This is a genomic window from Acinetobacter sp. ABJ-A23_2, from assembly GCF_044538765.1.
Taxonomy (GTDB): Bacteria; Pseudomonadota; Gammaproteobacteria; order Pseudomonadales; family Moraxellaceae; genus Acinetobacter; species Acinetobacter nosocomialis_A.
Map to the genome: position 1 here is coordinate 1 of NZ_JBIUCP010000035.1, position 44,991 is coordinate 44,991.

Sequence of the window (44,991 nt, forward strand, 5' to 3'; positions counted from 1 at the left end):
ATATAAAAATTTGATTTTATTAATTTTTATTGTTTTAACGAAAGAGCAGCTAAAGAAAAGGAAATTTTTAACTGCTCTAAGAGAGCTAATTTATCATGATGAGAAATATTTAGCTGGATGGCATCAGGTCAAATAATTTTTTTAACTGGTTATTTAAATTATGTAGCTCGTCTTCTGAAAAAGCATTCAGGATGCCTGCCAAGGTGACCACACTAATTTGATTAATCTGTTCAACCAGCTCAATACCTTTGGCCGTTAATTTCACCATCGAGATCCGTTCATCAGAAGTAGAAGAGTAGACCTCGACAATTCCATCTTCTACCAAGCGATATACAGCTTTTGTTGCCGTCGTTAACTTTAAAGTAGAAAGATTGGCAATGTCGGTAATACTGGCTTCCCCAAGGGCATTAGTACTTAAAATAATTTTACGGCGTGTATTATCAATACCTAGCTTTTTTATTGATTTTTCAATGAGTTGTGAATACTTTCCATTCACTTGGGAAACCCAAAAAAAAGGGAAATTTTGAATACTCGACGGTTCTTTATTAGGAAGAAATTGTTCTAAATGATCAAGCATAGCTAAGCAATAACTTAGTGAAAAAAGGGTAATCCTATTATAAATAAAATTTTGCATATTTCCTTAAGAACAAATTATAAAAAATACTTGACAATTCCATTAAATTTTCCGATATTTTAATTAATGAATAAAAATACATGGAAAAGTGAATGAATATTGTTAGCCAAAGCGTGCACAAAGGAAGTGGCAAGCTCAAGGTCATGGTGAAAGACACAATTGATATTCAAGGTCTAAAAACCATTGCTGGCAGTCGAGCTTTATTAAATGTTGAACCTGCTCAAGATGATGCTGAAGTAATTAAAAACATTCTAAAAGCAGATTGTGAAATTATTGCGAAAACAAATTTGCACGAATTGGCTTTTGGTATTACAGGCATTAATCACGCTTTTGGTACACCCATCAATCCTAAATATCCTGAATTTATTCCAGGTGGATCTTCGAGCGGCTCAGCCGCAGCCGTCGCTGCAAAACAAGCTGATTTTACTTTAGGCACAGACACTGGCGGCTCTATTCGTATGCCCGCTGCGTGCTGCGGAGTTTTTGGTTTAAAACCGACTTTTGGCCGTGTTAGCAGAAAAGGCGTATATCCGCCGTCAAGTTCTCTGGATTGCGTTGGTCCTTTTGCAAATTCAGTCGAGATGATTGAAAAGGCCATGCAAATTATTGATCCAAATTTCAAGCCTTCTGCATGTACTAGCGCACCAAAACTTGCTGTTTTGGATGTAAGCGCAGATGAGGTTGTTTGGAATTGTATTTATCAAGCATTTCAAAAAGCGAATTTAGAGACCGTTTTAGAAAAAGTTGAATACTTTGAAGCGGCTTATGACGCAGGCATGCAGATTATTAATTATGAAAATTGGCAAGCTTTTGGTGAATTAACTCAAACGGGCTTAATTGGTTCTGATGTAAATGGTCGTTTATTAAAAGCTGCCGCAACAACTTTAGAGCAAGTGAAACAAGCAGAAGTTGTGAGAGCACAGTTGACCCAAGAACTTGACGCTCTACTAGAAAAATATGATGCATTGGTTTTACCGACACTTCCACAAATTCCACCGAAAGTTTCCGAAGCTGAAAACACGGTCGCTTTTTTAAATCTTACGGGTTTAGTTCGACCATTTAATTTATCAGGTCATCCAGCCATTTCAGTGCCACTTGAAACCAGTGAAGGTTTACCAGTGGGCTTACAGATCGTATCGAAGCATCAAAAAGATGAGCAATTATGCGCTATAGCTAAATTTTGTGTTGATGCAATACAATAAATTACAAGGAGTTAGATGATGAATAAGTTGTCTAAAATGGAGTTTGCTTCTCAAGACAAAGCAGTTGACTTAGACGCTTTGTGTCAAGAAATTCGTGAGCGTGCCTGTACAGGTGAATTTGATAATCAGGCGTATGTGAGCCAAGACATTATCGAAAAACTTAAGCAGATTGGTGTTTACCGTGCATTGGTTCCGAAACGTTTTGGTGGCGAAGAATGGTCACCACGGCAGTTTTGCGAATTGATCGAAACTTTATCTAAAGCTGACGGTTCTGTGGGCTGGGTGGCAAGTTTCGGCATGAGCCCTGCTTATTTAGGAAGTTTGCCTGAAGAAACACTGAAAGAGTTGTACCAAAACGGCCCAGATGTGGTGTTTGCCGGAGGTATTTTTCCGCCACAGCCTGCCGAAATTACCGATGAAGGTGTCGTAGTTCGTGGACGTTGGAAATTCTCAAGCGGCTGCATGGGAGCTGACATTGTTGGCGTGGGAATTTCACCCCTTAAAAATAATGAAATGCAAGGCTTACCACGTATGGCCGTGATGCCTGCCAACAAAGCCAAAATTGAAATGACATGGGACACTGTTGGCCTAAAAGGTACCGGAAGTCATGATTTGGTGGTTGAAGATGTATTGGTCGAAAAGAAATGGACCTTTGTACGTGGTGAACCTTCAAAACTAAGTGAGCCATTTTTTAAATATCCGTCACTGTCTTTAGCGACTCAAGTATTAACTGTGGTGGGTATTGGTGTTGCAGCTGCCGCATTAGAAGAATTTGAAAAATTAGCACCGGGTAAAGCATCTATTACGGGGGGGGCAGAAATTGCCAACCGCCCAGTGACTCAATATGAGTTTGCTCAAGCTGATGCAGAGTTTCAGGCTGCAAAATCTTGGTTTTATCAAACCATGGATATTGTCTGGAATGAAATTATTGCTGGGCGTGAAGCAAATGCTGAACAAATTAGCGATATGCGTTTGGCATGTACCCATGCAGCGCGAGTTTGCGCCAAAGTGACCCGAAAAATGCAAATGCTCGCGGGCATGACAGCAATTTATACCAACAATCCATTTAGCCGTTTTGTGAATGACACCAACGTGGTGACTCAGCATGCCTTTATGGGCGATGCGACCTTACAAAATGCAGGCTCAATCAGTTTCGGGTTAAAGCCAACCCCAGGTTATTTATAAGTTTAATTTTTAAAAGGATATTGAGATGGAAGCTAAAAAATCATTACGCGTTTTGTTCTGCATGGGTATTAACCAAAACTTTTTTGACGCAGAACCTGCTGAAGCAAAAGCGGTTTGGGCAGCGTTTGGTGAAATGTGGAATGGCATTCATGACTTACCGGGCGTACATGTTTTTGGAAATCTTGATGATGACCAAAGTATGGTTGGCCCAAGTGCAGGTTGGCCTTGGACTACGTACTTGCTTGCTGATGTTCCGGATATTGAAACCGTACATGCCGCTTGTAACTTGTTTAGAACGACCGTGGTGGGTGAAGGGCCATACAAACTTTGGAAATATTGCAAAGTTGAAGCTCGTGTTGGACGCGAATTAATTATCCAACGTTAAGGCGATGGCAATGAATGACAAAGTGAATATGGCAGAAATCATAGAGCGGCTAGAACAGTTAGAAGCGCACAACGCGATTCGTAACTGCCTGAACCGTTATATGGAAATCTGTGACGAGCTTAATGCAAATACAGACCTTGATGAGCTAATGAATCTTTTTGATCAGGACTGTATTTGGGAAGGTATTGGCGAGAAATATGCCAAATCTTTTGGCCGTTATGATTCTTGGCAGTCGATTTACGACATGTTTAAAAGTTATACCCAAAAAGAATCTCACTTTGTTATGAATGCACACTTTGTAAATTCAGAACAAATTTATGTAAATCAAAATGATGCAAATGCTTCATGGCTCATGTTGCAAACTTCAACCTTTAAAGATGGCCGTAGTCATCTGAATACAGCAAAGCTCAATGTGAAGTTTCAAAAGCAAGCAGATGGAACATGGAAAATTAAGCATTTCCAAACACAGAATATTTTCAGTCGTCCGGTATCGCATTGGCACAGTGAAGCTGAATTGCCGGTACCTTCCCAGGAATGACCCAGGACATATTTAAAAGGACTATTGATATGAACAGTATTATCCCAACGCATAACATTGGCATTGATTACGATGCTTTGGTTCAAAGTGACCGTGCCCATACTTCTCTTTATAAAGATGAACGCATTTTTGATGAAGAGATGGAAAAAATCTTTTATAGCACTTGGGTGTGGGTTGCGCATGCCAGCGAAATTCCGGAAGGCGGAAGCTATAAAACCATTAACATTGGTAAACAACCTGTTGTTGTGGTGCGTGATCGTAAAAAGAAAGTCCATGTACTTTTAAACCGTTGCCGTCACCGTGCAGCAACCGTATGCGAACATAAAAAAGGAAAAACCAATAGTTTTGTATGCCCGTACCACGGTTGGAGTTATGCACTTGATGGTAGTTTACGCGGTGTGCCATCTCCGGAAAGTTACGGCGATTGTTTAGATAAGTCAGAATTACCGCTGGTGAGTCTACGGGTAGAAGAATATAACGGCATGATCTTCGCTTCATTTAAAGAAGACATTCAACCGCTTGAAGAGTTCCTTGGGCCAGCAAAAAAATGGATTGACCTGTTTATGAAACAAGGCGCGGGTTATCCAATTAAAGTGTTGGGCGAACACCGTTTCCGTTTCCCGGGTAACTGGAAAATCCAGCTTGAAAATACCACCGATGCATATCACTTCCCGTTGGTACACAAGTCATTCTTAAGTTCTGTCGATGAAAAAACCGAAGAACTCTTTAACTTCGAAAATCAGCCGGGCTTTGTTGAAGATTTAGGAAATGGTCACAGTGTCATGGTGATGATTCCTGATCTTGTCGATTTAGACGAAGAGCTCATGGAGCGACCAATTCAAGAACGTTTTGAAGACTTGGCTCAAGCTTTGCGTGATGAAGGTCATGAAGAATTAGAAGTCCGCCGTATTGTTCGTGCAGTCGGTGGTTCTGGCTTTAACTTAAATTTATTCCCGAATATCGCATGTTCGATGGCGTTCTTCCGTGTGTTACAGCCAATTTCAGTTGCTGAAACAGAAATTCATCACTCGGTGATTACGATGGATGGTGGTCCGCAAATTGCCAACCAATATCGCTTACGTTTGCATGAACATTTCCAAGGTCCATTTGGTTTTGGTACGCCAGATGACTCTGAAGCTTGGGAACGCGTACAACACGGCGCCAATGCGGGTAATGATTTATGGATCATGCTCAACCGCGGTTTACCGGGCGAAGTCAAAACCGAAGATGGCTTAAAAAGTGATGTCAGTGCTGAAACAGGTATGCGTGCAGCATATCAGCAGTGGAAAAAGATGATGAAGGCTTAAGGAGAGAGCAATGAATATGAATCTGCAATTATTAAATGAAGTCACTGCTTTCATCTGGGCTGAAGCAGATATGTTAGACCACAGTGAATACCGTGAATGGCTTAATTTATGGAATGAAAAGGGTGTTTATATCATTCCGATTGATCCAAACCTCACTGACTACGAAAACAACTTAAATTATGCCTATGACGATAATCATATGCGTACTTTACGTGTAGAGCGTCTTGAAAATGGAGAGGCGATTTCTACAGCGCCTAAAGCCAATACTGTACGTAGTGTTTCTCGTGTACGTGTTATTCAAGACCAAGATAATGAGATCGTTTTGCGTTGTGCTCAAAACTTACGTGAATTTCGTAAAGAAAACCTCAAGCATTACACCGCAGATATTACTTACCATTTGACGCGTGATGCGGCTACAGGCTTTAAGATTAACCGTAAAATCATTAACTTGGTTAACTCAACCGATACCTTAGCTGGTATTAGCTACATTCTTTAGGAGCGATAACATGAAACAAGTTGTTTTAGTGACAGGTGCTGCTTCTGGACTTGGTAATGTGATTGCTGAATATTTTGCGAGCCAAGGCCATAAAGTGATTTTGTCGGCAAGTACGCTTGAAAAAGCCGAAAATGCCAAGGCACAAAGTCAATATGCGCAGAATATGTTTCCCTTGAAATTAGATATTTCGGTTGAAGCAGATTTTCATGCTGCGGTGCAATGGATTGAAGAGAAATTTTCTAAACTTGATGTGTTAATTAACAATGCCACCGTCACTAAAGCAACGCCAGTACTTGAAATTACCGCAGCCGATTTTGATTGGGTGACCCAAGTCAACCAACGCGGCACCTTTCAAGCTTGCCAAATTATTGGTCAATACATGGCTAAAAAAGGCTATGGACGCATCATTAATATGGCGTCTTTAGCGGGACAAAATGGTGGTACTGCAACAGGTGCACACTATGCGGCAACCAAAGGTGCGATTGTGACGTTAACCAAAATTTTTGCCAAAGAGTTTGCGGCAAAGGGGGTGACGGTCAATGCGGTTGCACCGGGTCCGATGGAATCTCCAATCGTTCATAGTGTGGTGTCTGACGAAAAAATGGAACAGTTCATCCAAAATATTCCGGTTAAAGCCTTAGGAAGTATGCATTTTATTGCTGAAACTTGTGGGTTGCTTGCGAGTCCAAATGCGGGGTTTGTGACTGGTGCAACATGGGATATTAACGGTGGTTTATTCATGCGTTAAGCCAATAGGCTACGCGTGAAAAGGGAGTTAAATCATGACTACACTTTATGATGTTGTCGTTAAAAATCGCCATGTGGAAGGTGGCAATATTGCAGTCATGGAATTTGAATCTGCAACTTCTGCAACATTGCCAAAAGTTGAAGCGGGTGCGCATATTGATGTGCACTTACCGAATGGCATGGTACGCCAATATTCACTTTGCCAAAATCCAAATGATGAAGGTAAGTTCCGCCTTGGAATTTTACGTGATCCTGAATCACGTGGTGGCTCAGTCTCGGCTTTTGATGAAATTAAAGATGGTATGCAAATTCAGGTGAGCGAGCCAAAAAATTTATTTCCACTTTTAAAAGCCAAACACAGTGTATTGATTGGCGGTGGAATTGGGATTACGCCGTTAATCACGATGGCCTATCAACTTGCATACGAAGGCGAATCATTTGAGCTTCACTACTGTGGTGCTAGCCCTGAAAACTGCGCTTTTGTTGATGAAATTAAAAATGGTGAGTTAGCAAAATATACAACCTTCCATTTTAAATCCGAAGGTGCAAGCCACAGAGCATTTTTTGAATCTGCCATTAAAGATATTGACCTTGAGAGCCATATTTATACCTGTGGTCCAGTCGGTTTCATGGACTGGGTGATTAACCTTGCCACGACTCACGATTTTCCTGAGCAGCAAATCCACAAAGAATATTTCCAAGTCGAAACTGACACCTCTGGAGATTCATTTGAGGTGGTGGCTGAGCGTAGCGGAAAAATCATTATGGTTGAAGCTGGCGAAACCATTTTGCAGGCTTTGGCTAAAGAAGGCATCGACATTGAAATGTCTTGTGAGCAAGGCGTATGCGGAACCTGCATGTGTGATGTGATTGAAGGTGAACCTGATCATCGAGATGTTTATTTTACTGACGAAGAAAAAGCCAGCAATGAACAAATATTGGTGTGCTGTTCGCGCTCTAAAACACCGAGACTAGTTTTAGATATCTAATGCTCTCGCGATTTATATGGATGTATGAGAAGGTTTAGGAGAAAGATGATGAATGTATTACAACAAATAGATGAGTTTACGGTCGATCCACTACAGTTCCGACGAGCATTAGGAAATTTTGCAACAGGCGTTACCATTGTTACTGCACAAAATGCACAAGGTGAGAAAGTCGGTGTAACCGCAAATAGTTTTAACTCGGTATCGCTCGACCCACCACTTATTTTGTGGAGTATTGATAAAAAGTCTTCAAGTTTTCCAGTATTTGAAGAAGCGACACATTTTGCAGTCAATATTTTATCAGGAACGCAAATTGAGCTGTCTAATAAGTTTTCGAGACGCAATATTGATAAATTTGCAGACACCAATTTTCAACTCGGTGCAGGACGTGCACCCATTTTAGAAAATTGTTCTGCGGTGTTTGAGTGCGAACGCTATCAAGTGATTGAAGGTGGTGACCACTGGATTATTGTTGGCAAAGTGGTTCGTTTCCATGACCAAGGGCGAAGCCCGTTGGTTTACCATCAAGGTGCATATTCTTGTGTCATGCCGCATCCAAGCCTTCAAGTTAAGCAAACTGAAGAGAACGGTGTAGACCAAACACATTATGGGCACTTATATAATAATGTTTGCTATTTGATGAGTCGTGCTTTTAAAGCTTATCAAACCGATTATATTCCTAAGCAAATGGCTTCTGGTTTCCGTACCAGTGAATCACGTCTTTTACTGGTTTTAGCCAGTGGTACTGCTTCAAGTAAGGAAGATTTACCGCGTGATATTGCTATGCCAATGCAGGAAGTTGAAAGATCAGCTGAAATTCTAAAATTTGAAGGATTATTGGTTGATCACGATAATTTGTATGCACTGACTGAAAAAGGTAAACAAACAGCGCAGTATTTGTTTGATATTGCCGACAGCCACCAAAATGAGGTGTTTAAAAAGTATTCTGAGGAGCAAAAGGATATTTTTATTACCATGCTGCGAGATTTTGCAGGAGTAGCATAAGTCCCATTAAGCTGATAAATTAAATTGATTTATCAGCTTCTTTACATCTAGCTGATTATCATCAAAAGAATTCCAAGGATAAGGAATTTTGGCACACAATTTGTTTATCAATAAAACAAGATTGCAAATAAGCCAAGACAGTGCACCACCATAAACGCAAAATTTTGAGCGGTTGCACATGTATAGAGAGGTAAGGGATGAACCAATATGTAAGCGATGCATTACTCACATGGACGCACCATATTAAAAGCGTGTGTGGCAATTTTGAAACCGATTTTGACGGAACCCGTAATTTATTCATTGGTGAAGTTCAGTGCTTTTTATTGGGTGATACCGAAATTGCTTTTATCAAAAACAATGCCAATAAAATTGTCCGAAAAGCTGATGAAATAGATCGAGTGAATAATCGTTTTTGTTTTTTGATTTTGCAGTATTCGGGAAAAATGCTGCTCGAGTATAAAAATGAAACCTTAAGCCTAAATGAAGGCGATATTGTCTTGGTCGACCCAGTCGAAACCATTTCGATGTACCCGCAAGGTTTGGTAAGCCAGATTTCAGTGCACCTGTCGCGTGAAAAATTACTGAAAGAAAATATTAGTACCGAATATTTTGGGAAACTGATTACACAAAATATGAGCGGTTTTTTACTTAAAAATATTTTGAAAAATATGTCTGCTGAAAACATCAAACTTTGGTACGCAACCGAAGACGGTAATGCTTTTGAAGATGCACTGATCGCCTTAATCAAACCGACAATTAATTATAAAAATATTAATAGCTCAAATAATCTAATGGAAAAAGCTGAGCGTTATATTATAGAAAACTTAGCAAAACCTGATTTAACACCTAAATTAATTGCAGAGCATATTGGGGTATCTCTACGTCATCTCTACCGTCTATTTCTTCAAGAAAATCTATCTATTAACAAATATATACAGCTCAAACGCCTAGAAAAAGTCAAAGCGGATTTGCTTGATAAAAAGAACAAACAGAGTTCGATTACCCAAATTGCCTTGAAGTGGGGTTTCTGGGACGGTGCTCATTTTTCAAAGATCTTTAAAAAGACCTATGGTATCTCTCCTAAAGAATTTAGAGAGGGTATGTCAGTTTAATTTTTCATCTTTGAATGTCATTTTTAGACAAATTCGACGTCATTCTTGAACAAGCTAGCCCTATGTAACTGTGTTGAAATTAAATTCATTAGAACAGGTTAGATAAGCTTAATAACCATAGAACTATTAAGTTGGTCTAATGAATTTCACTCACAGGAAAGTGCATTTTAACTGTCTGATTCAGATAGTTCAGGGATAGATGAAAAGGATGAAACCAATGCGTAAACAACGATTATTGAATGACATACAAAAAATACTGGCACTTAACTTATCAATCGCTGCAAGCTTTTGGGGACTCAATACTCAAGCGTTTGCTCATGGTGGAAAGGCCGAAATGGTCTCACTTTATCAAAACATGAGTGAGCAAGGTGCTAAAGTTGTTAAAGATGACTTTACCAATACCTATACAATTACCAAAGGCTCTATGATGGTTAGAGCCAAGCCAAACTCAAATCAAGTTTTAGTGAATGGCAAACCTTTAAAACTCAGCGTGCCTTTATTAATTAAAGAGGGTAAGCCTGTTATTGGAAAAGATTTTTTTAACGAAGTATTCCAGTCGGGGTTAGATCAAACTTTTAAAGTTGAAAATACCTTTCACCCGCTCAATAGCTTAAATTCTGATGAAATCAAAAAGACATTTGATGTGATTAACCGCTCGAAATACGCTTATAAAAATATGCGTTTTGCCGAGTTAAAGCTTAAAGAACCTGAAAAAGCCAAAGTATGGGATTACTTTATTAATCATAAAGAATTTAAAGAAGATCGTATTGCCTCATTTATTTTGTTAAAGGGGAGTCAAGCGATTGAAGGTGAAGTTAATCTTAATACTCAACAAGTCACAAAATGGAATGTACTTAAAGATACTCACGGTATGGTGTTGCTTGATAATTTTGAAGCCGTACAGCGCGTAATTGAGACGAGTAAAGAATATCAAGACGCGTTACGCAAACGCGGCATTACTGATGTGAAGAAAGTGATTGCTACACCGCTAACTGTTGGATATTTTGGCGGTAAAGATGGTCTGGATAAACAACTCAATATATTAAAAGTCGTCGCTTACCTCGATGTCGGCGATGGCAACTATTGGGCGCATCCTATTGAGAACCTAGTTGCTGTAGTCGATTTAGATAAAGAAAAAATTATCAAGATTGAAGAAGGTGCGATCATTCCTGTGCCAATGGCAAATCGACCTTATATGTCGAATAAGCCCGTAGCAAGTAAGCTAAAACCACTCAATATTACTGAACCTGAGGGCAAAAACTTTAGCATTACTGGTCAAACCATACATTGGGGGAACTGGTGTTTGCATGTGGCGTTAGATTCTCGTGTTGGCTTACAGCTTTCAACAGTGACTTACAAAGATAAAGGCGTAAAGCGGAAAGTCATGTATGAAGGTAACTTGGGTGGAATGGTGGTTCCATATGGTGATCCTGATATTGGATGGTACTTCAAATCTTATTTGGACTCTGGCGAATATGGTATGGGAACTCTTACCTCATCTATTCTTCCTGGAACAGATGCACCAGACAACGCTGTTTTACTTGATGCTGTGATTGCAGACTACAAAGGCCAACCACAAGTAATTCCAAATGCCATTGCTGTATTTGAACGTTATGCAGGACCTGAATATAAACATCACGAAATTTTTGGTAACCAAGATGCCAGTGAAGCCCGCCGTGAACTTGTGGTGCGCTGGATTAGTACGGTTGGAAACTACGATTACATGTTTGACTGGGTATTTGCCCAAAATGGTGTAATTGGGATTAATGCGGGTGCAACGGGTATTGAAGCTGTTAAAGGCGTTAAATCACGCACCATGCATGACAGTACCGCAAAAGAAGACACCAAATATGGAACTTTAATTGACCATAATATTGTGGGTACAACGCATCAGCACATCTATAACTTCCGCTTAGACATGGATGTAGATGGGGAAAACAACAGCTTTATGCATATGGACCCTGTAGTGAAAGCCAATGACAAAGGTGGTGTTCGTACAAGTTCAATGCAAATCGATAGTAAAGTCATTACGAATGAGCAAAATGCAGCTGAAAAGTTTGATCCATCTACCATTCGCTTACTCACGAATTTCAACAAGGAAAATAAATTAGGTAATCCGGTTTCTTACCAGCTCATTCCTTTTGCAGGTGGAACACACCCTGTGGCGAAAGGAGCCAATTTTTCTAAAGATGAATGGTTATTTAAACGTTTGAACTTTATGGATAAGCAAATTTGGGTGACTCAATACAATCCAGACGAACGCTATCCTGAAGGGAAATATTCAAACCGTTCGACTCATGATACAGGGTTAGGACAGTTCATTGGTAACAACGAAAATATTGAAAATAAAGACCTTGTGGTGTGGATGACAACAGGCACAACCCATGTGGCACGTGCTGAAGAATGGCCAATTATGCCGACAGAATGGGTTTATACCCTAATCAAACCTTGGAACTTCTTTGACAACACCCCGACTTTAAACTTGGGTGAAGAAGAGCAAAACACACAGCACGACCATCACTAAAAATGTGAATAAGCCAGAATGGGTAACAAATCAGTTACCCATACGTGAGCACGGTTAGGCCGTTCGCAAAAGGAATTTCTAAATGAAAAATTTATTTTCTCAGGTTATGAGAGGGACTCTCTTTGTCTCATTTTTTTCAACTGTGCATGCTGGTGAGCTTGAAATTAAGCCAACTTTTGAAGCAACTTTTGGGGCTTTTAGTAGTGGTAAAAGCTATAACGGTGAAAACCTAGAGGATGAAAGAATCAATTGGCAAGAAGGCCATCTTAAATATGGTGCTAAAGGGCAATATACCTTTAAAAACAATCAACTCTATGCAAGCTTGAGCGGTATTAGCTCGGCCACATTCGGTGATGGCGACGCAGGCCAAAATAGTAATGGCAAAGAACGTAAAACAGATATAAATGAATGGGTCATTGGCTTTAAAGATGGCACCAATAAAGATGAGTTGACGACTTATGATTTAAGTATCGGTCGACAAAATATCATGATTGGTGACGGGTTCTTTATCGCGGGTGATGCATTAAACCTCGGTAAAGTGCCGGCGGATGGTGCACTCGATCGGGGCGGCGCGTATTATCTGGCAGCTCGTCGAAGTTTTGATTTTACAAGTTTGCTTCAATACAAACCGCAAGAGAATACAACATTAAAGCTGGCTTATTTAAAGTCAGACAATAAAGCACAATTTTCACCTGAACTGTTTGTGACTGATCTGATGTATCAGCTTAAAGATAAGGGCGTTGGGTTTACCTATTTAAATGTATTGGATCTTGAAGATGCTGAACAGGTTTCAGGGCGCGAAGATCTTAAAAATTATGCTTTACGTTTGAATTATCAACCTTTACCAGAGCTGCAAGTTAAAACTGAGTTTGTGGTTCAAGATAAAAAAGATAGCCACGAAAATGCTGGCTACTTAGCGCTGAACTATAACTTTTTATCTTCAAAATATACGCCCTCATTAGGCTATCGTTTTAGTCATTTTTCAGACCAATACGACCCTATGTTTTATGGAAATACAGTCGGCTTTGGCACATGGTTTCAGGGCGAAGTTGCCGGAAACTATGCTGGTCCATTTAATAAAAATGCAGATATTCATCAAGTCTCTTACATGATGAACTTGAAAGAAAATTTTATGTTGGGTGCTTTGGCCTATAAGTTCAAAACAGTCAATAAGGCCTTAACTAATGTAGACGGACATGAGCTGGATATCTTTTCAGTCTGGTCGGTTAATAAAAAATTCAATGTTATCCCTTTAGTGGGACTCTATAAACCAAAACACGATATCCATAGTGGTGGTACTCAAAACTACGATGACAAGACCAATGTATATGCGCAGTTAATTCTGCAATACATCTATTAATAGATCCTTTTAAATGAATTGAGAGAAATAAAAAATGAGTGAAGTTCAGATTTTAGCAAGCGTACAGCAATTTATGGCACGTCAACACGGACATTTTATTGATGGAAAATTAGTTGCTGCCGAGCTTTTAGATAAAGTGGATATTGTGAATCCATCGACTGAACAAGTGGTTGCTCAAATTAGTATTGGTAGTCAACAAGATGTCGAAAGCGCCGTGAAAAGTGCTGAACATGCTTTTCAAAATGCTTGGGCTGAAACAACGCCGTATGAACGTGGCATTAAACTAAATAAGTTGGCAGATTTAATTGAGCAATATGGTGAAGAACTTGCTCAGCTCGAGTCATTGTCTACTGGAAAACTTATCAATATTTCAAGACACCTTGAAGTCGCACAATCTGTTATTTTCTTAAGATATTTTGCGGGTTGGGCAACCAAAATTAATGGTCAAACCATGCAACCCTCTATTCCGTCTATGCAAGGTGAAAAATATACAGCTTTTACTTTAAGACAACCGATTGGTGTGGTTGCAGGGATTGTGCCTTGGAATTTTTCACTGATGATTGGTGTTTGGAAAATCGGTTCAGCTTTAACAACTGGTTGTACCATTGTGCTTAAACCAAGTGAGTTTGCCAGCTTATCTTTATTACGTTTAGCCGAACTTGCCATTGAGGCAGGTATCCCAGCTGGTGTAATTAATGTGGTTACAGGTAAGGGCGATACAGGACAATATTTAATTGAGTCGCCGCTCGTTAAGAAAGTCTCATTTACGGGTTCGGTACCAACAGGCATTGCGATTGGTAAGCTCGCGATGAGCAGCGATTTAACCCGTGTAAGTCTAGAGTTAGGCGGTAAAAATGCTATAGCTGTTTTGGCCGATGCAAATATTGATGAGATATTACCAACTTTGTTGCAAGCAACTTTTGTGCATCAAGGACAAGTTTGTGCATCCCCAGAGCGCTTTTTTGTACACCATACAAAATATAATGAATTGGTGGAAAAACTTTCTAAAGCACTCTCTAGTTTCAAAATTGGATCGGCTATGGATGAGGGAAGTATGTTTGGTCCACTCTCTAATCAGCCACATTTTAATAAAGTGAAACATTATTTAGATATGGCTAAAGCCAACAATCAGATTATTGCTGGTGGTGCGGCTCTAGATCAGACAGGGTATTTTGTACAGCCGACTTTGATTTCCTTCAAAAATACGGATGATCCTTTATTTTCAGAGGAAACTTTTGGTCCAGTAGTTGGGGTAATGTCATTCGAAACTGATGAAGAACTCGTTCAACTGATGAATCAGTCGCGCTTTGGTTTAACCGCAAGTATTTGGACAAATGACTTATCTAAAGCTTTAAGTTTAATTCCTAAAATTGAAGCAGGAACCTTGTGGGTCAATATGCATACGTTCTTAGACCCCTCTGTTCCATTTGGTGGCATGAAAGCTTCGGGAATTGGTAGAGAGTTTTCAGATGCATTTATTGAAGATTACACCGAATTAAAATCGGTCATGATTCGGTACTAATTTTTAAGATTCTACGAGACATAAAAAATGGCCTTTATAGGCCATTTTTTTAGTCATTAAAACTAACCTAATAAAAAATCCTTTAGGATTTTATTAAAAGCTTCTGGTTGCTCGACATTGGAAATATGAGAAGCATCTATTTCTGCAAGTTGTGATTGTGGAATGCGTTGCTGCATAAATTCACCATCTGCGACAGTCGTTACAGGGTCTTGAGTTCCAGCAACCACTAATACAGGAATGTTGATGTCTTTTAACTGTTCACGGACATCCGCTTTAGCCAAAGCCTCACAACAATTGGCATAACCCATTGCGCTGCCAGCACTTAAGTCGTTACACAGGTTGTTGACGATTGAAGCATGACTTTGGATAAAGGGATCTGTAAACCATCGCGAAGCTGCTGTAGCTGCGATCGGTTGTAAACCTTGCTCACGTACTAATTTTGCACGGTCAAGCCATGCTTGTTCTTGTCCAATTTTAGCGGCAGTATTTGCCACAATTACATGACTAAAACGGTCAGGATAGTGGATTGCCAGCCATTGACCGGTTAAACCACCCATAGAAATTCCACAAAAAGCAGCTTTGCTAATATTCAGATGATCCAGTAAACGGACAACATCTTCACCTAATTGTTCTACAGTATATGGACCGTCAGGCGTAGATGATGAACCGTGACCACGAGTGTCATAGCAGATCACAAAAAATTGATCTTTTAACTCATTAAACTGTTTTTGCCACATACCATAATTGGTGCCCAAAGAATTGGAAAACACCAGAGCAGGGGAAGATGGCTCGCCAAAAGTTTGATAGTTAATTTGTGCATCGGCAGATTGAAAAGATGGCATTTGTTTCTCCTTAAAGTGCTTCAACACGTTCAATAATCAATGCGATGCCTTGGCCTACACCAATACACATTGAACACAAGGCATAACGACCACCTGTTTGTTCAAGCTGGTTTAAGGCTGTAGTGACTAAGCGCGCACCTGACGCACCAAGTGGATGACCCAAAGCAATCGCACCACCGTTTGGATTTACCTTGTCAGAATCATCTGACAAACCTAAATCACGGGTCACTGCTAAAGCTTGTGCAGCAAAGGCTTCGTTAAGCTCAATCACATCCATCTGATCTAAAGTAAGATTGGCTTGTTTAAGTAGTTTTTTAATGGCTGGTGCAGGAGCAAAACCCATAATGCGTGGTTCTACACCCACCGCTGTTGAAGCAATGATCTTGGCACGCGGTTTTAAGTTGTAAGCTTGAACTGCTTCATCAGAAGCAATAAGTAATGCGGCTGCACCATCATTAATGCCTGAAGCATTCCCCGCAGTGACCGTACCCTCTGCTTTAACCACAGGTTTAAGTTTGCTTAAACCTTCAAACGTAGTCGATGCACGAGGATGTTCATCGGTATCAATCACAACAGCATCGCCCTTACGCTGAGGGATTTCAACTGCTACGATTTCTTTAGAAAAAAAGCCTTTGGCTTGCGCGCTTGCGGTGCGTTGTTGGCTCACCAAGGCAAACTGGTCCTGATCTGCACGATTCACGTTAAACTGTTCAGCCACGTTTTCGGCAGTCTGGGGCATGGTGTCTACACCATACAATTCTTTAAGTTTAGGGTTAATGAAACGCCAGCCCATGGTGGTGTCTTCAATCTTCTGGCTACGGCCAAAAGCACTGTCTGACTTACCCATCACATAAGGTGCACGGCTCATGCTTTCCACACCACCTGCAATCACTAAGTTTGCTTCACCGGCTTTAATGGCACGGGCAGCAATGGCAATTGCATCGAGTGAAGAACCACAGAGACGGTTAATGGTGGTTGCTGGTACTTGATACGGTAAACCAGCAAGTAGTGCTGACATACGACCGACATTACGGTTATCTTCACCAGCTTGATTGGCACAGCCATAGATCACATCATCGACCTGTTCCCAATCTACATTCGGGTTACGCTGCATGAGAGCTTTGATCGGTACAGCACCAAGGTCATCGGCACGGACAGGAGCAAGGCCACCGGCATAACGGCCGAATGGGGTACGGATAGCATCAATGATATAAGCGTTTTTCATTCTAACTTTTGTCCTTTACTTCAGGCCTTTTTAGCCATTCTCCGTAAGTATTTCGCGATGGCGACATGGATGTCGCCTCGTTGCTCAGCACAACAGGGAAGTTGTGTCTGAGTAACAAAGGTTTTTGGTTACTTTTTTAAAAAAGTGACACGAATTAGCTGGTGGCATCTGGCTTAAACAGGTAAGACCCCATTGTGATGATTTATAAATTTTCATATCAACGGATAACATCACGGCTGTAATCTACTGTGATATCCGTAGGTCTGTTGCATAAGCGATACCTTACTTTTGAAAGGTCAAAAGTAACAAAAACCTTTGTTGAACAGAGGAGGCTTCCTTGCCTCCCTGTCCAACGGGCGACATCCATGTCGCCTGTCACGATAGCGAATACATTTTCGTAACCGCTTCATTCAAAACTTTCGCTTTAACTCGTAATCTGAAGTTGCGTAAACCTTAACCTTGAGTCGCATCAATCAAAGTTGCACCCGTTAAAGCCTGTAACTCATCAAAACTAAGACCTTCAACTTTCTCAATCACCTTCAAACCATCTTTGGTCACATCAATCACACATAGGTCGGTGTAAATACGATCCACACAGTGCTTACCCGTTACCGGATAAGTCAGCTCAGCCACAATCTTTGGTTCACCTTGTTTGGTCACATGGTCTGTGGTGATAAATACTTTCTTGGCACCAACCGCCAAATCCATCGCACCACCCACCGCAGGAATCGCATCCGGCGCACCTGTATGCCAGTTCGCCAAGTCACCATTCGCTGCAACCTGAAATGCACCAAGTACCGCAATATCAAGGTGACCACCACGCATCATGGCAAAAGAATCACCATGGTGGAAAAAGCTGCCGCCTTCTAGCATGGTCACAAACTCTTTACCCGCATTGATCAGTTCAGGGTCTTCTTCACCTGCAGCTGGTGGTGGGCCAAATGCCAATAGTCCATTTTCAGAATGAAGGAAAATATCTTTATCGTTAGGTAAGTAGCTTGCAATTTTAGTCGGTAAGCCAATGCCCAAGTTCACATAGGCGCCATCTGGAATATCTTGTGCCACACGTTGTGCAATCTGGTCACGGCTGAGTTTCTGATAGCTCATGTTATTTCTCCTTATTGCTTACTGTGCAGGCGCTACTTGTACAACATGCTGTACAAAGATACCTGGGGTGATGATGTGTTCAGGGTCTAATCCACCCAGCTCCACCACTTCAGAAACCTGAGCAATGGTGACATCCGCAGCCATGGCCATAATCGGGCCAAAGTTACGTGCAGATTTACGGTAAACCAGATTGCCCCAGCGGTCGCCCTTATAAGCTTTAATCAGGGCAAAGTCAGCCTTGATCGGATACTCAAGCACGTAATCTTTATCATCAATCTCACGGGTTTCTTTACCTTCGGCCAAAAGAGTTCCAAAGCCTGTTGGAGTAAATACAGCACCTAAACCCATACCGGCAGCTTGAATACGACAAGCCAGATTACCTTGCGGTACAACCTCAAGTTCCACCTTTCCGGCACGGTACAGTTCATCAAACACATAAGAATCTGACTGACGTGGGAAAGAGCAAATGACTTTTTTTACTGAACCAGCCTTAAGCAGTTTAGCCAGACCATAGTCACCATTACCGGCATTGTTGCTCACAATGGTTAAGTCTTTAATACCCAGTTCAATTAGTCCGTCAATGAGTTCAGCGGGTTGTCCTGCGGTACCAAAACCACCAATCAGAATGGTTGCACCATCTTTAATCTGCGATAAAACCTCGCTTAGTGAGGACTTACTTTTGTCAATCATGTGAGAAACCTTAGAGCATGAAGTAACGTGATGTATTACTACCGCTAAAAATTTAATTAAATTCTTAATGGTAGTAATAAATGGAATAAATTTTGTGAGTCAAAAGCGAACTTTTAACTCACATACACTTTCAATTAAGCGCTAGCGCGACGACGTTCAACTTCAGTTGAAGGAGCTGCTGCAGCATCTTTAACAAGTTCGATGTTAAATGTGATGTGTTTGAAAGCGTGATCTAAACCACGGCGTTGGATTTCAGCTGGGTCAGTTACATCAACTGCTGTTGCCACTAAGCCATCACGGGTTGCGAAAGCAAAGTCGTCCCATAAGTACTCATCACCCTCAATGTTGAATTGAGTAGTCAGCTTGCGGTAACCCGGTGCAGAAACGAAGTAATGAACGTGAGATGGGCGGTTACCATGACGACCTAATTTGTTAAGAAGGGCCTGAGTTGTACCTTCTGGCGGGCAACCATAACCTACCGGCATCGTGGTTAAAGCAACATATTTACCATTAGCATCAGTCAAGATAGTACGACGTAAGTTGAAGTCAGATTGTGACTTATCAAAGAATGAATAGTTACCCAAACTGTTGGCATGCCATACTTCAACTTTGGCATTTTCAATGATATTGCCATCAGTATCGGTCACAGTACCTTCAATAATTAAGGTATCGATTTTGCCAGATTCTGTACCATCATCCATACGCGCAAAACCAACAGATTCAGGCGCGCCAGCGACATAAAGTGGGCCTTCAATGGTACGAGGTGTACCGCCAGTAACGCCAGCTTTTGCATCAGCTTCATCAGCACGTAAGTCAAGGTAATGTTCTAAACCTAAGCCAGCTGCTAAAAGACCAAGTTCGTTTGCTTGACCAGCATCTGTGAAATATTCCAAACCTTTCCATACTTCTGAAGGTTGGATGTCTAAATCTTCAATGGCTTGAAATAAATCCCCAAGAAGGCGCACAACAATTTGTTGAACACGAGCATCAACTTCGCCTTTTGCAGTGTCGACATTCATTTGTTTTACAAGCGCATCAATTTGTTGACGGTTCATACTAAAACTCCTTAAGTATGCAATACGGTTTTGGGTGGCAGCGCTGCGGGCATTTGGTTTTGCTAGCGAATAAGTGCCGCCACGTTCCTTGTTACCTTCTGAATAATCTGCTTGGTTTTTAAATGGACTTCAGAGATCACATTTAAAAAATTCTTTGGGTTTACGAATCATCATCACGAACAGAAGAAGGGTGGCGATTAAGTGCCATCACTTCAATGTCCATGTATGGATAGAGAGGTAAACCTTGTAAAATGTTGTGCAACTCTTCATTGCTCTCGACATCAAAAATACTGATGTTTGAATACTGGCCTGTAATTCGCCAGATGTGACGCCATTTACCTTGCCGTTGTAAATCTTGCGAATAGGCTTTTTCAACGGCCTTAATTTCATTTGCTTTGTCGGCTGGCATATCAAGTGGAATATGCACATCCATACGTACATGAAATAACATGGGAAACTCCTTATCCTGTTGCCTTAACGACGTAATTTCTCAATCTTATCTTCATCAATTTCAATGCCTAAGCCCGGAGCTGTTGGCAAATGCAATTCAAAGTTTTCGTAACGTAGCGGCTCTTTTAAAATTTCTTCGGTCAGTAATAACGGACCAAATAATTCAGTACCGAACGCTAACGTTTCAAAAGTTGCAAATGCATGAGCAGAAGCAATACTTCCTACAGGGCCTTCAAGCATGGTACCGCCATATAGGTCGATTCCAGCTAAACCAGCAATTTTGCCAACTTCACATGCTTCAATCAGGCCACCTGATTGTTCAATCTTCACGGCAAATACATCTGCACCATGATTTTTTGCAATACGGTATGCACTGTCAGGTCCAGTTAAAGCTTCATCCGCCATAATGGCTACATCAAAACGATGGGTGAGGCGAGCAAGTGCTTCGGTATTTTGAATTGCACATGGCTGTTCAATTAAATCGATTCCACCATCTTGGAGCTGTTGAATACCATGAATACATTCAAGTTCTGACCATGCACGGTTTACATCTACACGTACACTAACATCAGCACCTAATGCTTTTTTAATCGCAATCACATGGTCAACATCTTGCTGTAAAGGACGTGCACCAATTTTAAGCTTGAACGTGTTATGGCGCTTTAGCTCAATCATTTTGCGAGCTTCAGCAATATCTTTTTCCGTGTCACCAGACGCAAGCGTCCAAAGCACAGGTAAACTATTACGCAGACGTCCACCTAAAACTTCGCTTAATGGCACGCCTAAACGTTTGGCCTGAATATCAAGTAGGGCAGTCTGAATGGCACACTTAGCAAAGCGGTTACCATTAATATTTTTACGAATCAGTTTTAGTGTTTGTGCAACATTTAAATCTTTAACTGATGTCAGTAATGGTGCAAAGTAGGTATCAATATTGGCTTTGACACTCTCAGGACTTTCTTCACCATAGTTCAGCCCACCAATGGTGGTGGCTTCACCCCAACCGACAATACCATCCGTGGTCGTAATTTTAACGAGTACCAAAGTCTGGGTACGCATAGTAGTTACAGACAACTGGTGAGGACGGATAGTTGGAATATCCACAAGTATGGTTTCTATGGTTCTATACATGAAGTTTCAACTATTACGAACTTGTTTACATACCATAGAAGAATGTAATAGCCTAAAATAGATATAGAACGGTATTTTAAGATACTAAAAAGGTATATTAATGGAATTAAGACATCTACGTTATTTTGTTACCGTGGTTGAAGAACAGAGCCTGACCAAAGCTGCGGAAAAGCTTTTTATTGCTCAGCCGCCTTTAACACGCCAAATCAAAAAACTAGAAGAAGAATTAGGCATTGATTTATTCGAAAAAGGCTCTCGTCCATTAAAAGTGACCGAAGCAGGGCTGTTTTTTTACCAGCATGCGGTGCAAATTTTGACGCATACCGCTCAAGCTGCTTCGATGGCTAAAAAAATGAAGCTGGTCGAGAATGTTGTTAAAGTTGGTTATGTGAGTTCGCTTCTTTATGGGCGATTACCACAGGTCATTTATCTATTTAGACAAAAAAATCCTGATATTCATGTCGAGCTTATTGAATGCGGTACACGAGATCAGGTCGAGGCTTTAAAGTTAGGCAAAATCGATTTAGGTTTTGGTCGATTACCAATTAGTGACCCTGCTATTAAAAGGCTTCTACTTCGCAAAGAAAAATTAAAACTCGCGATTCATAAAAAACACCCATTAAGTGAATTCCAAGAGTCAGGAATTTATTTATCTCAAATTATTAATGAGACTATTTTCTCTTATCCAACGACACCAAAGCCGAATTTTTCGACCACTATTCAAGCTTTATTTACCAAATTAGGACTTGTTCCGGCCAAGCTGACTGAAGTACGAGAAATTCATATGGCACTTGGCTTAGTGGCATCCGGTGAGGGTATTTGTATTATTCCGGAAAGTGCCTGTGATATTGGTATGAAAAATCTAACTTATTTAAATATTTTAGATTTAGAAGCCTATAGTCCGATCTCTCTATCCATGCGCAATATGGATCAAAGTTCCTATATTCCTAAAATCTTAGATTGTATCGAAGAGATCTATAGCGAAGAAGAAGTATCCAGAAATTTAAATTTATAACTTTTTAATACGTTTTAAATTGAATTATCATGTTATTTTAAAACTTTAAACCTATAGGTAATATGTAAAAGGAATTATTGAATGAGAAAAATTTTAGGCGCAGCTTCTCTCATTATGTCTACCTGTGTTGTACATGCTGAACAATTAAATGAACAAGAAAAAACTTCTCCATATAGCGCGAATGTTACTTTTGCTAGCCAATATATTTCACGTGGGTTTCAACAAACTTGGGGTAAACCTGCTTTGCAAGGTGGACTGGATTATGCCAACCCGAATGGTTTTTTTGTCGGGACTTGGGCATCAAGTGTAAGCTCTAATTATTTGCGAGATGCCTCGGTTGAATGGGATTTTTATACAGGTTATTTAAAAACAATCGATAAATTTTCAATTGGGATGTCGGTTTTTTACTATTACTATCCAGGTGCGAAAAGTACACAAGAAACGGGAAGTAGCAGTTATAACTATGGTGAAATCGTACCTCAAATTGGCTATGGTCCTTTAAGCCTTAAATACTTTGTGACTTATACACCAGATTATGCTGGGTATAACTCTAAAACTATGGGTGGACCTGCTGGTAAAAGGTCGAGAGGTTCAAGTTATTTAGATCTGAACTTTACCCAGCCGATTAATGACACATGGACTTTTGGTGCCCATTATGGCTATGAAAGAATCAAAAACTTTTCAGAATCGAACTTTCAGGATGTTAAAGCCGAACTTATTAAAGATTTAGGTGATGGTTGGAGTACAGGACTCGCTTATACCAAGGCATGGGATAAAAACGCTTATTATAAAAAGTATAGCAATGGTGAAGCAGGCGCACCTGTTTCAAATCCAATTGATTCGACTTTTACAGTATCTGTAAAAAAGGTGTTCTAAGTTAAATTTATGAGTAATGTCTAATTAACTACGCTTGAAAGGATACCTCTAAATTCGAACTTTCAAACGTAGTTAAAAACGGCCTTTTTATTTATGCTTTTAAATTAATTACGGTAGGCAAATTAAGCACCACCTGAGCATCCTCAATAACATCTACGCGTAAAATTTTTGAAGCACCTAATTCATTCAGTAAATTAGTTAAAGGGCCTTCGTTTTTCATAAGTTGAACTTTTTTCGGTAAGAGTTTTTGTGCAAAAGAAAGAATATTAGATTGAACGTCTGTTCGGTGCCATTTTCCATCGACTACATGTAGCATGGTTGCTTTATTAATATATGTTTCAGAATCGACATGTTTTAAAGTAGGAACAGCAGTTTTTAAACTTAAATCTAATTTGCCATTAAGATCAAAAATATTGGCTTGAACTTCTTTTGAATTAATGTCGACGTCAATTTTAGTTAACCATTTTGGTAGTTGGTAACCATATACACCACGCACTCTGGCAATTTCAGTATCAACAGGCAAAGCTAAAACATGCGCATAAAAATGACGTTGACGCATCGATTTCACTAACTCGGCGATATGTGGCCCACGAGCATTAGGCTTACGGACAACAATCGCAATCGACACTTCGTTATAAGGATCATTGTCACAAACTGAATAGGTAAAGAATGTGACAGCGACCAATCCATAACCCGGAAATGGTTGTAACGGCGTTAAAGCGGCGGGAAGTTTTGCTTTAATTTGCTTAATTGGAGCAAGCATTAATAGCTGAACATTTGCACTACGATAATAAAAGTTAGGTGCCCAGACAGGACCTACTCTCGATTCCACAATTTTTTTAGGAATATGACGGAAAAAGTCGATATTGCCGGCGGCTGGATCTTGAGCCACTTTGTCTAGGTCAGGATTCATTCTAAAGCGGTCATAATAACCACCTTTGGGTACTTTGACTTTTTGTTGCCCAAATTCAACCTCAGTAAACTGTTGTTTTGTATTCATGAGAGTTCACCTTTACATTAATTGACCGAGTAGCTATCGTTGTCTTTATCACGACGTGTTAATTTATAGCCAATGTGGTCACTATAAGTTTAAAGCTAACTTTAAAGTCAAGGCTTTAATTTTGATATGTCAAATCTTTGACATTTAAAAGAAATAAAATAAAAACAATTAAAGTTTAAAAAGATACAAACTTGATGAGAGTCTTCATATAAATTTTATTTTTAAAAGATGATTAAGATAGTTGACCTTAAAGTTAACTTTAAGCTTAGTATAAATATTCAAATCTTTATAACGAATCAATAAGCGGTTTTTCACCAGGAGAACAAAGATGGGATATGTAACCACAAAAGATGGCGTAGAAATTTTCTATAAAGACTGGGGGCCACGCGATGCTCAAGTATTATTTTTTCATCACGGTTGGCCTTTAAGTTCAGATGATTGGGACACACAGTTGCTTTTTTTCCTTAAAGAAGGTTTTCGTGTAGTTGCTCATGACCGCCGTGGCCATGGGCGTTCGAGTCAGGTGTGGGATGGTCACGATATGGACCACTACGCAGATGATGTCGCAGAAGTGGTTAAACATCTAAACATTAAAAATGCAATTCATATTGGCCATTCAACGGGCGGTGGTGAAGTTGCTCATTATATTGCTCGTCATGGTCAGGAAAACGTTGCAAAAGCTGTACTTGTTAGTGCAGTTCCACCACTGATGGTTAAAACTGAAAATAATCCTGAAGGTTTACCAAAAGAAGTTTTTGATGACCTGCAAAATCAAGTTCTCACCAACCGTGCGCAATTCTTCCGTGACTTGCCATCTGGCCCGTTCTATGGTTTTAACCGACCAGATGCGAAACCATCAGAAGGTGTCATTGCTAATTGGTGGCGTCAGGGTATGACGGGCAGTGCAAAAGCACATTACGATGGTATTGTGGCATTCTCACAAACTGATTTCACCGAAGATTTAAAGAAAATCACCATTCCTGTTTTAGTGTTGCATGGTGATGACGACCAGATCGTACCTTATAAAACTTCTGGTGTGAAATCTGCTGAGTTACTCCCAAATAGCCAACTCAAAATCTACCCAGGTTTTTCTCACGGCATGTTAACTGTAAATCATGAAGTGATTAACGCTGACTTATTGGCATTTATTCGCGAATAATTAAAAGTTTCAAAACTTTAAAAAAAGGGGCACATTGAGTGCCTCTTTTTTTATATAAAAAGAATAAATTCAATTAATTAAATATAGAAGTGCGAAAAGGTGTTGACATTAAAGTTAGCTTTAATCTTAAAGTAAAGCCATACTGAATGAGGTCATTCCAATGAAAGTGTTCGAAAAATTAGTATTCCCAAATGGCTCATATGTTCCTAACCGTATTGCTAAAGCTGCAATGGAAGAAAACATGGCTGATTTAAACCACGCACCGTCGGAAGAGTTAATGCGTTTATATCAGGCTTGGGCAAATGGTGGTGTAGGTTTAATCATTACCGGAAATGTGATGGTAGACCGTCGAGCGATGACTGGACCGGGCGGTGTAGTGCTTGAAGATGAAAAACATCTAGAGACTTTTAAAAAATGGGCACAAATTGGTCGTTCAAAAGGCGCTCAGATTTGGCTTCAAATTAACCATCCAGGGCGTCAAATGCAAGCGAACCTTGGTCAGCAGACTTGGGCGCCATCGGCTATTTCACTTGATCTTGGCAAAATGTCAAATCGCTTTAATACGCCAATCGAAATGACTGAATCTATGATTGCAGAGGTGATTCAGCGTTTTGCAAACACAGCGCGTCTAGGTGAAAAAGCTGGGTTTACTGGTGTAGAAATTCATGCAGCACATGGTTACTTATTAAGCCAGTTTCTTTCTCCACTGAGCAATAAACGCCAAGATCAGTGGGGCGGTTCTTTAGAAAACCGCGCTCGCATTTTAATTGAGATTGTGGAAGCTGTTCGTAAAGTGGTTTCGCCTCAGTTTACTGTGGCAGTAAAACTAAATTCAGCCGACTTCCAACGTGGTGGGTTTAGCGCTGAAGATGCTCAACAAGTGGTTAAAATGCTAAATGAGCATGCAGTCGATTTGGTTGAACTTTCGGGCGGTAGCTATGAAGCACCGGCCATGCAAGGTCAAGCACGTGATGGTCGCACACTTGCTCGCGAAGCTTACTTTTTAGAATTTGCACAAGAAATTCGTAAAGTTGCCAAAATGCCTGTTATGGTGACAGGTGGCATACGCCGTAAACAAGTGGCAGAGAAAGTGGTTGAAAGTGGTGTAGATATGGTCGGTATTGCCACAGCTTTAGCGATTGAACCTAACTTGCCAAATGCTTGGAAACAAGGCAAAAATGTTTCACCTGAACTCAAGCCAATTACGTGGGAAAATAAAACATTCGCTTCTCTTGCCAATATGGCAGTGGTGAAATTCCAGTTACGTAATTTAAGTGCTGGTAAAAAAACAAAACCAAATGTTTCACCAGCTTGGGCTTTAATTTTGCAACAATCAGCTATGTCATGCCGTACCCGCCAATACAAAAAAGGCATGCGTGATTATACATTTGCTTCTTAATAAGTGAGTTGTGTTATGACAAATCCTACCGATTCAAACTGGATAATTTATGGAGCAAATGGCTACACGGGCGAGTTAATCGCTCGTGAAGCTGTACGCCAAGGTCTAAAACCAACTTTGGCTGGTCGTAACAAAGCTAAGGTTGAAACATTAGCTCAAGAGTTGGGACTCGACTATAAAGCTTTTGGGCTGGATAACGTAAATGCGGTAAGTGAGCAACTGCAAGGCTTTAAATTGGTCATGCACTGTGCGGGGCCATTTTCAGCAACATCAAAACCCATGATGGAAGCGTGTATAAATGCAGGTGCTCACTATCTAGATATTACGGGTGAAATCGCTGTATTTGAGTTGGCACAGTCACTTAACAGCCAAGCTGAAAAAGCCGATATTGTGCTTTGTCCGGGTGTTGGTTTCGATGTAGTTCCGACAGATTGTGTTGCTGCTGCCTTGAAAGAAGCATTGCCAGATGCAACGCATTTAGCACTTGGTTTTGATTCTAGAACAGGGTTTTCACCGGGTACAGCTAAAACAAGTACAGAAGGTATGGCCGAAGGTGGAAAAATTCGTAAAAACGGAAAAATTACTACCGTTCCGTTAGCACATTATGTTCGAACCATTGATTTTGGTGACGGTAAAAAAAGTGCCATGAGTGTTCCTTGGGGAGACGTATCTACAGCGTTCTATACAACCGGTATTCCAAACATTGAAGTATTTGTACCCGCATTTCCTAAAATGATTTTTGGCGCGAAAATGATGAACTATGTACGCCCAATATTAAAAATCAATGCTGTGCAGAAGTTTATTAAGTCGCGTATTGAAAAAACAGTTGTTGGGCCAAATGAGGAACTCCGTGCAAAAGTGCCAACCTATGTGTGGGGTGAAGCCAGAAATTCACGTGGGGAAATCAAAACTGCCCGTATCCAAACAGAAAATGCGTATAGCCTTACGGTAAATGGCTCACTGACTGTAGTGAATTATTTACTCAAAAATGCCGTGAAAGGCGGTACATATACACCCGCAAAACTGATGGGTTATAAGCTAGTGACTGAGCTACCAGGTTCTGGTCCGCTGGTTATTAATTAAAAGCCTTTATTAAAACAGCATGTTTATAGATCGTCCCGAACAAGGAGTCATTCTTGTTCGGGTAATTTATAAATATTTCAAATGAATACGGCTTTATATAGATAAAAAGAAAACGAGAAAACAAAACACTCCATAAGAAATAATTCAAATTGAATATACTAAAAAGCGATAAATATTTTTCATAACAAAGGAATGAGAATAATGAGAAAACTCATACTATTTCTTCATGCATCGCTAGACAGTTTTGTGGAAGGTCCAAATGGGGCAATGGACATCGGATGGATTGCTTACGATGCTGATTTAGCAAATCATGCCAAAGAAATTTTGAGCACTGCCGATACAGTGATTTGGGGACGTGCGACTTACCAGATGATGTATAATTACTGGCCAACCATGCTTTCAAATCCAGAAGCTTCGGAGCATGAACGAAATCACGCTGAGTGGATTGAAAAGACTGAAAAAATCGTTTTTTCAACCACCTTAGATAAAGTTGAATGGAATAATACCCGTCTTGTAAAAGACCATGTTGAAGAAGAAATTAATAAGCTGAAACAGCAAGTGGGTAAGGATATGGTGATTCTGGGAAGTCCTCGATTCGCGCACTATCTCATGCAATTTGATTTAATTGATGAATATAAAATTACGGTTTCGCCCGTTTTAATTGGTAGTGGCTTGCCACTGTTTCAAGGCATTCAGCAAAAGACCAATCTTAAACTTATTGAAAATAAAACGTTTGCTTCTGGAGCCATTGGTCTTCACTATCAAAAGATAAGCTAAATTTTTCTATAATATTTGTATGGAAAAGACGAATTACAGCGCTGGTCTATAATTCGTCTTTTTAGCTTTATTGCATGCTGCTTAAACGCTTAACAACTGCTTCAGCAATTTCTTTACTCGACTGAGGGTTTTGACCCGTAATAATTCTGTCGTCTGAAACCACATACGAGGTAAACGGAATAAATGCTTCTTTATATTTTGCACCACGTTCAATGAGTCCGTTTTGTAAAGAAAATGGAACTTGAGACTTAATACCAGAAAGTGTTTCTTCTATATTTGCAAAACCAGTCACGGTTCTATCTGCAATTAAGGGTTTGCCATTTTCATCCTGTAAAGGCAATAAACCACCCACGCCGTGACATACCGCTGAAACAACTCCACCTTGGCGATAGATCTGTTCGCTAATGTTTTGCAAAGCTTTATTGTTTGGGAAATCCCACATGGTACCGTGCCCACCCGTATAGTAAATGGCTTTGTACTGGGTAGGATTAATCGCGCTCGGAGCTAATGTTGTCTTTAACCGATACATAAATGCTGGGTCGGCTAAATGCTGACGGGCAGATTCATCTAGGTAAATAGACTTTAAACTACGTTCATCTAGTGGAACTTCGCCACCTAAAGGACTTACAAAATCCATTTCATAACCCGCAGCCAAAGCGACATCGTAAAAATGAGTGAGTTCAGTCAGCCAAAGTCCTGTTTTATCCGAACGGGAAGGGTAAGCCGAGTGATTGGTCATTACGACTAAAATTTTTCCGTTTGCTTTGGTAAGGCTTTGAGCTTTATTTGACTCTGCGGCATGTACCACGTGTGTAGTCAAAAAAATGGCAAAAATAACGGTTAACCAACGCTGAAAATTCCAAACTTTAAACATGACAGGTCCTCATTCATCACCTGTAGCCAATCGTATGTTTAAAGCACACTTTAAGGTCAATAGGTCTCGAAGAAATTACGGTGCTTTTGCTTTATCAAAATAGAGATTCATGAGCCGTTCTGCATTTTGCTCACACGTAATTTCATCAGGTTTGTCATTAATGGCATTAATCATGGTACGTAAGTTTTGCTTACTCACCTTTAGCTTTTGTTCTAAAAGTTCTATTTCCTGAATTTTTAATTCAATTGTTTGGATGAGTGCGTCATGGTTCCAGGTGGCAACTTTTGAAGGCAAAAAAGCTTTAATTTCTGCTAAAGAAAAACCAACTTGCTGGGCTTGCTGAATGAGAGAAAGTTGCTTCAAATCGTTATCTGTATATTCACGATAACCATTCGATTTTCTTTTTGCTTTAGGCAAGAGTTTGATCTGTTCGTAATAACGAATTGTAGGGGTGCTTAAACCACTTAGTTTCGATAACTCGCTAATATTCATAGCCACAGACTCTATTGACATTCAAGTTAACTTTAGACTTATAGTCACTTAAAAGCAAGGTTCATAACTTTACCAAGCACACACTTTCAGTAACAACTTTCTATGCTTTGATAGACGAAAGAATAGAATTATAAATATGAAAAATGAGGTGAAAAAATGTCTAAACGCATATTACATGTCGTGACTAATATTTCACGCTATAAGGATGTTGATGAACCAACAGGGCTATGGTTAGGCGAACTTACCCATGCCTATGATGAATTTGAAAAGCAAGGTTATATACAAGATATTGTCAGTCCAAATGGGGGTAAAACTCCAATTGAACCTAAGTCACTTTTGCCTTTAGTCGCAGATAAGTCTGTTAAAGACCGAGAAAAAGATCAAGCTTTTATTACGCTGCTGGCAAATACCTTTAAGCCCTCAGATATTCATTGGCAAGACTATGACGTGATTTACTACACAGGTGGTCACGGGGTGATGTGGGATTTTTTAGATAACCCCGAACTGCAAGAAATTACCAAAAACATTTATGAAAAAGGCGGCATTGTTTCAAGTGTTTGTCACGGATATTGCGGTTTGCTCAATGTACGACTTTCAAATGGTGAGCGACTGATAAAAGATAAAAAGTTAACAGGCTTTGCTTGGAGTGAAGAGGTTTTGGCAGGGGTAGCAAAAAAAGTGCCATACAGTGCCGAAGAATTAGCGAAAGAATATGGTGCTCATTATGAAAAAGCTTTTATTCCCTTTGCACCATATGTCGTTCAAGACGGCAAGTTAATTACAGGTCAAAATCCGTTTTCTGCTAAAAGAACAGCTTTAGCGATTATAGAAACGCTTGAAAAGAGTGCTTCGTGAAAATTACTCAAAGTTATAAATAAGATAAGCCGAACACTTAAAATGAGTGCTCGGCTTATTTATATCAAACTATGAACGCCACCAATAATTTTCGGCATTTGGTTCATTTAAATTGAGTATTTGACCCATTTGCGGTGTGCTAATCGCTAAATTATTTTCATGTGCCAAACCAACAATACGTTCAAACGGGTCATCCCAAGCATGAAGTGCCAAGTCAAAAGTACCATTATGCACAGGTAACAAATGGCGACCTTTTAAATCGATATGCGCTTGCAAAGTTTGCTCTGGTTGCATGTGAACATCGGGCCATTCAGGGTCGTAAGCACCCGTTTCTAACATGGTCAAATCAAACGGACCATAACGGTGTCCAATTTCTTTAAACCCATCAAAATATCCCGTGTCACCGCTAAAAAATACACGTAAGTCATTATCAATAATTACCCACGAAGCCCAAAGCGTCGCATTGCTATCGCCCATACCACGGCCTGAAAAGTGATGGGCAGGGGTGGCAACCAGTTCAAGCCCTTCTACATGGGTAGTATCCCACCAATCAAGTTGTTGAACTTTTTCTGCTGGAATTCCCCACTTAATGAGTGTGTCACCCACACCAAGCGGCGTTAAGAAGTGCTCAACCTTATCGTTAAGCTGCATAACTGCATGGTAATCGAGATGGTCGTAGTGGTTATGTGACAAAATCACACCTTTGATGGGTGGTAAGTCTGCAATGCTAATCGGTGGCTGGTGAAAACGTTTTGGACCAATCCACTGAAAAGGTGAAGCGCGTTCAGAAAAAACAGGGTCGGTTAACCAAAACTCATTACGCAGTTTTAATAAAATAGTCGAGTGCCCTAAACGAAATAGAGAGCGGTCAGGCGCACTTAAAAGCTGTTCTTTGGTTAAGCTTAAAACAGGAATTTCTTTGTTGGGTACTGTGTCTTTTGGCTTGTTAAATAGAAACTTCCACATAAGCTGAAGTGTTTTACCAAAAGAAGGCTTGTGTTGGTTCGGACGCGTATTTCTAAATTTGCCATTGTGCTGCTGAGATGGCATTAAGGGAGAAGGCAAGTCTGTTGTGTTTGAAATCGTCATCTTGTTTTTCCTTATTTGGAACAAACCTATATGTGCAAATAAGAACTTGGGCTAAGTACTTATTCTGATTTAATTAAATGAGTATTTACTCACTCATTAATTGGTTTAAAAATAAGGACGCCGTGCATCCTTATTCTTTTATCTATATTGAAACTGCATGCCAAAACGCTTCAAAGCCAGATTTGCGATAAAGCTCGGTTTGAGAAGGGTCTTGGGCAATAAAATTAAGTGTAACTTCGGCAAGTGCACCTAAAATCGAAGCAATAAATAACGGTGGATAATCTCTTAATTTGCCATCATTAATACGTTCTTGAATGTTTTGAGTAAAATCACAAAAGGTTTGCATACCAATTTGTTTGCTTTGCTCAGTAATTTGTTCCGATGTTGAAAGCTGCGCCATCACTTTACGCTTAAGGGGAGCTTCTAAACTCCAGTCCAAATAGCTTTGCCAAATGTGCGACATTTGTGTTTGTAAATCAGAATCGGCAGGGTAACTAAGCATCATGACCTGACGCAGTTCAGCCTTTAGCGAAAGATATAACTGATTAAGCAATTCTTCTTTATTACTAAAATAGGTAAATAAAGTACCTTCCGCCACACCAGCAACTTTAGCAATTTTTGAGGTAGACGCACGTTCGCCAAGCTCTGCTAATGTTTCAATAGCAGCGCTTAAAATTGCATTACGTTTATCTTCACTACGAGGACGAGCCATATACAAATAGTTTAATTGAGTGATTACTCAATCATACTCCGAAATCAGCAAAGAGCAAGTGAATCTAAATATTTGCCTAATAATTAGGATAAAAATAAAAGATTAATCATTAATTCAGCTGTCTTGTTGCCATGTGCTTTTGATCGTTCATACCACTCTTTTGCCTTAACTTTGTCTTTTTCTACGCCATGTCCTTTTTCATACATATAGCCTAGTAGAAATTCAGCAGAATTATCATTAGATTCAGCGGCTTTTAATAAATAAGTAAGTGCTTTTGTATAATCTTGATTTATTAATTTACCTTGATAATAAATAGAACCTAACATTGATTGAGCTACAGTGTTGCCATGATTAGATGCATTGGTTAAAAGCTCAATCCCTTTATCTTGATTTTTTTCTAAGCCATTTCCTTGTAGGTAAGCAACACCTAATAGAGATGTGGCTCCATAATTTCCAAGAGCATCTGCTTTCTTTAATAGTTCAATATACTTTTTAGTATTCTTTTCAATGATATTACCTTTAGAGTACATTATAGCTAAGAGGACCATTGCATTTGTATCATTTTTATTTATGGCTTTTTGAAGCCATTCAATCCCCTTGGCAGGATCTTTATTAGTTCCAAAACCATTAAAATACATATCTGCTACTGCAATTTGTGATTTGGTATAACCAAGTTTTGCCGATTTTTCATACCATTCAAATGCTTTATTATAATCCTTAGGGTTCCCATATAATCCCTCAAAATATGAATTGCCCATGAAGTGAATGACTTCTACATCTCCTTTCGCAACAGCTGCTGAAACTTTTTCCATATTGATAGTTCTATTTTCGGCATAAACAGTACTTTGTAGAAAAATAATAGTTAAAGTTAAAAATATTAATCGATTAAGAAAAAAAAATCATGAAAGTATATACCTTAGGCAGATTATCTTATATAAGTTAATGTTTGATTAGTATATTATTGATTTAAAAAGTATATTCAATATTTTTTAGATTAAATTCCTTTGTGTGTTGATAAAAAATAGCTATATAAATAGTAATGGTATACAAAAAATATAGAATAAGAGCCATAGTATGAATTTAACCTACCTATGTTATTACCTAATCTCTTGTTTCTAATAAACCTTCACAAAAATACCAATTTAAAACGATAGCTAACCGTTATGATCTTTAATGCTTGGCTGTTGTGGAATTAAATTAAATGAAAATTTTTACTGTTGACCAAAATGGCGCGTTAACGCGCTATGCAGGACAAAGTCTGGTTATTAAATTTGATAATGGAAAAATACTAGAGATCAATGACAGCCAAGAACCTTTAGCCGCATTTCCTGAAGGCGTTCTTATATGGAGTGGTCGTGCTCCGAATCAAGAGGCTATAACTGATTTGCAGTTTTCCCAACTGAGCATCACGCCAGTTGCTAGTAATGGAATTATTGTCGCGCCATACCAAGAACAAATAGCGACAGCTATAAGCCTGACCATGTTCGTTACCGATGAAAATGCACATCTACATCCAGTTAAAGAAAAAAATGTTTTGATTGAGCTTAAAAATGGGAAAACCATAGAAGTACTCGAAGACTATGCTAAAAAAGGTCTGCTCGTGTGGGGCGGGCGTGAACCCATTTCAGGGCTTTCTATAGAACAATTGAAAGAAAGAACCGAAAGCCTCGGGATTTATCCTATGGCTAGCAATGTCATTTATTTATTTCCATTTAAGTTGCCATGAAAAGCCCAAAAGGGCGAAAAGAATTGCTAATTAGAACGGATATTTGAGCAGGGACACGAGTAGAGCGTTTTGTTTTATGCATTTTTATAAACAAAAATTTAACAATAAATTTTAACTATTTATCCTTACTTTTTAATGATCTAATTTAAAGCAAATGTCATTTTGTATGCTTGACTGTAAGTGGCTTGGATACTATCCTTTGCGGGCTGGCCTACATTGCCAGTCGGTTTTGACGGACCGCTATTTCAACCACATCAGGACTATTTCTTCTGAGGAATAGTTTTGTGTGCACACCTCGTTCCCTCCCGTAGCGGTAGGACGGGAGTGGGACACTTTCGAGTGTGCTGGAGTTGAAACCAGTCCGTCAACCCGCTTCCGTTCTGCCACCATAATTTATAATGCTTTGGCAGAACTCCCAAAAGAAGGAGTTGGCTATGCACATTCATAAATTATTGGCAGTCACTGTCAAAATCTATATCGACACCACTTAAATCACTTTAAAGCAGCTTGACCGCCGTAAGGCTTTTCAGGCTTTAAATCGTTACGTCTAAAAACTTGCTTCAACAATAAAACTTGAGATGTGCCAAGCACAGTCTTTACGGCTTTGCTGTGCCTTTTTTTCTCCCAGAAAAGGCACAGGTTTTTTATCTCGTTTAGAAACAACAAGAATTTAAAACGGTAAAACTATGCCAAATTTAGAAATATCTTCGAAAAAACTACATGTTGTGCAAACTGCTATACGCCTATTTATAACTTACGGGTTTCACACAGCAGGGGTTGACCTAATTGCTAAAGAAGCCCAAATCACCAAATCCACGTTTTATAAATATTTTGGCTCGAAAGAGGGTTTAATTGAAATGTGCATTGCCTTTCAAAAAAGCCTGCTCAGAGAAGAAGTGCTTGCCATTATTTATTCAAACCGTTACTACACTTCAAAAGATAAACTCAAAGAAATTATTGTTTTACATACCAATTTAAATAGCCTGTATAACCTTTTACTTAAAGCCATTTTTGAAATAAAACTGCTTTACCCACAGTCCTACCGTATGGCGGTTGAATATCGAAAATGGCTACGCCATGAAATTTTTGACCTGATTTTTAGTGGAGAAACTCGCGAGCCAAAATTCGATGCCGACATGGTTTTAAACCTTATAGATGGTTTGCTGCTACAGGCTTTAAGCTCAAATAGTTTGGATGAACGAGATGTGGTGGTGGAGAGGTTTTGGGAGGAATAATAATTAACTATTAAATTTTAAAATTAACTTTTAATTGAATTAGAAGTGAAAATGAATATTTATAATTAATTATATTTTTATACTAATTAATCTTGAATGATTATTATATATATCTATTCAATTAAATAAAACATTTAACTTTTTGGTTAAAAAATAATCGTTTGTAAAAGTAGTGAAAATTGAATAGTTTGTTTTTTTGTGTAAAATAAAATTTTTATACGTACTATTCTGTATATTAGATGTTAAATAAAAACTTTATAACTTTTTCCATTATTTTTTTTGCAGGTTTTAATCAATATGTTTATGCCATTGAAGATGTCTCTTTACCAGGTCAGGTATTACAAGAGCAACGACTCAAAGAGCTGAGTCAGCAATTACAAGACCAACTTACTCAGCAAACTCCTTATCAGAACAGCAAATCTTCGCAGGACTTTAAACATCTGGTTGTTGAGGAGAGTCCCTGTGTAGCGGTTAAAAAAATTAGTCTTTTACCGTTAAAAGATCAATCTGTTGCTGACTTAAAGCAATTTGATTTTGTAGTAAAAGCTATTCAAAAACACCCACAGGTTGTTTTAGGAAAATGTATTGGCACGCAAAGCCTACATAACATCGTGAACTATGCTCAAAATGAGCTTTTAAAGAAGGGTTTTATTACTAGTCAAATTGTCGTGAACCCTCAAGATTTAAATCAGGGTAATTTATACTTAAGTGTACAAATTGGCCGTTTGAATAAGGTCATTATACAAGAAGGAAAAATATCATCATTACAGCTTAAAACAGGATTACCGTTTAAAGCTGGCGATATTATTAATCTGAAAAAATTAGATCAGGGACTGGAAAATTTAAAACGTGTTTATGCTGTAGATATGCAACTTACTCCAGCAGTTTCTACAGATAAAGAATTAACGGGCTTTACTGACTTAATACTTAAACTACAACCACTGCAAAAGGTTAATTTTAATTTAAGTGTAGATAACTCAGGTAATCAGGAAACTGGAACCTATATGGGTAATATAGGTGTAGGCGTTAATAACCCATTTCATTTAAATGATATTTTATCGTTAAACGTAAGTCATTCATTAGATGATTTTCATGAAAACTTAAATCGAAGTTACTTCATTAGTTATCAGTTGCCTGTGGGCTATTATGATTTAGGTGTTAGCTATAACGATTATCAATATAGACAAGGAACTTTTACTCCTAAATATTCTGTTATCTATCATGGTAATAGTCAACAAGCTAACCTGAATCTCTCTCGTGTCATCAGTCGTAGTGGTCAACATAAAACCAGCGTATATGGCAAGCTCTATCATAAAGAAAGTCAAAGTTTTCTAAATGATATTGAGATTAATGTCTTACACCGTAAAACTTCAGGTTGGGTATTGGGACTCCAGCACCGCCAATATTTAGGAAATGCAGTATTAGATGGCAGCATTGATTATCGTCATGGTATGGGAATAAATGCACTGACTGCACCAGAAGAAAATATTACCGATATTAATGGTAAACATCTTGCTGTAGAAGGTTACTCCCGTGCTCCACTTTGGAATGCTGACCTACGTTTTACCATGCCTTTTCTTTTGTTGGAGACTCCAGCGCAATACCGCCTTAACTGGCGTGGTCAATATGCTCCTAAAATTTTAGTACCTAATGACCGTTTTTATATCGGTGGAAGATATAGCGTACGCGGTTTTGATGGCGAACTTATGCTTTCTGGAGATAACGGGCAATATTTACAGCAAGAAATTAGCCTGAACACTCCTGTGCTTAATACCCAGTTTTATGTGGCGGTCGATCAGGGCTGGGTAAATGGCCGCAATAGTATACCGGGTCAGCGTTATTTACTCGGAAGTGTTTTAGGGTTACGTACCTATCAAAATAGTTTTTATCTGGATGCCTTTACAGGTCGGGGGCTTATTGCACCTGACAGCATAAAAAAAGACTGGATTACCGGTTTTAGTATCAATCTTTCTTATTAATTTACTTTAGAAAAGACTTAATTCATGAACAAGAATAGTTATCGCATTATTTATAGCAAAGCACGTCAAATGTTTGTGGCCGTGGCTGAAAATGTAAAAAGCCAAACCAAAACATCGGGCCAAACCGAAGCAAGTGCACAGAATAATATTGATCACACTGAATCTCAGGCGTTTCATCAACTCTGGCAAGTCAAGGCTCTGGTTGCCAGTATTAGCCTATGGATGCCTTTAGCACCTGTATATGCCGATATTGTAGCAGATGGGGCTGCAAATGCTGCGAATAGAGCAGTTATTGCTGCCGGAAGAAATGCTCAGGGGGCAGTTGTTCCTGTGGTCAATATACAAACGCCAAAAAACGGTGTATCTCATAATATATATAAACAATTTGATGTACTGGCTGAAGGTGCTGTATTGAACAACAGTCGCCAAGGTGCTGCTACTCAAACCGTCGGTAATGTGTCTGCCAACCCATTTTTGGCTACAGGTGAAGCACGAATTATTTTAAATGAAGTAAATTCGGCAGCAGCTTCACGCTTTGAAGGGAACTTGGAAGTTGCAGGGCAAATGGCGGATGTCATTATTGCCAACCCATCTGGTATCAACATTAAAGGTGGTGGCTTTATTAATGCCAATAAAGCAATTTTCACTACTGGTAAACCGCAGTTAAATGCTGATGGAAGTATCAAGCAGTTTACGGTTGACCAAGGTAAAATTACGGTTTCAGCAAACCCTAATTCTAAATTTGGCTTGGGGGGAAATAATAACGATGCAAATTATGTGGATCTCTATGCCCGTGCATTAGAACTTAGTGCTGAACTTCGTGCCAAAAATGATATTCAGGTCATTGCTGGGGCAAATAATGTCAGTGCAGATTTACAGGATGTTACAGCTAAAACAGGAACGGGGACTGCGCCAACATTAGCCGTAGATGTTAAAGCATTGGGTGGGATGTATGCTAATAATATCTATTTGATGGGAACTGAAAAAGGTTTGGGCGTGACTAACGCAGGGACTATTCAGGCAGTCAATAATCTGGTGATTACCAGTGCCGGAAAAATTGAACACAGTGGCACAATCAGTTCGACCAGTAAAACACAAGGTTTAGTAAGTGTACAAACAACAGGTACAGGTGCAGTTGCCGATATCAATTCATCAGGCAGTATTAATAGTAATAGCATGCTAAATCTCGATTCGGGTAATAACCTGAATCTAAATGCTAAAGAAATTATCATTAATAATGGCAGCTTGGCTTCCTCTCCTTTAATCGTTAATGCTAAAGGTAATATCAATCTCGCCGCTGATACCCGCATTATGGATGACTCACAAGGTGGAGATGTCTATATTGATGCAGCGAATATCAATCTTGCAGCGGGATCGGAACTCAAAAGTAACCGTGGTACAGCAAGCATACAAGTACAAAAAGACTTAGTTGCAGCCAAAGGCGCAAAACTGATTGCTGCCCAAGATTTAAATGTTTTAAGTAACGGTAAGTTATCATTTACAGAGAACCATATACAGGCATCATTAGGTTCAATCAACCTACAAGCAAATTCGGCTAATACCCAAAATCTGATTGATCTCCAAGGGGGAACGATTTATGCAGGTAAAGATTTAAACCTATATAGTTCAGGAGATTTAAATCTAAAGAATCTTGGATTTTCACTTGAAAACGCTGCAACACGTGTCAAAAACATTAAAGCCTACAGTGGACGTGATCTAGTCTGGAACAATGCTGACAAAGCACTTCCGCTTATTACAGGTCTGGTTCAGCTGGATGCAGCCAATAATTTAACCGTTACAGCAAAAGAAATTTCCAATAAAGATAGTATTCAATTACATGCCAATCAAATAGCACTCAATAGTGCACTGACTTCACAAAAGAATATTGATGTGAGTTCTGAAATTGCTGATCTTGTTTTAAGTCAGGCACTCAAGGCTCAAGGTGATATTAATTTAACCGCACTTGCTGGTGGAGTTGCTGCAAATAGCTTAAAGGCCACATCTTCGGCTGGAAAGATTTCTATACTCGCGAATAAAAATATAAATTTAAACTCGACCCAGACAAGCAAGGCGATGCCTGCGGCTGATAAAGATGAACTAACAACTGATCAGACTGTTATTAGTGGTTTAAAAGGCGTAACGCTTGGCTCGATTGGGGATGGCACTGTTAACTTGCAATCGGTACAAGTTAATGCGAATCAGGGTGATATATTGGTTTCGAGTAATAATGGAATAAATTTAAAGGCGAATACTGATGTAATTATTACTGGAAATAAGGGCCAATTTAAAACGGTAAATAATGTTCTAAAGGGACAAATCGTTTCGATAGAAAATAGCAAATCCGATATTAAAATCCAAAATACAGATCTAAGCTCTACGGTTGGTAAACTTGCGATCAATAGTAGAGCAGGCATGAGTATGATTACAGATAGCGTATTGACGTCAAAAGGTAATACCGAACTCTATGCAAAAGATTTACTGACTTTACAGGGCGTGAATGCTACATCAGATCAGCATCTGGCAGTAAGCTCTGGCCTTTCAGTTTATAGCAATAGAGAAAATACTCCATCGCCTCTACTGATTGCAGATAAAGTAACCAATTTAACTTCTAAAGGGGTAACCTCTGTAACCGCAACAGGAAATCAGGTATTAAAAAATACAAATTTAATGGGTGGAGCTGTTTTATTAGAGGCGGGCGGTTTTATTACAGGCCAGACTGGATTGAACTTAAATGCAGTCGGAAGTGATTTACTCAAGAATGATACAAAGTTAAATAGCTTGAATGGTGATTTAACAATTCAAAGCAATTCTAACTTAACCATTGATCCAAAAGCTTACAGCTTAAAGGCGGTTGGTGATATCGAGCTCGTTTCTAAAGCTGGTACTTTGACTTTAAAAGGATATGGGGGGACTGCGGGGAATGGATCAGAACAAGTTGTTAAGTTGGATACAGCTAATGGCGGTATCAATTTAGAGGGTGCTAAAGTTGATATTCAAGGTTCACAGTTAACTGCACAAAAAGATATTAAGATCATTTCAAGTAAAGATGATGTGCTGATTGATGGAATAAAAAATACATTAAAAAATAGTTCTGCTGATGCAACAAATATAATTAGTATGGAAAACAATATTAAGGAAATTGATAAAAGTATAAATATTCTATCTAACAGTAAAGAATTTCAAGAAAGAAAAACACTACTTGAAAATATAAAAAAAACAAAAAATAGTCTTGAAGCAGCTATGTCATATTTGTTTGATGGTTCAAATGGAGAATATAGTGCTGGTGCTTTATCGAATGTAGATGTAAGTAATATCTTTTTCTATGAAAATGCTTATATACAATCATTTTCATCAGAGGGAGCGAGTGATACTTATGCTATGGTGATTAATAATGATATAGTAGGTTTCTTGCCTTCAGTAGGTTCTATAGGGACTTTACTAAGTTCTTATAAAGCAGAAATTAAAAAATATAAAATTTTGAATGAAAGTGTAAAAGTTCAAGAGTTAGAAAAATTAATTTCTAAATTGGAGGCCGAAAAAAAGTCAGAAATAAAATCAAAAGAATTATTAACTACAGGAGTAAGTGGTTCAGAGCATACTGAAGCTAAATTAACTTCAAAATCAGGAAATATAAATGCTACTTCTGCTAAAGGATTATCTATTAGTGGTGGAAATATTTCTGCTCAATTGGGACAGGTTAATTTAGAAGCAAGTGGTGTTTTAGCCGAACAATATAAATCTACAATCATTACTGAGTCTAATCCACAGCCAAGAATATTAAATGCAAGTATTATTATTGATGGCCATACAGATTTCTATGATAAAGGAAATGAAAATGATGATAATTATAGTATGCGAACATTAGTTAGCCCTACGATTATTAATGGTGATAAAGGGGTTAATATAAGGACTGTAGGAAAAACAAAAAATGATAACTTGATTTTACAGGCTACTGGTATTACATCCAAAAATGGTGACGTAAAAATAGAGTCAAATAAAAGTATTTTATTCGATGCTGCAGCTGAACAGAGTTATGACCTAACGACAACGACGGAAAAGAAAAAATCTTGGGGTGGTTTAAAGAAAAAATATATTACGACTGTAGCGGAGAGTAATGATACTAATGCAGCTTCAGTTGATATTTCTGGAAAAAATATTTTTATTGAAACCAAAAAACTAGATCCATCTGTAGATGCTAAAAATCCAGATAATAATATTGATATTTACTCAGGTCGTTTCACTGCAGATGGTGGAAAAATTACGATTAATTCAGGTGGAAATCTTAACTTTTACACGGTAAAAGAAACTTCTAATAGTAATGTTGACACTGTTAAAAAATCTACATTTGGTGGTATTAAATACAATACCTCTAAAACCAATGCAACACGTACTCAAGTGAGTGAATTACCTGCAACCTTAAAAGCTGATTACATTGGCACTAAATCGGGGTTTGATACCAGACTTGTTGGAACAGAGTTTGAGTATTTAAAAGGTGCATCAATTGAAGCTGGTGGTAAGTTAGAGCTAATTGCTGCGAAAACATCTATTACAGATCTCGTAAAAAAAGAAAAGAACTCCGTGGTTTGGCAATCGATGCAAGATAAAGGGTCAATTACCGAAACAGCTCAATTGCCAAGATTTAATGGGCCTGTTTTACCAACCATTAATGCTGCAGGTGGTTTAGTAGTCCAAGTTCCTATTAGTGAAAAAGATGCGAATAAAGTTGAATTACGAGATGAAATTTTAAAACTGGCAAATCAGCCCGGAAATGCTTACTTAAAAGAGTTAGTTAATCGTAAAGATGTAGATTGGCAACAAGTGCTTCTTACCCAAAAGGACTGGGATTATAAGTCACAAGGGTTAACTGGAGCTGGTGCAGCGATTATCATCATCATTGTAACGATAGTTACGATGGGTTCAGGTACAGCCGCTGCGGCTGGTGCAGCAGGAGGTGCGGCTGCAAGTGGTACTACTGTTGGGCTTGGTGCGAGTATGATTGGTGCTGCTGGTGTGACTACGACAGCAGCAGGAGCAATCGTTCCATCTGCTCTAGGTGCTATGGCAAATGCAGCTGTTACAAGTTTAGCAACCCAAGCAAGTGTAAGTTTAATTAATAATGGTGGAAATATAGGGAAAACGCTTAAAGATTTAGGTAGTAAAGATTCAATTAAGAATTTAGCAACATCTGTTGTTACTGCTGGCTTAATGAGCCAAGTTGGTTCTGCTTTAAATTTAAAACCAGATAGTACAATGTTACCTGATAGACTGATAAATAATATAACCAGTTCTGTTGGTTCGACTCTAGTACAAACAGCTATTAAGGGCGGTGATTTAGAGGAAAATCTTAAAGTTGCTCTACTTTCAGGTCTTGCAGGAGCTTTACAGGGGGAATTAGCTAGCCAAATTGGAGATAGTTTATATAAGTCAGATCCAACAATATTACAATATACAATACATAAGATTGCTCATGCCGCAGCTGGATGTGCTGCCGCAGCCGCAACTAAATCTAGTTGCGAAGCAGGAGCAATAGGAGCTGGAATTGGTGAAATTGTTGCTAGTTTAATGCCTAAACCTATCAATGGAATTGAATATAATGATGAGGAAAAAGTAAAAATTAAAAATGTAGGGAAAGTCGTTGCTGGTGTAGTATCTGCATATGCTGGTTATGATGTAAATACAGCAGCTAATTCTGCTGATATTGCTATACAGAACAATTATCTAACTCATTATAGTAAAGCGAAATTTGTTGCAGATTTAGCAAAATGTAAAGTAACATCTTCAAATTGCGATACTATTATACAAAATTATCAGAATCTTTCTAAAACTAATGATCTAGAACTGGCAACCGTTTGTAATAATACAGCTCGAAGTCGAGATTGTAATAATATGCTTAAAGCAGCATTAGATTACGCTGGAAATGATTTTAATCAAATTTATGGAATAAATTCTCCAGCAATGGCTAATTTAAAAGCTGATCAGATTCGGAGTAGGGAGCTTGTATTAAAAAATATATTTAAAGATGTTAATAATTGGTATGGCATGATAAATGATATTGATTTAAGAGCTGATTTTTTTAGTGCAATGTATGCTAAAACGGGAGCTGAATGGTTTAGAGTGGCTAATGAAACATCTCGAGCAGCTATTGTGGGCTTAGGAGCGGAAGGAGCATATTCAGGAGCAACCTTTGCAATAGGTGGTGTTATTAGTTCGATAACTTCTGCAGGTTCTGTCAATTTGTTGGATGTTTATAACTGGAGATCTGAGGCTGGTTATGCATTAATGAAAGCTGGCTACAACAATTTCAAACAGCTTTATGATGGTAAAGTAACGGATATAGTTGCTTGGAATATTAGTCAAATGCAGCAAGAGCAAAAACTATTGCAACCTATACATGAAAAGTATTTTAAAAATTCTAAGTTATTTGTACCTCAAACTTGGGTGCCTAAGAAATTTCCTAATAATCCTGTTAACTTATTGGATTATAATAGCCGCGTAAAATATGGTTGTATAGAAATGGGATATACAATAGCACAAGGCTGTAAGCCATGATTAATTCATCAATTATTAGAAAGAAATCTTCAATTTTTATTATTATTAAAGGTTTCTTTATTTTTGGATTAATTTGGTTGTTATCTTTGGTTTTGTATGGGCTTATTAACTTTGAAAACTATTACTCCTCAATAATTTACCTAATTAATTTTTATATTACTTATTTTATTGGGTATTTTGTATTTAAGAATGTGATAGGAAGCTCTGATTGTAATGATGTCGATCGAGTGGAATATTTAAGTCTTATTCTATTTTTTATTTATTATATAATAGTATTTCCTAGATATTATTTATTAGAGGGTAAGCATGACTTGTATGGTTTTAGACTTATATTTGGTTTTATATATCCAATTTGGATACTGACACCAATTTTTATCACTAATCCGAAGAGTAAATTTTATGTTTACTTATGTATTTTGCTATGTACTCTAGAAGTGATTTTTTGGATATTGTTTTTTAAGATGAGTGGGTCTGAATTTTATAAAAGGCCTTCCTTTGTTAGTGTATTAATAAGTTCTTTTATATTCGCATTAACTTTTCCTTGGTATTTATCATGGTTGAGAAAAATAGATATTAAAAAATGGACTTTCCCATTCTTTTTTAAAGAAAATAGTTTTATATCTAAGCTAATATCATGGGTGGCAATAGGATTCGGTAGTTTTTTTATG

General features: G+C 38.7%; 39 protein-coding genes. 25 read left to right on the top strand and 14 right to left on the bottom strand.

The features are described from left to right. Nucleotides 1–109: 109 nt before the first annotated feature. A complete protein-coding gene (locus ACH63V_RS12555; protein ID WP_000884020.1) occupies nt 110–577 on the bottom strand; it encodes a MarR family winged helix-turn-helix transcriptional regulator in 468 nt (155 codons plus the stop codon). A gap of 149 nt (nt 578–726) precedes the next feature. On the opposite strand from ACH63V_RS12555, the gene ACH63V_RS12560 reads away from it, so the two are divergent. The 13 genes from ACH63V_RS12560 to ACH63V_RS12620 all read left to right on the top strand — a co-directional run bounded on the left by ACH63V_RS12560 (nt 727) and on the right by ACH63V_RS12620 (nt 15,003). Continuing rightward, entirely contained in the window at nt 727–1,836 is a 1,110-nt protein-coding gene (locus ACH63V_RS12560) for an amidase (protein WP_396463677.1), read from the top strand. A 36-nt stretch (nt 1,837–1,872) separates the two neighbouring features. Then, nucleotides 1,873–3,021 (top strand): acyl-CoA dehydrogenase family protein, encoded by a 1,149-nt coding sequence (locus tag ACH63V_RS12565; RefSeq protein ID WP_396463702.1) that lies wholly within the window; start codon nt 1,873–1,875, stop codon nt 3,019–3,021. A gap of 25 nt (nt 3,022–3,046) precedes the next feature. Continuing rightward, the gene (locus ACH63V_RS12570; protein WP_000387554.1) at nt 3,047–3,406 is read left to right on the top strand and encodes a hypothetical protein; all 360 of its coding nucleotides are present in this window, start codon (nt 3,047–3,049) and stop codon (nt 3,404–3,406) included. A 4-nt stretch (nt 3,407–3,410) separates the two neighbouring features. Beyond that, nucleotides 3,411–3,944, top strand: coding sequence for a nuclear transport factor 2 family protein (locus ACH63V_RS12575; RefSeq protein ID WP_080631087.1), 534 nt, complete (start codon nt 3,411–3,413; stop codon nt 3,942–3,944). A 29-nt stretch (nt 3,945–3,973) separates the two neighbouring features. After that, the gene (locus ACH63V_RS12580; RefSeq protein ID WP_396463678.1) at nt 3,974–5,251 is read left to right on the top strand and encodes a Rieske 2Fe-2S domain-containing protein; all 1,278 of its coding nucleotides are present in this window, start codon (nt 3,974–3,976) and stop codon (nt 5,249–5,251) included. A 10-nt stretch (nt 5,252–5,261) separates the two neighbouring features. Beyond that, the gene (locus tag ACH63V_RS12585) at nt 5,262–5,747 is read left to right on the top strand and encodes an aromatic-ring-hydroxylating dioxygenase subunit beta (RefSeq protein WP_004792056.1); all 486 of its coding nucleotides are present in this window, start codon (nt 5,262–5,264) and stop codon (nt 5,745–5,747) included. A 10-nt stretch (nt 5,748–5,757) separates the two neighbouring features. Further along, entirely contained in the window at nt 5,758–6,495 is a 738-nt protein-coding gene (locus tag ACH63V_RS12590) for an SDR family NAD(P)-dependent oxidoreductase (protein ID WP_396463679.1), read from the top strand. A gap of 34 nt (nt 6,496–6,529) precedes the next feature. Continuing rightward, complete coding sequence (locus ACH63V_RS12595; RefSeq protein WP_396463680.1) at nt 6,530–7,483, top strand: PDR/VanB family oxidoreductase; 954 nt, start codon at nt 6,530–6,532, stop codon at nt 7,481–7,483. Nucleotides 7,484–7,528: 45 nt separating this feature from the next. Beyond that, on the top strand, nt 7,529–8,485 hold the full coding sequence (locus ACH63V_RS12600) for a p-hydroxyphenylacetate 3-hydroxylase reductase component (RefSeq protein ID WP_396463681.1): 957 nt from the start codon (nt 7,529–7,531) through the stop codon (nt 8,483–8,485). A 197-nt stretch (nt 8,486–8,682) separates the two neighbouring features. Then, entirely contained in the window at nt 8,683–9,597 is a 915-nt protein-coding gene (feaR, locus tag ACH63V_RS12605) for a transcriptional regulator FeaR (RefSeq protein ID WP_001077876.1), read from the top strand. Nucleotides 9,598–9,805: 208 nt separating this feature from the next. Beyond that, nucleotides 9,806–12,121, top strand: coding sequence for a primary-amine oxidase (tynA, locus tag ACH63V_RS12610; protein ID WP_396463682.1), 2,316 nt, complete (start codon nt 9,806–9,808; stop codon nt 12,119–12,121). Between the two features lie 142 nt (nt 12,122–12,263). Further along, the gene (locus ACH63V_RS12615) at nt 12,264–13,481 is read left to right on the top strand and encodes a hypothetical protein (RefSeq protein ID WP_396463703.1); all 1,218 of its coding nucleotides are present in this window, start codon (nt 12,264–12,266) and stop codon (nt 13,479–13,481) included. A 34-nt stretch (nt 13,482–13,515) separates the two neighbouring features. Further along, nucleotides 13,516–15,003: an NAD-dependent phenylacetaldehyde dehydrogenase gene (locus ACH63V_RS12620; RefSeq protein ID WP_396463683.1), complete on the top strand. Its 1,488-nt coding sequence runs from the start codon at nt 13,516–13,518 to the stop codon at nt 15,001–15,003. Between the two features lie 62 nt (nt 15,004–15,065). On the opposite strand, the gene pcaD is transcribed toward ACH63V_RS12620, so the two are convergent. From pcaD to ACH63V_RS12655, 7 genes are all read right to left on the bottom strand, one after another. Next, entirely contained in the window at nt 15,066–15,845 is a 780-nt protein-coding gene (pcaD, locus tag ACH63V_RS12625; RefSeq protein WP_396463684.1) for a 3-oxoadipate enol-lactonase, read from the bottom strand. Between the two features lie 10 nt (nt 15,846–15,855). Continuing rightward, on the bottom strand, nt 15,856–17,070 hold the full coding sequence (pcaF, locus tag ACH63V_RS12630) for a 3-oxoadipyl-CoA thiolase (RefSeq protein WP_396463685.1): 1,215 nt from the start codon (nt 17,068–17,070) through the stop codon (nt 15,856–15,858). A gap of 453 nt (nt 17,071–17,523) precedes the next feature. Beyond that, the gene (locus ACH63V_RS12635) at nt 17,524–18,177 is read right to left on the bottom strand and encodes a 3-oxoacid CoA-transferase subunit B (RefSeq protein ID WP_004886986.1); all 654 of its coding nucleotides are present in this window, start codon (nt 18,175–18,177) and stop codon (nt 17,524–17,526) included. An 18-nt stretch (nt 18,178–18,195) separates the two neighbouring features. Then, a complete protein-coding gene (locus tag ACH63V_RS12640; protein ID WP_396463686.1) occupies nt 18,196–18,867 on the bottom strand; it encodes a 3-oxoacid CoA-transferase subunit A in 672 nt (223 codons plus the stop codon). A 134-nt stretch (nt 18,868–19,001) separates the two neighbouring features. Further along, entirely contained in the window at nt 19,002–19,922 is a 921-nt protein-coding gene (gene catA, locus ACH63V_RS12645; protein ID WP_017481036.1) for a catechol 1,2-dioxygenase, read from the bottom strand. Nucleotides 19,923–20,082: 160 nt separating this feature from the next. Beyond that, nucleotides 20,083–20,373, bottom strand: a complete 291-nt coding sequence (catC, locus tag ACH63V_RS12650) for a muconolactone Delta-isomerase (protein ID WP_000897235.1) — start codon at nt 20,371–20,373, stop codon at nt 20,083–20,085. A gap of 23 nt (nt 20,374–20,396) precedes the next feature. Beyond that, nucleotides 20,397–21,503: a muconate/chloromuconate family cycloisomerase gene (locus ACH63V_RS12655; protein ID WP_039252198.1), complete on the bottom strand. Its 1,107-nt coding sequence runs from the start codon at nt 21,501–21,503 to the stop codon at nt 20,397–20,399. A gap of 100 nt (nt 21,504–21,603) precedes the next feature. Between ACH63V_RS12655 and ACH63V_RS12660 the strand changes: the two genes are divergently transcribed. Together ACH63V_RS12660 and ACH63V_RS12665 are read left to right on the top strand one after the other, a co-directional pair. Next, the gene (locus ACH63V_RS12660) at nt 21,604–22,518 is read left to right on the top strand and encodes a LysR family transcriptional regulator (RefSeq protein WP_206222866.1); all 915 of its coding nucleotides are present in this window, start codon (nt 21,604–21,606) and stop codon (nt 22,516–22,518) included. 81 nt (nt 22,519–22,599) lie between these two features. Further along, entirely contained in the window at nt 22,600–23,394 is a 795-nt protein-coding gene (locus ACH63V_RS12665; protein ID WP_396463687.1) for a TorF family putative porin, read from the top strand. 91 nt (nt 23,395–23,485) lie between these two features. Here the strand turns inward: ACH63V_RS12665 and ACH63V_RS12670 are convergent, their stop codons facing one another. After that, a complete protein-coding gene (locus tag ACH63V_RS12670; protein ID WP_396463688.1) occupies nt 23,486–24,394 on the bottom strand; it encodes an acetoacetate decarboxylase in 909 nt (302 codons plus the stop codon). Nucleotides 24,395–24,722: 328 nt separating this feature from the next. On the opposite strand from ACH63V_RS12670, the gene ACH63V_RS12675 reads away from it, so the two are divergent. The 4 genes from ACH63V_RS12675 (at nt 24,723) to ACH63V_RS12690 (ending at nt 28,812) form a co-directional block, all read left to right on the top strand. Then, on the top strand, nt 24,723–25,553 hold the full coding sequence (locus ACH63V_RS12675) for an alpha/beta fold hydrolase (RefSeq protein ID WP_396463689.1): 831 nt from the start codon (nt 24,723–24,725) through the stop codon (nt 25,551–25,553). A 160-nt stretch (nt 25,554–25,713) separates the two neighbouring features. Continuing rightward, nucleotides 25,714–26,952 (top strand): NADH:flavin oxidoreductase/NADH oxidase family protein, encoded by a 1,239-nt coding sequence (locus tag ACH63V_RS12680; protein WP_396463690.1) that lies wholly within the window; start codon nt 25,714–25,716, stop codon nt 26,950–26,952. 15 nt (nt 26,953–26,967) lie between these two features. Next, a complete protein-coding gene (locus ACH63V_RS12685) occupies nt 26,968–28,035 on the top strand; it encodes a saccharopine dehydrogenase family protein (protein ID WP_396463691.1) in 1,068 nt (355 codons plus the stop codon). Between the two features lie 201 nt (nt 28,036–28,236). After that, entirely contained in the window at nt 28,237–28,812 is a 576-nt protein-coding gene (locus ACH63V_RS12690) for a dihydrofolate reductase family protein (RefSeq protein ID WP_396463692.1), read from the top strand. Nucleotides 28,813–28,879: 67 nt separating this feature from the next. On the opposite strand, the gene ACH63V_RS12695 is transcribed toward ACH63V_RS12690, so the two are convergent. Together ACH63V_RS12695 and ACH63V_RS12700 are read right to left on the bottom strand one after the other, a co-directional pair. Continuing rightward, nucleotides 28,880–29,686, bottom strand: coding sequence for a type 1 glutamine amidotransferase domain-containing protein (locus ACH63V_RS12695; protein WP_396463693.1), 807 nt, complete (start codon nt 29,684–29,686; stop codon nt 28,880–28,882). 75 nt (nt 29,687–29,761) lie between these two features. Beyond that, complete coding sequence (locus ACH63V_RS12700; protein ID WP_396463694.1) at nt 29,762–30,178, bottom strand: MerR family transcriptional regulator; 417 nt, start codon at nt 30,176–30,178, stop codon at nt 29,762–29,764. Nucleotides 30,179–30,334: 156 nt separating this feature from the next. On the opposite strand from ACH63V_RS12700, the gene ACH63V_RS12705 reads away from it, so the two are divergent. After that, a complete protein-coding gene (locus tag ACH63V_RS12705) occupies nt 30,335–31,033 on the top strand; it encodes a type 1 glutamine amidotransferase domain-containing protein (protein ID WP_396463695.1) in 699 nt (232 codons plus the stop codon). Nucleotides 31,034–31,102: 69 nt separating this feature from the next. Here the strand turns inward: ACH63V_RS12705 and ACH63V_RS12710 are convergent, their stop codons facing one another. The 3 genes from ACH63V_RS12710 to ACH63V_RS12720 form a co-directional block, all read right to left on the bottom strand. Continuing rightward, nucleotides 31,103–32,122, bottom strand: a complete 1,020-nt coding sequence (locus tag ACH63V_RS12710) for an MBL fold metallo-hydrolase (protein WP_396463696.1) — start codon at nt 32,120–32,122, stop codon at nt 31,103–31,105. A 142-nt stretch (nt 32,123–32,264) separates the two neighbouring features. Further along, nucleotides 32,265–32,834 carry a TetR/AcrR family transcriptional regulator gene (locus ACH63V_RS12715; protein WP_304392972.1) on the bottom strand — a complete coding sequence of 190 codons (570 nt, stop codon included), beginning with the start codon at nt 32,832–32,834 and terminating at the stop codon, nt 32,265–32,267. An 83-nt stretch (nt 32,835–32,917) separates the two neighbouring features. Next, entirely contained in the window at nt 32,918–33,646 is a 729-nt protein-coding gene (locus ACH63V_RS12720) for a tetratricopeptide repeat protein (protein ID WP_228148219.1), read from the bottom strand. 389 nt (nt 33,647–34,035) lie between these two features. Here ACH63V_RS12720 and ACH63V_RS12725 point away from each other — a divergent pair, with 389 nt between their 5' ends. The 5 genes from ACH63V_RS12725 to ACH63V_RS12745 all read left to right on the top strand — a co-directional run. Continuing rightward, nucleotides 34,036–34,560 (top strand): hypothetical protein, encoded by a 525-nt coding sequence (locus tag ACH63V_RS12725; protein WP_396463697.1) that lies wholly within the window; start codon nt 34,036–34,038, stop codon nt 34,558–34,560. Between the two features lie 686 nt (nt 34,561–35,246). Then, nucleotides 35,247–35,795, top strand: a complete 549-nt coding sequence (locus tag ACH63V_RS12730) for a TetR/AcrR family transcriptional regulator (RefSeq protein WP_396463698.1) — start codon at nt 35,247–35,249, stop codon at nt 35,793–35,795. Between the two features lie 239 nt (nt 35,796–36,034). After that, the gene (locus tag ACH63V_RS12735) at nt 36,035–37,774 is read left to right on the top strand and encodes a ShlB/FhaC/HecB family hemolysin secretion/activation protein (RefSeq protein ID WP_396463699.1); all 1,740 of its coding nucleotides are present in this window, start codon (nt 36,035–36,037) and stop codon (nt 37,772–37,774) included. Nucleotides 37,775–37,798: 24 nt separating this feature from the next. Next, the gene (locus ACH63V_RS12740; RefSeq protein WP_396463700.1) at nt 37,799–44,323 is read left to right on the top strand and encodes a DUF637 domain-containing protein; all 6,525 of its coding nucleotides are present in this window, start codon (nt 37,799–37,801) and stop codon (nt 44,321–44,323) included. Beyond that, the coding region (locus ACH63V_RS12745) for a hypothetical protein (RefSeq protein ID WP_396463701.1) at nt 44,320–44,991 on the top strand (672 nt) is incomplete at its 3' end. The genes ACH63V_RS12740 and ACH63V_RS12745, both read left to right, overlap by 4 nt.

Excerpts from the sequence above, each read along its gene's own strand:
- ACH63V_RS12555 (WP_000884020.1), bottom strand. The coding sequence starts at position 577 with ATGCTTGATCATTTAGAACAATTTCTTCCTAATAAAGAACCGTCGAGT.
- ACH63V_RS12560 (WP_396463677.1), top strand. The coding sequence starts at position 727 with ATGAATATTGTTAGCCAAAGCGTGCACAAAGGAAGTGGCAAGCTCAAG.
- ACH63V_RS12565 (WP_396463702.1), top strand. The coding sequence starts at position 1,873 with ATGGAGTTTGCTTCTCAAGACAAAGCAGTTGACTTAGACGCTTTGTGT.
- ACH63V_RS12570 (WP_000387554.1), top strand. The coding sequence starts at position 3,047 with ATGGAAGCTAAAAAATCATTACGCGTTTTGTTCTGCATGGGTATTAAC.
- ACH63V_RS12575 (WP_080631087.1), top strand. The coding sequence starts at position 3,411 with ATGGCAATGAATGACAAAGTGAATATGGCAGAAATCATAGAGCGGCTA.
- ACH63V_RS12580 (WP_396463678.1), top strand. The coding sequence starts at position 3,974 with ATGAACAGTATTATCCCAACGCATAACATTGGCATTGATTACGATGCT.
- ACH63V_RS12585 (WP_004792056.1), top strand. The coding sequence starts at position 5,262 with ATGAATATGAATCTGCAATTATTAAATGAAGTCACTGCTTTCATCTGG.
- ACH63V_RS12590 (WP_396463679.1), top strand. The coding sequence starts at position 5,758 with ATGAAACAAGTTGTTTTAGTGACAGGTGCTGCTTCTGGACTTGGTAAT.
- ACH63V_RS12595 (WP_396463680.1), top strand. The coding sequence starts at position 6,530 with ATGACTACACTTTATGATGTTGTCGTTAAAAATCGCCATGTGGAAGGT.
- ACH63V_RS12600 (WP_396463681.1), top strand. The coding sequence starts at position 7,529 with ATGATGAATGTATTACAACAAATAGATGAGTTTACGGTCGATCCACTA.
- feaR (WP_001077876.1), top strand. The coding sequence starts at position 8,683 with ATGAACCAATATGTAAGCGATGCATTACTCACATGGACGCACCATATT.
- tynA (WP_396463682.1), top strand. The coding sequence starts at position 9,806 with ATGAAACCAATGCGTAAACAACGATTATTGAATGACATACAAAAAATA.
- ACH63V_RS12620 (WP_396463683.1), top strand. The coding sequence starts at position 13,516 with ATGAGTGAAGTTCAGATTTTAGCAAGCGTACAGCAATTTATGGCACGT.
- pcaD (WP_396463684.1), bottom strand. The coding sequence starts at position 15,845 with ATGCCATCTTTTCAATCTGCCGATGCACAAATTAACTATCAAACTTTT.
- pcaF (WP_396463685.1), bottom strand. The coding sequence starts at position 17,070 with ATGAAAAACGCTTATATCATTGATGCTATCCGTACCCCATTCGGCCGT.
- ACH63V_RS12635 (WP_004886986.1), bottom strand. The coding sequence starts at position 18,177 with ATGAGCTATCAGAAACTCAGCCGTGACCAGATTGCACAACGTGTGGCA.
- ACH63V_RS12640 (WP_396463686.1), bottom strand. The coding sequence starts at position 18,867 with ATGATTGACAAAAGTAAGTCCTCACTAAGCGAGGTTTTATCGCAGATT.
- catA (WP_017481036.1), bottom strand. The coding sequence starts at position 19,922 with ATGAACCGTCAACAAATTGATGCGCTTGTAAAACAAATGAATGTCGAC.
- catC (WP_000897235.1), bottom strand. The coding sequence starts at position 20,373 with ATGTTATTTCATGTACGTATGGATGTGCATATTCCACTTGATATGCCA.
- ACH63V_RS12655 (WP_039252198.1), bottom strand. The coding sequence starts at position 21,503 with ATGTATAGAACCATAGAAACCATACTTGTGGATATTCCAACTATCCGT.
- ACH63V_RS12660 (WP_206222866.1), top strand. The coding sequence starts at position 21,604 with ATGGAATTAAGACATCTACGTTATTTTGTTACCGTGGTTGAAGAACAG.
- ACH63V_RS12665 (WP_396463687.1), top strand. The coding sequence starts at position 22,600 with ATGAGAAAAATTTTAGGCGCAGCTTCTCTCATTATGTCTACCTGTGTT.
- ACH63V_RS12670 (WP_396463688.1), bottom strand. The coding sequence starts at position 24,394 with ATGAATACAAAACAACAGTTTACTGAGGTTGAATTTGGGCAACAAAAA.
- ACH63V_RS12675 (WP_396463689.1), top strand. The coding sequence starts at position 24,723 with ATGGGATATGTAACCACAAAAGATGGCGTAGAAATTTTCTATAAAGAC.
- ACH63V_RS12680 (WP_396463690.1), top strand. The coding sequence starts at position 25,714 with ATGAAAGTGTTCGAAAAATTAGTATTCCCAAATGGCTCATATGTTCCT.
- ACH63V_RS12685 (WP_396463691.1), top strand. The coding sequence starts at position 26,968 with ATGACAAATCCTACCGATTCAAACTGGATAATTTATGGAGCAAATGGC.
- ACH63V_RS12690 (WP_396463692.1), top strand. The coding sequence starts at position 28,237 with ATGAGAAAACTCATACTATTTCTTCATGCATCGCTAGACAGTTTTGTG.
- ACH63V_RS12695 (WP_396463693.1), bottom strand. The coding sequence starts at position 29,686 with ATGTTTAAAGTTTGGAATTTTCAGCGTTGGTTAACCGTTATTTTTGCC.
- ACH63V_RS12700 (WP_396463694.1), bottom strand. The coding sequence starts at position 30,178 with ATGAATATTAGCGAGTTATCGAAACTAAGTGGTTTAAGCACCCCTACA.
- ACH63V_RS12705 (WP_396463695.1), top strand. The coding sequence starts at position 30,335 with ATGTCTAAACGCATATTACATGTCGTGACTAATATTTCACGCTATAAG.
- ACH63V_RS12710 (WP_396463696.1), bottom strand. The coding sequence starts at position 32,122 with ATGACGATTTCAAACACAACAGACTTGCCTTCTCCCTTAATGCCATCT.
- ACH63V_RS12715 (WP_304392972.1), bottom strand. The coding sequence starts at position 32,834 with ATGGCTCGTCCTCGTAGTGAAGATAAACGTAATGCAATTTTAAGCGCT.
- ACH63V_RS12720 (WP_228148219.1), bottom strand. The coding sequence starts at position 33,646 with ATGGAAAAAGTTTCAGCAGCTGTTGCGAAAGGAGATGTAGAAGTCATT.
- ACH63V_RS12725 (WP_396463697.1), top strand. The coding sequence starts at position 34,036 with ATGAAAATTTTTACTGTTGACCAAAATGGCGCGTTAACGCGCTATGCA.
- ACH63V_RS12730 (WP_396463698.1), top strand. The coding sequence starts at position 35,247 with ATGCCAAATTTAGAAATATCTTCGAAAAAACTACATGTTGTGCAAACT.
- ACH63V_RS12735 (WP_396463699.1), top strand. The coding sequence starts at position 36,035 with ATGTTAAATAAAAACTTTATAACTTTTTCCATTATTTTTTTTGCAGGT.
- ACH63V_RS12740 (WP_396463700.1), top strand. The coding sequence starts at position 37,799 with ATGAACAAGAATAGTTATCGCATTATTTATAGCAAAGCACGTCAAATG.